At 61.3% G+C, this 57,671-nt stretch carries 44 protein-coding genes and 1 pseudogene (2 of these 45 cut by a window edge); 27 read left to right on the top strand and 18 right to left on the bottom strand.

Features of this window, described 5'->3' with window-relative positions:
- The 3 genes from JMY28_RS30670 to JMY28_RS30680 form a co-directional block, all read right to left on the bottom strand.
- Positions 1-207 carry the start of an Hcp family type VI secretion system effector gene (locus JMY28_RS30670; protein WP_201699673.1) on the bottom strand. Its footprint begins 279 nt before the window's first position, so the window shows 207 of its 486 coding nt (coding positions 1-207); the start codon lies at positions 205-207; its stop codon lies off the left edge, out of view.
- A gap of 97 nt (positions 208-304) precedes the next feature.
- Positions 305-2,110 carry an OmpA family protein gene (locus tag JMY28_RS30675; RefSeq protein ID WP_201699674.1) on the bottom strand — a complete coding sequence of 602 codons (1,806 nt, stop codon included), beginning with the start codon at positions 2,108-2,110 and terminating at the stop codon, positions 305-307.
- Complete coding sequence (locus JMY28_RS30680) at positions 2,107-2,757, bottom strand: DotU family type IV/VI secretion system protein (protein ID WP_201699675.1); 651 nt, start codon at positions 2,755-2,757, stop codon at positions 2,107-2,109. Before JMY28_RS30680 ends, JMY28_RS30675 begins: the two co-directional genes overlap by 4 nt.
- 736 nt (positions 2,758-3,493) lie before the next feature.
- On the opposite strand from JMY28_RS30680, the gene tssB reads away from it, so the two are divergent.
- The 3 genes and pseudogenes from tssB (at position 3,494) to tssA (ending at position 7,296) form a co-directional block, all read left to right on the top strand.
- A complete protein-coding gene (tssB, locus tag JMY28_RS30685) occupies positions 3,494-4,006 on the top strand; it encodes a type VI secretion system contractile sheath small subunit (RefSeq protein ID WP_201699740.1) in 513 nt (170 codons plus the stop codon).
- Positions 4,007-4,079: 73 nt separating this feature from the next.
- Positions 4,080-5,615, top strand: coding sequence for a type VI secretion system contractile sheath large subunit (gene tssC, locus JMY28_RS30690; RefSeq protein ID WP_201699676.1), 1,536 nt, complete (start codon positions 4,080-4,082; stop codon positions 5,613-5,615).
- Positions 5,616-5,716: 101 nt separating this feature from the next.
- Positions 5,717-7,296: pseudogene (gene tssA, locus JMY28_RS30695) on the top strand (type VI secretion system protein TssA).
- Between the two features lie 849 nt (positions 7,297-8,145).
- Here the strand turns inward: tssA and JMY28_RS30700 are convergent.
- Genes JMY28_RS30700 through tssC (JMY28_RS30720) form a run of 5 tightly spaced genes read right to left on the bottom strand, consistent with a single transcriptional unit; the run spans position 8,146 to position 12,341 of the window.
- The gene (locus tag JMY28_RS30700; protein WP_201699677.1) at positions 8,146-8,424 is read right to left on the bottom strand and encodes a PAAR domain-containing protein; all 279 of its coding nucleotides are present in this window, start codon (positions 8,422-8,424) and stop codon (positions 8,146-8,148) included.
- 40 nt (positions 8,425-8,464) lie between these two features.
- On the bottom strand, positions 8,465-8,896 hold the full coding sequence (gene tssE, locus JMY28_RS30705) for a type VI secretion system baseplate subunit TssE (RefSeq protein ID WP_201699678.1): 432 nt from the start codon (positions 8,894-8,896) through the stop codon (positions 8,465-8,467).
- Entirely contained in the window at positions 8,896-9,561 is a 666-nt protein-coding gene (locus tag JMY28_RS30710) for a DotU/TssL family secretion system protein (RefSeq protein ID WP_201699679.1), read from the bottom strand. The genes tssE and JMY28_RS30710 overlap by 1 nt, the downstream gene beginning before the upstream one ends.
- On the bottom strand, positions 9,558-10,904 hold the full coding sequence (gene tssK / locus JMY28_RS30715; protein WP_201699680.1) for a type VI secretion system baseplate subunit TssK: 1,347 nt from the start codon (positions 10,902-10,904) through the stop codon (positions 9,558-9,560). The genes JMY28_RS30710 and tssK overlap by 4 nt, the downstream gene beginning before the upstream one ends.
- A gap of 24 nt (positions 10,905-10,928) precedes the next feature.
- Positions 10,929-12,341 (bottom strand): type VI secretion system contractile sheath large subunit, encoded by a 1,413-nt coding sequence (gene tssC, locus JMY28_RS30720; protein ID WP_201699681.1) that lies wholly within the window; start codon positions 12,339-12,341, stop codon positions 10,929-10,931.
- A 253-nt stretch (positions 12,342-12,594) separates the two neighbouring features.
- On the opposite strand from tssC (JMY28_RS30720), the gene JMY28_RS30725 reads away from it, so the two are divergent.
- The 10 genes from JMY28_RS30725 (at position 12,595) to JMY28_RS30770 (ending at position 28,624) form a co-directional block, all read left to right on the top strand.
- Positions 12,595-14,931 carry a type VI secretion system Vgr family protein gene (locus JMY28_RS30725; protein WP_201699682.1) on the top strand — a complete coding sequence of 779 codons (2,337 nt, stop codon included), beginning with the start codon at positions 12,595-12,597 and terminating at the stop codon, positions 14,929-14,931.
- Positions 14,932-14,949: 18 nt separating this feature from the next.
- A complete protein-coding gene (locus JMY28_RS30730; protein ID WP_201699683.1) occupies positions 14,950-17,790 on the top strand; it encodes a glycoside hydrolase family 19 protein in 2,841 nt (946 codons plus the stop codon).
- A gap of 44 nt (positions 17,791-17,834) precedes the next feature.
- On the top strand, positions 17,835-18,572 hold the full coding sequence (locus tag JMY28_RS30735) for a hypothetical protein (RefSeq protein WP_201699684.1): 738 nt from the start codon (positions 17,835-17,837) through the stop codon (positions 18,570-18,572).
- A gap of 443 nt (positions 18,573-19,015) precedes the next feature.
- Positions 19,016-19,540 (top strand): hypothetical protein, encoded by a 525-nt coding sequence (locus JMY28_RS30740; protein WP_201699685.1) that lies wholly within the window; start codon positions 19,016-19,018, stop codon positions 19,538-19,540.
- Between the two features lie 107 nt (positions 19,541-19,647).
- The gene (locus tag JMY28_RS30745; protein WP_201699686.1) at positions 19,648-20,799 is read left to right on the top strand and encodes a hypothetical protein; all 1,152 of its coding nucleotides are present in this window, start codon (positions 19,648-19,650) and stop codon (positions 20,797-20,799) included.
- Positions 20,796-24,410: an ImcF-related family protein gene (locus JMY28_RS30750; RefSeq protein ID WP_328809494.1), complete on the top strand. Its 3,615-nt coding sequence runs from the start codon at positions 20,796-20,798 to the stop codon at positions 24,408-24,410. The genes JMY28_RS30745 and JMY28_RS30750 overlap by 4 nt, the downstream gene beginning before the upstream one ends.
- A gap of 46 nt (positions 24,411-24,456) precedes the next feature.
- Positions 24,457-26,256 (top strand): type VI secretion system baseplate subunit TssF, encoded by a 1,800-nt coding sequence (tssF, locus tag JMY28_RS30755; RefSeq protein ID WP_201699687.1) that lies wholly within the window; start codon positions 24,457-24,459, stop codon positions 26,254-26,256.
- An 11-nt stretch (positions 26,257-26,267) separates the two neighbouring features.
- A complete protein-coding gene (tssG, locus tag JMY28_RS30760; protein ID WP_201699742.1) occupies positions 26,268-27,362 on the top strand; it encodes a type VI secretion system baseplate subunit TssG in 1,095 nt (364 codons plus the stop codon).
- Positions 27,363-27,406: 44 nt separating this feature from the next.
- Positions 27,407-28,030, top strand: a complete 624-nt coding sequence (gene tssJ, locus JMY28_RS30765) for a type VI secretion system lipoprotein TssJ (RefSeq protein WP_236597122.1) — start codon at positions 27,407-27,409, stop codon at positions 28,028-28,030.
- 102 nt (positions 28,031-28,132) lie between these two features.
- On the top strand, positions 28,133-28,624 hold the full coding sequence (locus JMY28_RS30770; RefSeq protein WP_407945559.1) for an OmpA family protein: 492 nt from the start codon (positions 28,133-28,135) through the stop codon (positions 28,622-28,624).
- A 205-nt stretch (positions 28,625-28,829) separates the two neighbouring features.
- Here JMY28_RS30770 and JMY28_RS30775 read toward each other — a convergent pair whose 3' ends face one another.
- Positions 28,830-30,122, bottom strand: coding sequence for a D-amino acid dehydrogenase (locus JMY28_RS30775; protein WP_201699743.1), 1,293 nt, complete (start codon positions 30,120-30,122; stop codon positions 28,830-28,832).
- Positions 30,123-30,512: 390 nt separating this feature from the next.
- On the opposite strand from JMY28_RS30775, the gene JMY28_RS30780 reads away from it, so the two are divergent.
- Both JMY28_RS30780 and JMY28_RS30785 read left to right on the top strand, forming a co-directional pair.
- On the top strand, positions 30,513-31,625 hold the full coding sequence (locus tag JMY28_RS30780; protein ID WP_201699690.1) for an alkene reductase: 1,113 nt from the start codon (positions 30,513-30,515) through the stop codon (positions 31,623-31,625).
- Between the two features lie 656 nt (positions 31,626-32,281).
- On the top strand, positions 32,282-32,752 hold the full coding sequence (locus JMY28_RS30785; protein ID WP_201699691.1) for a ribonuclease: 471 nt from the start codon (positions 32,282-32,284) through the stop codon (positions 32,750-32,752).
- A 365-nt stretch (positions 32,753-33,117) separates the two neighbouring features.
- Here the strand turns inward: JMY28_RS30785 and JMY28_RS30790 are convergent, their stop codons facing one another.
- The 4 genes from JMY28_RS30790 to JMY28_RS30805 form a co-directional block, all read right to left on the bottom strand.
- The gene (locus JMY28_RS30790; protein WP_201699692.1) at positions 33,118-33,327 is read right to left on the bottom strand and encodes a hypothetical protein; all 210 of its coding nucleotides are present in this window, start codon (positions 33,325-33,327) and stop codon (positions 33,118-33,120) included.
- Between the two features lie 9 nt (positions 33,328-33,336).
- Positions 33,337-33,768 carry a YkgJ family cysteine cluster protein gene (locus tag JMY28_RS30795; protein WP_201699693.1) on the bottom strand — a complete coding sequence of 144 codons (432 nt, stop codon included), beginning with the start codon at positions 33,766-33,768 and terminating at the stop codon, positions 33,337-33,339.
- Positions 33,769-33,778: 10 nt separating this feature from the next.
- Positions 33,779-34,654, bottom strand: a complete 876-nt coding sequence (locus tag JMY28_RS30800) for a hypothetical protein (RefSeq protein WP_201699694.1) — start codon at positions 34,652-34,654, stop codon at positions 33,779-33,781.
- A gap of 337 nt (positions 34,655-34,991) precedes the next feature.
- Positions 34,992-35,417, bottom strand: coding sequence for a Tautomerase enzyme (locus tag JMY28_RS30805; protein WP_201699695.1), 426 nt, complete (start codon positions 35,415-35,417; stop codon positions 34,992-34,994).
- A gap of 122 nt (positions 35,418-35,539) precedes the next feature.
- On the opposite strand from JMY28_RS30805, the gene JMY28_RS30810 reads away from it, so the two are divergent.
- A complete protein-coding gene (locus tag JMY28_RS30810) occupies positions 35,540-36,133 on the top strand; it encodes a TetR/AcrR family transcriptional regulator (protein WP_201699696.1) in 594 nt (197 codons plus the stop codon).
- Positions 36,134-36,207: 74 nt separating this feature from the next.
- Here JMY28_RS30810 and JMY28_RS30815 read toward each other — a convergent pair whose 3' ends face one another.
- On the bottom strand, positions 36,208-39,594 hold the full coding sequence (locus tag JMY28_RS30815) for an autotransporter domain-containing protein (RefSeq protein ID WP_236597123.1): 3,387 nt from the start codon (positions 39,592-39,594) through the stop codon (positions 36,208-36,210).
- A gap of 712 nt (positions 39,595-40,306) precedes the next feature.
- On the opposite strand from JMY28_RS30815, the gene JMY28_RS30820 reads away from it, so the two are divergent.
- Together JMY28_RS30820 and JMY28_RS30825 are read left to right on the top strand one after the other, a co-directional pair.
- Positions 40,307-40,813, top strand: coding sequence for a lysozyme (locus tag JMY28_RS30820; RefSeq protein ID WP_201699698.1), 507 nt, complete (start codon positions 40,307-40,309; stop codon positions 40,811-40,813).
- Between the two features lie 23 nt (positions 40,814-40,836).
- The gene (locus JMY28_RS30825) at positions 40,837-41,955 is read left to right on the top strand and encodes a hypothetical protein (RefSeq protein ID WP_201699699.1); all 1,119 of its coding nucleotides are present in this window, start codon (positions 40,837-40,839) and stop codon (positions 41,953-41,955) included.
- A 28-nt stretch (positions 41,956-41,983) separates the two neighbouring features.
- On the opposite strand, the gene JMY28_RS30830 is transcribed toward JMY28_RS30825, so the two are convergent.
- The gene (locus JMY28_RS30830) at positions 41,984-42,844 is read right to left on the bottom strand and encodes a class I SAM-dependent methyltransferase (RefSeq protein WP_201699700.1); all 861 of its coding nucleotides are present in this window, start codon (positions 42,842-42,844) and stop codon (positions 41,984-41,986) included.
- 34 nt (positions 42,845-42,878) lie between these two features.
- Positions 42,879-43,862, bottom strand: coding sequence for a LysR substrate-binding domain-containing protein (locus tag JMY28_RS30835; RefSeq protein ID WP_201699701.1), 984 nt, complete (start codon positions 43,860-43,862; stop codon positions 42,879-42,881).
- Between the two features lie 166 nt (positions 43,863-44,028).
- Here JMY28_RS30835 and JMY28_RS30840 point away from each other — a divergent pair, with 166 nt between their 5' ends.
- The 9 genes from JMY28_RS30840 (at position 44,029) to JMY28_RS30880 (ending at position 56,027) form a co-directional block, all read left to right on the top strand.
- Positions 44,029-45,780 carry an IlvD/Edd family dehydratase gene (locus tag JMY28_RS30840; RefSeq protein WP_201699702.1) on the top strand — a complete coding sequence of 584 codons (1,752 nt, stop codon included), beginning with the start codon at positions 44,029-44,031 and terminating at the stop codon, positions 45,778-45,780.
- Between the two features lie 145 nt (positions 45,781-45,925).
- Positions 45,926-47,281, top strand: coding sequence for an MFS transporter (locus tag JMY28_RS30845; protein ID WP_201699703.1), 1,356 nt, complete (start codon positions 45,926-45,928; stop codon positions 47,279-47,281).
- A gap of 40 nt (positions 47,282-47,321) precedes the next feature.
- Entirely contained in the window at positions 47,322-48,251 is a 930-nt protein-coding gene (locus tag JMY28_RS30850) for a dihydrodipicolinate synthase family protein (protein ID WP_201699704.1), read from the top strand.
- Positions 48,252-48,307: 56 nt separating this feature from the next.
- Complete coding sequence (locus JMY28_RS30855; protein WP_201699705.1) at positions 48,308-49,237, top strand: Gfo/Idh/MocA family protein; 930 nt, start codon at positions 48,308-48,310, stop codon at positions 49,235-49,237.
- 77 nt (positions 49,238-49,314) lie between these two features.
- Positions 49,315-50,319, top strand: coding sequence for an arabinose ABC transporter substrate-binding protein (locus JMY28_RS30860; protein WP_201699706.1), 1,005 nt, complete (start codon positions 49,315-49,317; stop codon positions 50,317-50,319).
- A 56-nt stretch (positions 50,320-50,375) separates the two neighbouring features.
- Positions 50,376-51,932: an L-arabinose ABC transporter ATP-binding protein AraG gene (gene araG, locus JMY28_RS30865; RefSeq protein WP_236597124.1), complete on the top strand. Its 1,557-nt coding sequence runs from the start codon at positions 50,376-50,378 to the stop codon at positions 51,930-51,932.
- Positions 51,933-52,022: 90 nt separating this feature from the next.
- The gene (gene araH / locus JMY28_RS30870; protein WP_201699707.1) at positions 52,023-53,033 is read left to right on the top strand and encodes an L-arabinose ABC transporter permease AraH; all 1,011 of its coding nucleotides are present in this window, start codon (positions 52,023-52,025) and stop codon (positions 53,031-53,033) included.
- A gap of 739 nt (positions 53,034-53,772) precedes the next feature.
- A complete protein-coding gene (locus tag JMY28_RS30875; RefSeq protein ID WP_201699708.1) occupies positions 53,773-54,360 on the top strand; it encodes a glycoside hydrolase domain-containing protein in 588 nt (195 codons plus the stop codon).
- A gap of 440 nt (positions 54,361-54,800) precedes the next feature.
- Entirely contained in the window at positions 54,801-56,027 is a 1,227-nt protein-coding gene (locus JMY28_RS30880) for a hypothetical protein (protein WP_201699709.1), read from the top strand.
- Positions 56,028-56,158: 131 nt separating this feature from the next.
- On the opposite strand, the gene JMY28_RS30885 is transcribed toward JMY28_RS30880, so the two are convergent.
- Both JMY28_RS30885 and JMY28_RS30890 read right to left on the bottom strand, forming a co-directional pair.
- Positions 56,159-56,884 (bottom strand): FadR/GntR family transcriptional regulator, encoded by a 726-nt coding sequence (locus JMY28_RS30885; RefSeq protein ID WP_201699710.1) that lies wholly within the window; start codon positions 56,882-56,884, stop codon positions 56,159-56,161.
- A 54-nt stretch (positions 56,885-56,938) separates the two neighbouring features.
- A protein-coding gene (locus tag JMY28_RS30890) for an ATP-binding cassette domain-containing protein (RefSeq protein WP_236597125.1) crosses the window boundary here: on the bottom strand, positions 56,939-57,671 show its 3' portion. Its footprint extends 86 nt past the window's final position; only the last 733 of its 819 coding nucleotides appear in the window; its start codon lies off the right edge, out of view; the stop codon is at positions 56,939-56,941.

Raw genomic sequence — 57,671 nt, forward strand, 5'->3', positions numbered from 1 at the left:
GGTCGATGCGTCGGTTTCCTTGATCAGCGTGATCGGCGCGTGAACGCGCGTGCCGGTCAGCTTGCCGGTGTTGCCATCGGTCGGGATATGCAGGCTGTGATCGAACTTCGTGATCTCGATGCTGCCCTCGCGGCCCTGGACGGTTACCGAACCCTTGATGTCCGCGCCACCATCGTCCTTGAGCCACATGTATGAGGGAATTGCCATTGTTTTACTCCTTCTTTCTACTGCGACAATCGCCCGGGGGGGATCAGAAACCGGGCATCACAATCCCGAAGCAGGAGCTCCGGGGACCTAAAACGCGTTATCGGGCCTGGCCGTCCTTCAGGGGCACCTGCTGCGAGGCGTCAGGCACCAGCGTGATCTCCACGCGGCGGTTTTTCGCCCGCCCGGCATCGGTACCGTTATTCGCGAAGGGACGCGTATCGCCGTAACCCTGAATGGCGAACTGCGTGGCGGGAATGCCCGACGCGTCGACGAGCCAGTCGCGCACGGCCTGGGCGCGCGCGGTCGACAGCTTCAGATTGCTGTCTGGATCGCCTACGTTATCGGTATGGCCCGCGACAAGAATGCGCTTGCCGGGATGCGCCTTGATCATTTCGAGGGCACTGACCATGACCCGGGTCGAACCTTCCTTGAGCTGGGCACGGCCACTGTCGAAGAGCGACATGCTATCCAGCGTCACGATCTGCGGCGGAGGGGGCGGCGGCTGATACGATGCAATCGCCTCATTGAGCGGCGCAATGAACTGGGCGCCGCGGTACAGTCCGAATGAGAGAGGAAGCGGTATGCCTGTGCGTGCGTATCGCTCGAGTTCGTTGCGATCGGCGACGAGGGCCTGCAACGCGTCACGCTTTGCGGCATCGTGTTCGGCCGGAATCATCGAATAACGGCCGAGATCGGTGCCAATGCGATTCAGCAGCGTCTGGTTGTGCCGCGTCGAGAAGACGAAGGCGACGGCGGCCGCGCAGGCAAGCAACGCCAGTGCGTGGGCGAGCGCGGTCATGCGAGGCGACATCCAGAAACGCCGGGGCATTGCCCGGATCAGTGGTTGGGGTAAGGGCCACGGCATCGGCGAGCCCGCCATCGGCGCACGTGCCACCTGCGTTTGCCGCTGCACGTCGTTTTCCCACGGACGCCCCGGCCCGCTCGCCGGACCGCAGTCAATCCAGCCGACTCCGTACAGCGCCCAGGGAGCGGCGGGTTGACGCGGGTCGGACAGCGCGTGAATCACGACCCGTTGGGTCCAGCCAATGATCGACGTCAGAGCGGCGGAGCGCATGGCTGGCGTGCGGCTGTCGGCTACGCGCCACGCCTCGATTTCCGCAGCGCGGATGACCGAGCCGAAATGCCGCGTATCCACGATGCGGGTGGCAGACGAAACGCCATACCACTGCGGGGTGAGTAAATCCGTCGGCGCGGTTGCACCCTGCCCCAAGACGAGATTTTTCAGGGTGGTGGAAACGGCTTCGGTGGCTAGCCGCTGGTAGACCGCAACATATCCGGGAAGCGGGCGTGAACCCAGCATGCGCGCGGTGTCCGCAACAGACTGGCGTGCCACGCGCAGCGACTGCGCAAGCACGTCCTCATCCGTATAGCGTCCCGGCGACACCGCTAGCACGACGCCGTCCGGTGCCCGCCCATCACGCCACTGCCTGACCGCGACTGCGATACGCGCAAGGTCCTGCGGGCGGTCCACGCGCAGCCAGATTGCGCCATCGCCCACGTGTGCGAAACGCGGCCCGTCGTGCCGGTCGAACAACGCCGGCAGATCGTCTCCCATGACCAGCACGAGCGGCATGCGGGTACGCAGCCTGAGCGGGATGTCAGCCGTCGCCGCGCCGAGCGCCGCTAGCACATGAGCGCGGTTCCCGTGCGCAACGTCAATCAGACGAGTGCGCCAAAACGTCAGCGCGGCCCCTGCAATTGCGATCACACCGGTGAGCAACCATGCGAGACCCAGACCGGGTTTCGCCACGAGCCAGATCACGGCAAGGGTCAACACGACGGCATAGAAGACCACCAGGCGCCACGGATAGCCGAGCCCGGTGTGCCCCGTGGCCTGTGGCGAAATGGAGGGCGCGGCGAGTACTGACAGATCGGATTTCATGAGCGCGCGACCTTTGCTGGCGCAATGTACACGGCCTGGGTATCGATAGTCCTGCGGCCCACAAACCAGGCAGCTAGCGCCACAAGACACGCGAGCGCGACGATGGCCCACGGCAGCAGCCGGATCAGTCCACTGGCGCGCACGGAGCCAGTCGTATCGGTCTGGAAGGGTTCTTCCGCTGACGGACGCAGCGACTTAAGTCGGGCATCTAGCGCCGCGATCAATGCAGCCCGCTTCTCTTGCCCTTCTCGCGCATAACGGCCCACGAATCCCATGCTGAGAATGGCCGCATAACACTCAAGCAGGTCGACGTCCGGCGAGGGCTCGCGCAGATGCGCTTCAATGCAGTCGATCACACGCCGGCCGGCGTCGTAAATGGAGAACCATTCAACCTGCACCGGACGCAGCTCCCATGCAGTGCGGGCTTCGCATGGCAAATGGCGCAGCGCCATTTCGTCGAGCAGACCGCACTGGGCAACCAGCGCTTCACGTCGGACAACCTCCGGATAGTTCCGTCGTATGAGTCCATCGGTGAATTGTTCAACAAGTTGCCTGCAACGCTCACGGAGCCTTCCAGCGTTCGGAACGCTTCCCCCCGACGCCAGCGTCGTCACGACTAGCGCGGTATCGTGCAGCAGATCGCGCATACCAACCTCCGCCCGGAGGGCAGTGTCAGGAGCGGCATTCATAGGGGCGTCTCTGTCTCGCCCTGGGGTCAATGTGGTCATGCGCGCGGTCTTCTTGATGCAGAACGGGCTGTCACGATGCATAGGCATCGCATTCGTCGGGTGTGCCAACAATCAGCGCGACAGTCCGAGGGGCTTGCCTGGGACGATACCCGTCTACAGTGGGTGGTCTCGGTTATTTTCCTGCTGTGCGGAGATTCTATATATTTATATTCGATCATATGTACAGATTTTTCCGGCAAACTCATGGGTAAATAGTCAGAAAAGTGTCACTCTAAAATTATCTAAATTTATAGATATTTTTTTACATAAATTTCAGTTCAATGGAATATTGTCTGCAATCAATACGGGTAATTTTTTACGCGAAAGAATCAAGATTTCGTATTGACTTTGGTGCGTTCGTTTTGTGAATTTGATGTGCGACAAGAGATTAAAAATGCGTTCATTCATGCGTCAGATGAGATTCCGGATCAATTGACATAATTTCACGGTTATCTTGTTTTACGTAGCACGACAGCCTTTGACGGAATGGCGGTTAACCTGTTTAATGTCGATTGCCTGGCAAAATGGTCGCATGAATGAAAACCACGCTCTGGAGAGATGTCAGAGTAAGCATTCGCAGTGCGTGTGCGTGAATCTCTTCATCGTTGCGGTTGATTCCTGCGGTAAACGTGAGATTTATTTCTTAGGAATACTGATGGACAGCTTTCAGAGAGAAATACCGAAAAGTCGCGTTTCAATCACGCTGGACCTGCATACGGGCGGGGCGCAGAAGAAGGTCGAGCTGCCGCTCAAGCTGCTCGTCGCCGGTGACTTTAGTGCAGGCCGTGAGCAGGCGCCAGTGGCCGAGCGCAAGAAAGTCAATATCGACAAGAACAACTTCGACTCGGTGCTGGCCGACTATGCGCCGGACCTGAAGTTCGCGGCGGAGAACACGCTGGCCGCCGACGGTTCGGAACTGCCCGTCAACCTCTCGTTCCGTTCGATGAAGGACTTCGAGCCAGAGCAGGTTGCACGCCAGATTCCTGAGCTCCAGGCGATGCTTGCCATGCGCAACCTGCTGCGCGACCTGAAATCGAACCTGCTCGACAACGTCACGTTCCGCCGCGAGTTCGAGAAGATCCTGAAGGACAAGCGTCTGTCCGACAAGCTGCGCGGCGAACTGGCCCAGCTGGCGACAGTAGCCACCCTGCCGGAAGGGCATGCCTGAGTGCCGACGGCCGAAATCGGCCTTCAGCGTCTTTCGCAATCAGGTCGCAGTTCAAACGCAGACAGGAACTCCAATGAAACAGAACGAATCCCGCCATGGCGCAGCCGAGACCGTTGTGCTCGACGCACCCGACAGCGTGTACGCCTCGCTTTGCAGCAAGATCAATCTCAAGCCCGTCGCCGAGGCCCGCCCGATCGAGGCCTTCCGCGACAGCGAGGCGCTTTCCGAAGCCTCGGCTGATGAGCGCATCGCGCGCGGCATGGGCGCATTTCTCGAACTCATTGCGAAGTCGAGCCAGCCGGTCGAGCGCCTCGACAAGTCGCTGCTTGATTTCCATATTGGCCAGCTTGATCGCCAGATCAGCCGTCAACTCGATGCGGTGATGCACTCTACGGAATTTCAGGCGCTCGAAGGGCGCTGGCGTGGTTTGAAGATGCTCGTCTCACGCACGGACTTCCGTCGCAATGCGCGCGTCGAGGTGCTCGACGTGTCGAAGGAAGCCCTGCAGCGCGACTTCGAGGATACGCCGGAACTCATCCAGAGTGGCCTGTATCGCCACACGTACATAGAGGAATACGACACGCCGGGTGGCCAGCCGATCAGCTCGATGATCAGCGACTTCGAGTTCGAGAATTCGCCGATGGACATCGCCCTGCTGCGCAACATCTCGAAGGTGGCGGCGGCCGCCCATATGCCGTTTGTCGGCTCGGTGGGTGCGGCGTTCTTCGGCAAAAAGTCGATGGAAGAAGTGGCCGCGATCCAGGACATCGGCAACTACTTCGACCGCGCCGAGTACATCAAGTGGAAAAGCTTCCGCGACACGGACGACGCTCGCTACGTGGGTCTGACGATGCCGCGCGTTCTGGGTCGCCTGCCGTATGGCAGGGACACCGTGCCGGTGCGCGCCTTCAACTATGAAGAAGCGGTGAAGGGCCCGGACCACGACAAGTACCTGTGGGTCAATGCCTCGTTCGCGTTTGCGGCCAACATGAGCCGCAGTTTTGTGAATAACGGCTGGTGTGTCCAGATCCGCGGTCCGCAGGCCGGCGGCAAGGTCGAAGACCTGCCCGTCCACCTTTACGACCTCGGCACCGGCACCCAGGCGAAGATCCCGACTGAAGTGCTGATTCCCGAGACGCGCGAGTTCGAGTTCGCGAACCTGGGCTTCATTCCGCTCTCGTTCTACAAGAACCACGACTTCGCGTGTTTCTTCTCGGCCAGCTCCGCGCAAAAGCCCGCGCTCTACGAGACGAAGGAAGCCACGGCTAACAGCCGCATCAATGCACGCCTGCCCTATATCTTCCTGCTCTCGCGCATCGCGCACTATCTGAAGGTGATCCAGCGCGAGAACATCGGGACGACCAAGGACCGCCGCGTGCTCGAGCTGGAGCTGAACAACTGGATCAAGGGCCTCGTCACCGAAATGAAGGATCCGGGTGACGAGCTTCAGGCCTCGCACCCGTTGCGCGAGGCGAAGGTGACGGTCGAGGACATCGAGGACAACCCGGGGTTCTTCCGTATCAAGCTCTTCATCATCCCGCACTTCCAGGTGGAGGGCATGGACATCGGACTGTCGCTCGTGTCGCAGATGCCGAAGGCCAAGACCTGACCGGTCGTCTGTCCATGCGAACCGCGCCGGGGCAGCGTACCGCTCCGGCGTTTATTTTTCGTTCCAGCCTTTTGATCCCGCAAGGAGGAGTTCGCGTGAAGATGCCCGGCCTGCTCAAAGCACTGTTTCCGTCGCGTGACGCGGGCGAGTTCACGCGCTCGCGGCTGGATACCTGGCGTGCGTGGCTGCAGCCACTGCCCGGTGAGAATGGCGTTGGGCGCGATCCGGGCTACGAAGACGCATTCTTCGCGCTCAAGGACGAGACGAATAAGCTCTCCGGCATCGATGACGCTTTGATAGTGGGCTCCTGCGAACAATTGCTGAAGGAAACCGGCAAAGATCTCCGGGTGGCCGGCTACTATGCCGGAGCGCGCCTGAGGCAGGGTGGGCCGGCCGGATTTGCGGACGGGCTGGAGCTGGCCGCCGCGCTCGTGGAGCGGTTTGCGGAATCGGTGCTGCCCGCGCGTGCCGAAGCGAAGAAGGGCGCGCTGGAAATGCTGGCCACCACACGCATGATGGAACTACTGGCGAGCCGTGGCGAGCCCGCGCCGGCCGATCTTGAACGTTCACTCGCGGCACTGGATGTGCTTGTCACCCAGACGGACGCGTGGCCCGAAGCCGCGCGCCCGAATCTTCAGCCGCTGGTGTCACGGTTTGAACGCAGGGAAGAACCCGCCGGCTTTGCCGCTGACATGCCGCCGGTCGCCACACCGCCCATGACGGCAGGGGGAGCTTCCGGCGCGATCGCCTCGACGCGCGAACTGCTGGCGCAGGCGCGGGGGATGGCTACCTGGCTGCGCGATCAGGAACAGGGCTACCTGCCGTCGGTGCGGCTCGTGCGTTGCGTTCGCTGGGACACCCTGCATGACGTGCCGCCGGCGGACGCCGCCTCGCACACGCGGCTTGTCGCGCCCCGCCCGGAGCTGCGTGCCCAGATGAAGCGGCTCGTCCTGCAGAAGCAGTGGAATGAACTGCTCGAACGTGTCGAAGGCGCCTTCATGGAAGGGGTCAATCACCTGTGGTTCGACCTGCAGTATTTCCAGCATGTCGCGCTCGATCACGCTGGCGCGCCATACAACTCCTGGCGTGAGCTGCTGCGCGCGGATTTTGCACTTTTCCTTGAGCGCCTGCCCGGCATCGAGCGCCTGTCGTTCAACGACGGCACACCGTTCGCGGACGACACGACGCTCGAGTGGATCGCGCGGCACGCGGTCGTGCGTGATTTCGAAGCGGGGGACACGGTCGCACCCCTGCCGGTCTCGGCCGACAGCGAGGAAGGGGTGCGGGTGACTGGCCGGAGATCGAGGCGCAGGCAAGGGATCTCACGGCCCGCGACGGCATCGAAGCGGCTTTCGCGTGGCTCGAAGGTTTGCCTGGCATGAGGAGCGATCGACACCGTTTCCTGCAGCGGTTCGTGATGGCGCGACTCGCAGCCCATGCCGAACACGCCGATGCAGCCACGGCGCTGCTGCTCGAGTTGGATGGGGCTGCGAAATCCCTGCCACTTGCGCGCTGGGACCCCGCGCTCGTGTTTGAGGTCAAACTCCAGCTGGTGCGGGCGCTCAAGGCCACGAGCAATCGCAAGGATGCCGATAAACCGGGACTCGTTCGCCGGATTGCCGAATTGCAGGGGGAAATGATAGTGCTGGACCCAGCACGCATGCTGTCGCTGTCACTCTGAGGTCGTCGAATGGCCTGGCAACAGACAAGAGGAGCCTCCATGTCTTACAGTCCAGCGTGGTCGGCGCGCGTTCCTACCGAGACCCGCAAGCGGGTACAGCTTGCGCTCGCCGCGGTACCTGGCCGGTAGGAAGAACGTTGCGCTTGCTTGGTGCGGACCTGTCCGTCTAACGCTTACGAGAGCTACCGGCTCCCGCTCCAGCTAATGTGTGCGGCTGACCAATACTTTCCGATGCTCACGAAAGCCGTGTGCATGGGGCAAAGGCTCGCGCGATCGCCATTGAGCGAGGAGACTGATGTCTGTCGCGTCGCTATGTGAACAACCGTGACAGGATGCACTGGCGCTGCGAGGCCGGTCACACGTGGGATGCATCCCTGGACGCTGTCCTTTGTGGTGACTGGTGCCAGACGTGCTATTTCGGGCGCATTAATCCACGGCAGGACGATATCAACCGGGCGGCGGCATCGCGTGCCGGCCGCTGCTTGTCAACCTAAGTCGACAACGAAACGCCGCTGCAATGGCGATGCGCTAACGGGTACACGCGGTTTGCGCCGTGGTTTCGGGTGAGCAAGGGCCAGTGGTGCCATCCGTGCGCCGTGAAGGCACGCACTGCACGATTGAACAGACGCAGTAGCTTGCGAAGTCACGCGGTGGCTAGTGCCTGTCGACCGTGTAACGTGGCACCCACCGCAAAATCGAATGGCTGTGCGAGAAAGGGCACGTGTGGTGCGCCATGGGCGACTACACCAACGTGCCCGTGTGGAAGATGAGGGGGCCCCGTACCGACCAAGCCTTGCACGACGGCATTGACAAAATGATGCCGATCGACACCATGCCTTAAGGTCGGCGTTACTCGCTGTCGTAGTACTCCGAGCGCGCGATCACGCGATTTTCGCCACGCGGACACTGGCAGGCAACGATATCGTTGTCCTTCACGGCCGTCGTTCCCGCCAGCCCCCAGTTCTTTGCCGTACCCAGCATCGGGCCGGGGTGTCCGCAACGCCCGCAGGAAGCCATTCCGCCGTCCTTCGCAAGGCCGCCGTTTTCGTCCGAGAACGCCTCGTCGCCGTCCAGTACCTCACCTCCAGTTGTTGTCCTGTTACCTTTGACTGCCAGCATCGTTCCCATGCCAGTCTCCTTCCTGGGTTGAAAAAATTTCAGTACCGAATCAATACCGGTCGAGCGCCGCCTGCAGCATCTTCAGGCGTGTTCTGCCATCCGGCGTGAATACCGTATCGAAGCGCACGAGCCCTTCCCTGTGCAGATGGCACTTCATCGTGAAGCTCACCATGATGCCGGGCTCCGGTGTCTGCACCTCGATCTCGACCCTCTTCAGACGCGGCTCGTATCTGAGCAATGTCGACTCGATCGCGTTGCGCAGCTTGTGCGTCGATGAGGGCAGGTGTCGGTAGATTTCCGACAGGTCATCGAGTCCGAAGTCCGGCAGGTGCGCAAGCGATCCGCGCCGGCTGTTCAGGATGCGCTCGATGTTGTCCCGCACCGAAAAAAAAGTCTGCTCCTCCGGCGTGAAATCCTTCACGACAGCCCCGTCGGCAAAATGCCCCGTGATCCGCTCGAAGAGTCCCGGTCCAGTACGCATCAGTGCCCCATGCTCGCGATCGACGAGAGTAGCCACCGGTCGATGGCGAACCAGGTGAATCCCGCGGCGAGGCACGCAATGACCACCCACGCGAGCGGCGACAGACGACGCCTGCGCCCGCGTGACGGATTCACCACAACCGGCCCTGACCGGTCTGGCGTGGCACCGCCCATGGCGCGCTCCAGGCGCCCGTCAATGGCGCGGATGAGCTTCGTGCGCGCATCGGCCTCGTTCACTGCAAAGCGCCCCGTGAACCCGAGCTTGAGAACGGCGGCAAAGATTGCGAGCAGTGGCAGAGCGGGTCTGGGTTCGCGCAAGCGCTGGCCAATCCGGCGCAGCAATTCCTCGCCCGCATCGTTCCGGCCGAACACGCCCACCTGAAGGGGTTCGCGCTCCCACGCATCGCGTGCCTCACCGCTCAGTCCCTTGAGCGCCGCTTCATCGAGCAGGGCGCACAGCGCATAGAGCGCGTCATCGATCACGTCATGAGACTGTCCGCGCCGTAGCAACTCCTCGCGCAGACGGACGATTTGGTCATCACATTCTCCGCGTAACACATGCAGCGAAGGCGGGTTCCCCTTGCGGAGCGTTACAACGGCGCGGGCGGTATCGCGCAGGGCGACGGGCAGTAATTCCGAGACGGATTGTGCTGCGGCGATCTTCATGACGGCAGCACCGCGTAGAGTTCAAGCTCGGCTTCGGGAATCGAGGCAGGCAGGTAAATCTGGCAGGCACGCGCCGCGATCATCCGCTTGAACGCCGGGTCTGAACTGTCCACCGCAAAATACTGGTTCTCGATGCGCACCGGGATCGCGGCCGGCAGGCGCGACACCGGCCGCAGTGCAATACCGGCCAGCGCCGAATTGACCACCTGTTCGACCTCATCCGGTGCACCCATCTTGCACAGCGCCGGCAACTGCTCCAGAAGCGCGTGGGCAGGCATGGTTGCCCGCACCGACAGGTAATAGTCGACTTCTTCGGTAAGCCGGTCGTCGTTGATGCGGCCGAGCCACATCGAGGTCCGCAGGCGCTCGAGCGCAATCGGGACGACCCGCGACGGAATCACGGCATCCAGCAGGATGCGGATCAGGGATTCGAGCTCCGCAAACACCGGCTCCGGCGCGCGATGGTCATACGCCGGAATAGCCTGCAGCGTCTCCGTCGTCGAGAATGTGAGCAGCGAACCGGCGAGCCGCGCGAGCACGGCATAGAGCCGTTCAGGATGCTGGTCGGGCGCTTGGGCGAGACGCGCCAGTTCCGGCCACGTGCTGTTGACCGAATTCAGCAGCCAGAAGAGCGCCACATCGGACACCGCAAAATCGGCGATCTGGTCCGAGCGCTCCTTGCGGCGCACGGCAAGACTCGCACTCTTCGCCGTGAGGATCTCGGACAGGCGCCGCATGCGCTGCGTGAGCCGCGCGCTGGCCGACAGGAACAGGCACGGCGGCACGAACGACTCATCGTGCTCGAAACGGCCCTGCGGCGTGCGAACGAGACGTACAACGGGGCACGTGACGTAGTCATCCGCCTTTTCGAAATCGAACAGCAGCGCGACGACCAGTCGCTCGACACTGATCTCTTCCTTTCCCTCTCCGTTGATATCGACGGCATGGACGAATTCGCGGGTCGAACGCCGCGGCCGTGCCGACCTCTCGCCGGGTTCCACGCAGTTGCTGCCCTGCGGATCGACAAGCGCCACACCGGCGAGTACCGTGATTGTCTCCACTTCGGCCGGCACGTCCGCCAGACTGCGCGCGGACGGTAGCCAGTCAGCGGTCTCACTGTCGATGAGCGTGCCATCGCGCAGGCGCGCCGACAGCCTCGCAACCTGCAGCCGGTCGATGCCGAGCGCCTTGGTATCGATTGCGACATCGATCACGCCCCACGCGTCGGGACTCGACATGCGTGCATTCTGATCATTGGCATACTGCTCCCAGAGCGCCTGCTGCTGGAAATGCTGCGGCGTCATGAAAATGCCGCGCGCCCACAGGGGTTTCGTTATCTTCATCGTTGAGGTTGGTCGGATTTCAGGTCAGGGAAGTAGGAGATGTTCAACTTTTTTCTTCGGCATCTGCGACATGAGCGCAAGGCTCACGTCCATGCCTTCGATCTGAAAATGCGGGACGATAAAGAGCTTGATGCGGAAAAAGCCCGGATTGTCATCGATGTCTTCTACTTCGACCTTGGCCTGTCGCAGTGGGTGCGAAGCCTGCAGGTCATCGCCCGCTGACGTCATGACGGTCACAAGCCCCTTGATCCAGTTGTTCAACTCCAGTTCGAGCAACCTGCGATCCTTAGTCGTGCCGATATTTTCACGCTGGATCATCTTCAGGTAGTGCGCGATACGTGACGCCAGGAAGATATACGGCAGACGTGCATTGATGCGGCTGTTGGCTGCGGCTTCACGTGTATCGAAGACGGCTGGTTTCTGTGTTGAATGGGCGGAATAGAAGCACGGGTGATCGTGATTGCTGGTGTAGGAAAGCGCGATGAGACCGAGTTCGGCAAATTCATGTTCACGGGTTTCCGGGATCAGCGCATCGGTCGCGATCTTGCCCAGGCGGCCCGTATCGAGGTCATACAGTTGCGACGGGAGATCGCGAATCAGGCCGCCCGCCCGTGGGCCGCGAATCTGCAGGCACCAGCCGTTACGCACGAAACTCCTCACCAGATTCAGCGCGAAGGCAAAGGCGGCGTTGGCCCACAGGTAAGCATCGCGGCTGCCGCTTCGGACATCTTCGGTGTAGTTGAAGGCGCGTACAGGACGGGTCTCAGGCCCATACGGCAGGCGCGCGAGGAAACGGGGCAGTGTGAGTCCGACATAGCGCGCGTCCTCTGTCTCGCGAAATGCCTTCCACTTGAGATACGCCGCGCGCTCGAAGTGACCGGACAGATCGCGTATTGCTGCCACTTCCTCCATGGAGGTGCGGCCAAAGAAGGCCGGGGAAACCGCACCGATCACCGGCATATGCGACGCGGCAGCCACCTTCGAGAGATTGCGCAGCAAGGCGATGTCCGGTGCGCTGGCGTCGAACTCAAAGTTCGCGATGACGGCCGAGACGGGCCAAGCACCGGGCGTGTCGTACTCCTGGATATACGTGTGCTGGTACAGGCCGCTCTGGATCAGTTCCGGCGCATCTTCGAAGTCCTGCCGCAACGTTTCCTTCGAAATGTCCAGTACCTCGATACGCACATCGACTTTGCTGCGGAAGTCTGTGCGGTCCACTAGAAACTGTAGTGCCCGCCAGGCGGATTCGAGTGTCTGGAACACAGGGTGGTGAAGGATGGCATCGATCTGCCGACCAAGCATCCAGTCGATCGCGGCGAGGTCGTGATCGACGCATAGCGGATCCACCCACACACGCAGACCCACCTGCGACTCAGGTGTACCGGGTGGTGCAGCCGTGACGTCTTGCTGCGTGCTGTTCTGGAAGCTTGCGCTCATTGTTCAGGTCTTGATCTGTGCCGGCATCGATTAACCCGGCATGTGTATCACGTCATCCATCTCAAAATCGCAATGAAAAGTGAACGATGGTTATTAGTTGATTGAAGACAATGGACACTCCAAGTTCAATGCCCGCGCCCCTTCACCCGCGAAATGAATACGCGTATTGTTTTTTACCGAATTGCGAGCGCAACTATATTCGCCGCGCATGACGTTTGTGATGCAGTGCTAATCAGGTGAGGGGTCGGCAAAGATGGCAAACCTGTTTGACGAAGCTGACAAGGCAAGAGCGTTCATCAAGAACGCGACTGCGATACCAGGGCGGCAGGCGTATTTTCTGGATGTTCCGGGAACGGAAAGCGCGAAGGAGCTCTCGGTCGTGGAGTTCAAGGCGACGGAAATCATGGGTGGCCCGACCGAAGTACGCATTGTCGTGACCCACCCGCAGCAGCTTCCACGCGTCGACTACCTGAACCTCGATGCTGCTTTCACGATCGTGCCGGACGATGGCGTCCCGAAGAAATTCTCGGGTTTCGTCGACCGCATTTCAAATTTGAAGACTTCGAAAGACTTCTCGCAATACGAGATAGTCCTGAAGTCCCATTTCGGACGGCTCACCGCCGTCCAGAATACACAGGTTTATCAGCACCAGTCGACTCCCGATATTATCGCGGTAATACTGCGTCGTCACGGCATCAAGGATCACCAGATGTCGTTCCGGCTGAGGAAGCAGTATTTCAAACATCTCTGGCGCTTCCAGCACCAGATGACGGATTTTGCTTACATCCAGATGCTGATGCAGAAGTCAGGCATCTACTCGTACGTCGTCGAGACCGAGTACGGCGATCAGGTCGTCTTTGCAGACGACATCGACCACTATATCTACGATCCCAGGCTCATCGTGCCGTACCGCGAAGCGGCCGGTCTTGAATCCGCTGGTGTGGAAGCGATCACGTCTCTCAAGACTCACAACTTCACGGTGCCACAGGGCTTTACCGTTGCCGACTATAACCCTGAGGCTGCGTGGGAGAGATTTCGAGATAGCGCCAATCTGGCGCCGCAGGACTCGACGACGTACGGTCAGCCGTACATCTACGGAACACACCACCTCGACCAGGCTGGGGCTAAATCGGAGGCGGAACTGAGGCACGAAGCGGCGCTCGCGCGTCAGGTGGTGTACGAAGGCGAAAGCAATGTGCTGGAGCTGCAGTGCGCGCGCGTGCTCGAAACCGACATCGTGCTGCCCGATGCGCCCCTGGGGCAGGTGATCGTAGAGATCACGCACAGCGGTGGGCGCGACAAGCCGTACACCAACCGCTACAAGGCGATTCCCGCCGACCGGCGCTTTCGCCTGGAACTCAAGCCCGAGACATGGCCGAAAATCGCTGGCACACTCAGTGCGCGTGTGTGCAGCCCGGATAAATACACCTATGGCTACCTGAATTCGGTCGGCTATTACATCGTGCGTCTGGACGCCGATTTCGGCAACTGGCCCAACGGTGGTGAGAGCGTGCCACTGCGTCTGGCCAAGCCCTTCGCCGGCGCGCTGCAGACCGGCATGCACTTTGTCGCGCTCGACAACGACGAAGCGGTCATTTCATTTCGGGATGGCGACCCTGATAAGCCGGAAATCGCGGCATTTCACCATCATAGCCAGGCGCGCGATCTGGTGACGAACGACCGTCGCTGGCTCTCGCGCAACATGATCCGTACGCAGAAGAACAACAAGCTGCGCATGGAAGACTGGGCGGGTCAGGAAGGCATCAAGCTGAGCACCGAGCACTCGGGCAAGTCACAGCTCAATCTCGGCTACCTCGTCAATAACAAGCTCGAATACCGTGGTGAGGGCTATGAACTGCGGACATCGGGCTACGGTGTCAACCGCGCGGGCAAAGGCCTGCACCTCACTGCGTACGACCGCCCTGCTGCGACCGGCAAGCAGCTCGACATGCAGGAGACCATCGCGCAGCTCGAAAGCGCGCTGGCCACCGCCAAGGCACTCGCAGCGTCGGCAACCAGCGCCAAGACCGAGCCTGCGGACACCGGCGCCCAGCAGCAGATGAAGGACAACTTTGATGGCCTGAAGAAGCCGGGAGTCCTCATGAGCACACCAGCCTCTGCGGGAATTATTGCGGGCCAAGGCATGCAGCTCTCGGCACAGGGCGACATCAACGCTGTTGTCGGGAAGAATGTTGATTTCAGCGTGGTCAAGCGCTTTACGGTTGCGGCGGGTGAACTCATCTCGCTGTTCGCGCAGAAGCTTGGCATCAAGATCTTCGCTGCGAAAGGTCCGGTCGAGATCCAGGCGCAGAGCGATGCGATGTCACTGTTCGCCGATCAGGATGTTTCCATGACGAGCGTCAATGGCACGGTACGCATAAGCGCCAAGAACGAGCTTATCCTCGAATGCGGTGGCGCATTCGTCCAGCTCAAGGACGGCAATGTCACGCTCGGTGGCCCGGCAGATCTGTTCTTCAAGATCATCACGATCCAGAAGAAGGGCGCTGCGTCGATGCAGCTTTCAGAGAAGCTGCCAGCGCCCAATAATCTCCCCGACCTGATAGGACATAGCTCGAAGTTCTCTGGGTAAACTCATTCGATCTGCAAAATGGCCTCACCACAAAACACTCCGGCGGCGCCGCAAAACAATCCGGCTAATACTCCGTCTGCATCGTCGTTAAATTGGCGCTATCCGTTTCCAGCGAAGGACGGCAAAGAAATCACCGATCCGCAGATTTTCTATAGTGCATTGGGCGCCATGAATGACGGATTTTTTCCGCTCGGCGTCAACGGATTTCCGCATGGGGGCATTCATTTTGGTGCAGCCTCTGCATCACGCGTGGATCAATCCAAGGGCGTGCGAGTCATTGCTGACGGTGACATCGTCGCGTTCAAGATCGACGATGCGTATCCTCACCTGCGCTACACGCAGACGCGTCATTGGGCTTGGTATTCGACGGGTTTTGTGCTGGTCCGACACACGATGACGATGCCCCCCGCGCCGGGAAGTACGGGTTCGCAGCCAGCCGACGAGACGTTGACATTCTTCAGCCTCTACATGCACATGGCAGACTGGAGCACCTATCTGTCAGACGGCAAGCTTGTGCGGCCCGGCTGGTGGCCTGGCGTCGACGTGTTTCGGATCGGGACAAAAGACACGCAGATTGGGGGCGGCGCACCCGGTGCATTCGTTTACACGGCGCCGACGGCAGGCAAGAAGAATCAGTACAGCAAAGGACAGCAGGTCGGCTTTTTGCCCGAAGGCAGTGAAGTCACAATCAGCGAGATGCGTGGCAAGTCAAATGAGTGGGGCCATATCAAAGCGATTACATCAGGTGGGATGATTGCTCCCAAAAGTGGGGACTACTTTGGCTGGGAAGACGGACCGCAGGCCCCGTGGGTGCCCCCGGATGGCCTCAATGCGTCGGCTAAGTCAGGCGAAGGACCGGTTCCCGATGTCGTCCTCCAGAGCAAGACACCGCTGACGTCAGAAGGTGATTGGGGCTGGATTTATCTGCACGATCAGCAGGCCCTAAAAGAACCGACGGCGGGTGTCGGCACGGCCTCTATTCTGCCAAAGACTCAACCCATCCACGTGACTGCTGGAACATTGCTGGGCCAGCTTGGGGAATACATCGATTACGAAACATCAACGCCGCTGCCGCCTATCCCGAGCCAACAATTGCTACATGTCGAGGTCTTTGCCGACGAATCGCTGAAGTCATTTATCGAAAAAAGTCGCACACGGGCTGCGCAATTACCCGCCAGTGACAGGACCATCTTCGTTATCCAGGCGGGTGCGAAGCTTGTCGCAAAACCGACTGACGCCGACCTGAACCTTGGTTCTGGAGTCCAGCTTGCGAAGCTCACCCAAACCACTACCAGCCCGAAGATCGGACCTTGGATACAGGTCCAGCCATGGATCAATAGCCCATCAGGTCATCCACAGCAATACCAGAGTCCCGTCTGGATCGCGCGTTCCGGATTGAGTCGTCTCGATTCTCCCAACGGCCTTCAGGCGTGGAAATCATTCCCGCTGCAATTGAATCAGGCGAGTTCACCAGTCAACGCGGACTTGGTCACCTACCCAAGCGCGCAGCTCAACGCGCTCGGGAACGGAAACGTAGCAGTAGACGACAAAGGGGTGACCTGGTGGCGCCTCGAAGTTGGGACGGACTCGGGACAATCGGCATTAGGCTGGGTCTGTGGTGGCAAGCAATCGGATGGAGGCGGGATACATCCTGGTACACAATGGGCGAGCCCGTGGGCTTGGCCGGGCTTCGAAATTGTGGACGCAACTGGGATCAACCTCACCGATGCCTTCAAGCGTAATCTTTCGGTCACTGGCTCAGCGAACCCGAAAGAACAAAAAGCATTCGCTCCATCTACCGAGGCAGTAGGCAATAGTGCACTCCTGTCAAAACTCGAGCAGACGATAAGTCGCCTGCCGTCGTCGGGCGGCGCAAAGGACCCGCAAGGCAACGGCGGCAGCGTAGTTGTGACTGCGGTCAAGTTGCGGCAAGCGCTCGGACGTCCCTGGCTCGCAAGTGAGTTGGGGCACGTCATCCTGAAATACGAGAGCGAATGGGGCGGTGACATGAGCCGCTGGGAAGCACTTACACCGCTCATGCGCAACGCGGCCGAGAACTGGAAATGTGAACTAGAGCGTATTAAAAATCTTCAGTGGTGGAAGAACGTTAAGGGTAAGGTGGACAGGTTTCCTTCTAGCCCAGTGGTGAATCACATTCATCCAATCGCATTGGCCGGGAATTTCTCTGGTTCTGAATGCTGTGCAATCACAGTTGATTTCTTGGAAAAAGTGCTGGGTAAGTCTGGGGACTGGTTCACAGGAAAGGGCGGCACGGCGTCTTTTCAACTTCATTTTCCTGAAAAATACCCAAATATCTACAAATACGACAAAGAGATGTTTGTTTCGCGGCTCAACAGCAAGATGAAGGCGTACGGTATTGTGGATTGCTACCAGAAAGCACACTTTCTATCTCAATGCTTTCATGAATCTGCGCGATTTGAAACGACCATCGAGTTCGCTTCGGGCGAGGGCTACAATCCGGGAGTCCACTCGGATGCCATCAAGAGCGGCAATACTACGATGGGCGACGGTCCCAAATACAAGGGGAAAGGCCTGATCCAGTTGACGTGGAAAAATACATACCAAATGTATTCAGCGTACAGGGGAATTGACTTTGTTTCAAATCCCGATCTCGTTGCGTCCGATATGGAAAATGCAATTGATGCCTCTTGCTGGTTCTGGCGTCACAAAGGAGGGATTCAGAAAAAGTACGATGCGAAAGGTGATATCAACGTTCTCATTGAACATGAGAAGAACAACGTTGCCATGATCACGCTCGCCGTCAATGGCGGACACAACGGACTAGGGGAGCGCCAGGCGTTGTTTGACAAAATCAAGAATGTATGGGGCCTGAAGTGAATTTCTCCAATTTGATTAGGCTGTTGATCCATGGCCTCGTATGCATGACTGCCATCGTGCCACTTCAAGCATTTTCGGACCGAGCAAAAGAGAACACGCTTTCCGTCGATGCTTCGGGTACGGTTCGATTTTGCAATACACAATCGGGTTGTGAAGATATTGTCCCCACAGGCGATCTGAAGAGAGCCATCGATGATGGTTATGAGCATATATCCATCGTCGATATCTATAAAAATGGTAATCAAGAAGTGGCAGCAACAAGTGCCGGCGAATGTTCTAGATTTTTTATATTTAATCGAGCGATCCATGTGTTCTCCATCTTGCGCTTTGTAGGAAACGGTAGGGATATCTGCAACTACAAAATTAATGGAAATCATTTGATTAGCTCGTACAAACTCGACTCGAAACAATACGAAGATGTTTACGAATTCAGGAATGGGGCATACCAGCTTGTTTTAAGCGACGGATGCGTCGGATGCGATCAAGTAACACGCTCGGCATACAAGAACGGGCGACTGTACGAGAAGTTGCTGGTCACGAATCAAAATAACTACACCCAACGTCGGCCAGTTACGTCGTCAGTGAGGGCAGACAGAGCATGGTTGTATTCCGAGCCATCAAATACTTCTAGGACTAAAATGTATTTGGTCAAGGGGGATAGAGTTCAGCTCCTCGAATTTAATGACGTGGACGGTTTCTGGTATTTTGTCAAGTATATTTCGAAAAGCGATGGGGCACTTATGAAGTGGGTGAAGTGTGAAAATATCTCTATATGCAAGTAATTTATCGATACCGTTAGACTGCTCTACATTTTCCGGTTGGGTATAGATTTTGGCTATTACTCACCAAAAATGAGTGCGATTATAAAATCGATCTTTATCGAATTTTCGCTTGCTCACGTCACGTATGCAATGTGTGAAACCGAAATTAATGTGTACGCCGGAGCGCGTGGTGACGCAATATTGACTGAATCTGGCGAAAGCCAGACGCTACTTTTGGCCGGAGCGCTCAGCGAAGTGAAAAATACGCTAGCACTTTCATGTACTTCATGCGCATGGAAGACCAGAATGCGGCAAACATGATAAAGAGCGGGAAACCCACTGGGGCGAAGGAGGATCTGCAGCCTTTCATTGAGAAAAAGCTACAGTAATCTAAGATTAAACAACGAAGATAAAAGGGAGATTGAATTGATTTTAAATAATTTTTGCAAAATCATCGAATAAAAATGAAATCACTCATTTCTGTTGCAATAATATTCGTCGCGTCATTCTCGGCTAATGCGTGGTCAGCAGGGGCTTCTCCGGACGCGCTACTAGCCAACGAAATCCGGGCTGGCTGCACATTGCGGGTTGTGAAATATAACATCCAACCCGCTGATTTTGACAAGTACGATTTAAGCCTTAATTGGCAATGTGCGGACCACGAGCAGGCCATAGTCGATACTTACTTGTCTTCCAACTCTGACGGAGAATCTCGCCCAGAGATCGAAACTGTGTTTTACACAAAGAGTCGCGATGTCATCGTTTTGGTCAAATGGGACGAGAATTATAAAGATACGAAAGCTGCGCGCTACAAGGTCTTTGCTTATCGTTACGTCGGCGATATTTCTGATACTTCATTTGTAAAGATGGATCGGTTATCTCGAAATTTTGGGGACGGCTACGATGGTATCCTGAACGGGAAACGTACTGACTTTTCATTCAAGACCGCCGCGGCCATTCGAAAGCGCCTGGCGGAGTTGGGGGATTAGCGCTTACACGAACGGTAGGCCACAGAATGAACCACTAAAGATTCTTCGGCGTTTCTGACAGAAGTTCAATCCCCAAAACACGCAAATATTGTAGTCAAGACTTCTCGATGTCATGGCCCATTCCTGTTTTCTTAAATATCGAGTACCCCAAACCGATCTCCCTGCGCGTGTGGCTGCCGACGCTCGTTTCCATTGCATCAGCTACGGCCGCTGCGGTTTTGCTCGTGTGGCCACAAGGCAAGCCGACCAACACGGTTCTATTCTGGGCCACGTTGGTTGGTGCTCCATTGGTTGCCTGCTTCCTGCTGCTCGGCTGGCGGTTAAAACAATGGGAGGATGAACAGAAGGATGCTGAGGATGCCGAAAAAGAGCAGCACTGGTTGAAGAAAGGGTGGCGCGACTGGAGTCGCCGTCAGGCATGCGTCATCGATGTTGCGGCATTCCCTGCGGCCACGGACGAAATCGACAGGTTCTCAGCTGAAAAATTTGACCTTCCGACGAACATTGACCGATCCATTACCTTTGACTGGGTCAGTGGGCGAACGGCAGCGTTCCGGCGCACACGGCTGCTGCGTCTAGTTGCGCTGCGCTTCGCTGAGGCGCTTCGAGACAGAAGGGAAGTCATCATTACGCTGATGCTGGATGACACATCGCTCAAACAGGATGAAGACTGGACAAAGCAGGTGATGCGTACTTTTGGATCGATGATTCCGGCTCTCCGCGTCGAAGTGCATCCAGCGACTGGCGGTGTGCAGTGGATGACCCAGCTGGTGGACCGAGTCGATCCTGCTACGCGGTTGGTGATTGCCGCTCAACTCTGGGCGGACGAAGAGGAAAAGCATAACTTCAGCGAAGGGGCCGCCGCATTTCTTGTCGAAGCGGCTGCAACGAATGCAGGTTTGATTTTTCGTCCCATGACGAGTGTGCGCGACACGATGGAAGTCGGGCTGGGCCAGATCAGGGAATTCCAGATGGCGCCTGACCGGCTAAAGCACGTGTGGGTCGCCAACTGCGAGCACATTGAAGCGACTGCCATCCGTTCGGCGCTTGCGCCAGATCCCAAGGAGATGCCTGACGAACGTCTGCTCGACGGTGTTCTGGGCACCCCGGGGCCGGCCAGTGGCTGGATTGCGCTTGCGGTCGCGATGGAAGCGATGCGCGGCGCCAGGCCACAACTGGTGGCTTGGCGCGAGCCGCAATCCGAGTGCCTGTACCTGTGCACGGTCTCGCCAATGCCTCAAAAGGAAACATCGGTTTGAAAAAAGAGAAAGGACGTAACTGGGGACGGTGGATGATGACTGCCGCGTTGCTCGTAGGCAGCGTGGGTCTGCTCTTGCATACCGTGGATCTGAAGGATCCCTACGGCTGGATAGTCAAACACTGGGCGTCCCTTGTTTTCGCAGCGCTGATGGCCGTTGGTGGGCTCGGCCTCGCTTTTCACCAGCATCGCAAGCAAAGGCAGATCGCGCTTCGGCAGGAATCGGAGAGGAAGGGACTCGTGGCGCCCGGGCAGGGCGATCCAGCGGCGGCGGCGGCCAAGAGCAGGGCAGAAGAGGTCGTCACGTGGGCAAGGAATCTGAAATCCGACCTGAAGCAGAGGCGCTGGTTTCGCCGTGCTTATGCCCTGCCGTGGATCCTGGTTGCGGGTGATGCCGCGACCGTTACCGCGTTGATGCCGGAACTGGCGACCGAGGGCTCGCTGATCACCGATGACGCCGTGCTGCTGTGGGGTGGTGCGGGCAAAGACGGCCACCCCGACGAGCTGTGGCTGCGTGAGATTCGCCGAATGCGTCGCAGCCGTCCGCTCGATGCCATCGCGCTCGTACTGGATGAGAAGACCTCCTTGTCGGACTCCGGTCATAGCAAGAATCCTTGGGCCCTTCATCTTGCGCGCATCGCCGAGTTCCTACGCTGGTCGACGCCTGTGTACGTTCTGGACGTCGCGGGCACCGATGCCGTTCACCGGTTCGATACACCCGTGACCGGATGCGAACTGTCCCGACCGCTCGACGTAGTGGTCATTGAAACCCGGCTGCTCGAGCTGCGCGACAGGCTGGCCGACCGTAGCGTCCACCACATCGCTGACAACGGTAGTGATGCTTACGCCGCGGAATTGTCGAGCCGGCTCGATGCACGCAGTGCGCCGCTTGCGCGCTGGATCGCGGGCCTCACCGACTGGCAGCGGCGCCCGTTGCCTGTCGCTGGTGCCTTCTTCGCTCCGTGGCCGACCGGCGACGCATCGACGGTAGGTTCCGGAAGTGCCCGCCTGTCGCTGTGGCGCTATCTTGCCGACGCCGCCGAACATACGCCGGGCCGACGCGCACTATCCAACTCGGTCACAGTGGTCTCGACGATTGCACTGGCTTTCATCGGCCTGTGGAGCATCGGCATGCTCTTCTCGGGCATGAACAACGCGCACGACGTCATGCTAACCAATGAATCCCTGCAGGCGCTCAACCGCGCGGGCGATACTCCCGGACGTCTGCGGGCCCTGCTTGCACTCCAGCAGCGCATCGGCCTGCACGAGGCGCGTGTGCAGGAACACACGCCGCTGCTTACGCGCTTCGGACTGAATCACGATAGGGCGGTGCTCGAAGCGTTGTGGACGCCTTACGCGCGCGCCGCCCGCCCGTTGCTCGTTTCACCAGTGCAGCAGGACATCGAAGGCCTGCTCGTTGATCTCGGCCAGATGCAGACAGCCCAGGTCGACGCTCAGAGCAGCCAGATGGCGCAGGACGGCCAGCAGGCGCTCAAGACCTACCTCATGATGGCCGAGCCGCAGCGTGCCGATGCGGCTTTCATGGCGCCGCAGCTCGAGCATCACTGGAACCCCGATACGGGCCTGCGACCCGGCGAAAAACTCGACCTCGCCGCGCAACTGCTGGGCTTCTGGGCCCAGCACTTTCCCGCACACCCCGACTGGCGCATTCAGCCGCGCGAGGATCTCGTCGGTAACGCGCGCCAGACGCTGCTCGCCATCATCGGCGTGAAGAACTCCGAAGACGCGATCTATCAGGGCGTCCTGGACTCGGTGGGCCACAAGTACCCGGACCAGACACTTGCCTCGCTGACCGCCGGTACCGATACACGGGGTCTCTTCTCGACATCCGCGACAGTGCCCGGTGTTTTTACGCGCCAGGCGTGGGAAGGCTCTATCGAAGTTGCGATCGACGAAGCGGCGAAGCAGAACGGTGTCACGGCCAACTGGGTGCTCGGCAATACCGGCAGTACTGGCAATGCAGGCAGTACGCAGGGCGGTGCGGTGCCGGATGCCCAGACCCCTGAAGCGTTGCGCGCGGCCCTGCGCAAACACTACTTCGACGACTACGCCGAACACTGGCAGGATTTCATGAACAGCATCCGGTGCGCCACCGTACCCACGCTGCCCGCCGCCGTTGGACAGCTCAAGCTCATCGCCGATGCACGGCAGTCGCCGCTCATCGCGCTGATGAAATCGCTGGCCTGGCAGGGTGGAGCGGGCGCGCAGCAGGCCTCGCTTTCGGATGCGCTGGTCACCAAGGCACAGAACTTCTTCGGCAAGAAAGACGATGCACCGCAGAACGCGCAGGCGACGCCGGCCGGCCCGCTTGATGCCTCTTTCGGGCCCGTGCTCAAGCTGGTTGGCCAAGCGGGCAATGGCAACAGTACGGCACCGGCCGCCGGCAGCGACCTGAGCATGGAGCGCTTCACGGAACGCGTGATGACGCTGCGCCTGAAACTGCAACAGATCAGCGATAGCGCCGATTCCGATGACCAGGCGCGCCAGGTCGCGCAGGCGCTTTACCAGGGCAAGGGCTCGGATCTCTCCGATACGCTCACCTACGCGAAGCTTATCGCCGCGAGTCTGGGCGAGCAGTGGGCGGGCATGGGTAACGCGCTCTTCGTGGAACCGGTCACGCAGGCGACCCGCACGGTGCTCGCACCTGCCGAGGCAAGCCTGAACGATGCGTGGCGCCAGACGATCGTCGCTGCCTGGAACCGCTCGTTCGCGGGCCGCTATCCGTTTGCGAATACGACCAACGATGCATCGCTGCCCGAGCTCGCGCGTTTCCTGCGCCCCCAGGGTGGTCTCATCGATACCTTCCTCTCCACGCAGCTCGCGGGTGCCCTGCAGTTGCAGGGCGACCAGTGGGTACCGGCCGCGGGCGGTGCAGGGGGGGGCAGCACGACGCGCGCATTCGACCCGGCGTTCCTCTCCGCCATCAACACGCTGCAGCAGGTGGCCGGGCACCTGCTTGCCCAGGGTGAGCCGCAGTTCGTATTCAGCCTCAAACCCGTGCCGACGCCCGGCGTCGCCGACACGCTGCTCACGCTCGACGGCCAGACGCTGCATTACTACAACCAGGTCGAGTCGTGGAGCACGATGACGTGGCCCTCCGGCGAGCCGCAGAAAGCCGGCACGCGGCTTGAATGGCAGACGGATACGGCGGGCACGAACAAAAACTTCGAGTTCAGCGGACGGTGGGCGCTCGTGCGTATGCTTGAGCGCGCAAAGGTCGAACCCGTGGACAGCGCGACGTACCAGCTGACATGGCAGACGAAGCCGGAAACCGCCGATCAAAAGTCCGTCGCGACGAAGACGGACGGGCTAGCGGATATCGCGGCGCAGATGGCACAGGAGCCCCTCGTACCGGCGCCATCGGGCATGACGCATCCGTTGCGTTACCTGATCCGCACCGATGTGGGCAAGGGGCCGCTGGAGCTGCTGGCGCTTAGGGGCTTTACGCTGCCCTCGCGCATCTTCATTGACCGCTCGGCGCCCGTTGCAAGGCAGCCTGTGCCGGCGGGGCCGCCGCCGCTGCCCAAGGCAGCCATTGCGGCCGCGAAGCGCGCTGCCGTGCCGATCCCCCAAGGGAGTGTGCCGCAATGACTTCCCCAGGAAACGCCCGCCCCTCGCCCGATAGAGAACCCGCACCATGACAGAGCCAACCCGAGATAACGAAATCCTGCGGTACTTCGAGGCGGAAATGCGCTACCTGAGCGAAGGCGGCAAGGAATTCGCGCGTGCGTTCCCTGATCGCGCGCGTGAGCTGGACCTTGACCGCGTAGGTGAGCGCGACCCGCATGTCGAACGTCTCTTCGAAGGCTTCGCCTTCCTGATGGGGCGGCTCCGCCACAAGCTCGACGACGAACTGCCCGAGCTGACCGAGGGTCTCGTGAGCATGCTGTGGCCGCATTACCTGCGCATGATCCCCTCGCTCTCCATTCTCGAGCTTATCCCGGAGAAGGGTGCGCTGCAGAAGCACGAAACGCTCGAGGCGGGGCTGGAAGCAACTTCCGATCCGGTCGGCGAGGGCGACGCCACCATCGAATGCGTCTATCGCACCACGCAGTCGGTTGACCTGTATCCGCTGGCTCTCTCCGAAGCGGGCGTCTACGCACGCGAGGACGGACGCTCCGTCATCCGTCTGCGCGTGGCCCTCCAGACGCAAACCGAACGCGAGCGGCTGCAGGTGCCACGTCTGCGTCTGTACCTGAATGCGGATCGACCCGTCGCCCTCGCGCTCTACGCTGCGCTCACGGCAAAGCCGGTCGCGATGCAGGTGCGCGTGCCAGGTTGGCCCGAGGACCGGCCCGGCGCGCCCGTGGCGATTCCGGGCCTACGTCTCGCACCAGCGGGTTTCGCGGCCGAAGAACGGCTCTGGCCCAAGGCCGACAACGCGTTCGGTGGCTACCAGCTGCTGCTGGAGTACTTCACATTTCCCGAGAAGTTCATGTTTGTCGACCTGCTCGGGCTCGACATTCAGGCGATACCCGCGTCGGCGACTTCACTCGATGTCGAGGTCGTGCTCGAGCGCCCGTATCCAGACGACATGCGCTTCAGTGCGGACAACGTGCGGCTGTACTGTACGCCCGTCATCAACCTCTTCACGGTGGGCGCCGATCCCGTCAATGTCACGCAGCACGAAACTGAATACCGGGTACGCGCGCGGGCGGAGCACGGCTCACTGATCGACATCTATTCGGTGGATGGCGTGGAGTATTTCGAACGTGGCCGGCGTCACGAATACGTGCCTTTCGCGGCGTTTCGTCACCGCGGCGGCATGCTGCGCCACGACATGCCCGAACGGTATTACCACACCCGCATGCGACGCGGTCCGTCGGGTCGCTTCGACACCTGGATCGTGCTCGGCGGCCATGCCTGGGAACAGTCGAGCACGCTTCCTAAAGAGACACTGACGCTTGCGGTGACCGGCACCAACGGGATGCTGCCGCGCAAGGCGCTGCGCGAAGCAGGCGTCACGCGCATGCGCGGCGGCTTTACCAATATCGGCGCGGTGCGCAACCTCACGGCGCCAACGCTCCCGGTCTATCCGCCCACAGGCGACCGGTTCCAGTGGCGCGTGCTTTCCCATCTTGCGCCCAACTACCTGTCGCTGCTCGACGCGGAGATCCTTCGCGGCTCGCTCGCGCTCTATGACTGGACCGACGGCGAGCTCAACAGTCGTCGCATCAACGCCATCACCGATGTGCGGCACCGGCCGCTCAGCAAGCTCGTCAAGGGCGGCCTGATGCGCGGCGTGGAGATCACGGTGACGCTCGACAGCAACCGCTTCGCGGGAGAGGGGGATCTCGAACTCTTCGGCAGCATGCTCAACCGGTTCCTGGGCCTTTACGCGACCCTGAATCTGTACACGAAGCTTGTAATCGTCACCTTGCCCACCGGGCGGCGTATCGAATGGCCTGAAACAAAAGGCGAGGGGGCACCGTTTTGACCGCACCCACGATGCCGGCGGCGGCCGCACCGCAACTGTTGCCGGCCATCCTCAACGACGCGCCGCGGATGAACTTCATCCGCTTCTGCGAGCTGCTTGAACTGGCCGCGCCCGATACGCAGCCCCTCGGAACAACCGATTCGCCGGCCACGGACCCCGTCCGGTTCCGCTCGCGCGCGCAACTGGGCTTTCCAGGGCGCGAGATCGATGCGATCCGGTTCGACGTCGACAACCCGGCGGCGCCACCTTCGGTTGTGACGACGTTCCTCGGGCTATACGGCGTCGACGCGCGCATGCCCGCGTATTTCGTCGATGAAGTGGCGCAGAACCGGGATGGCGCGGAGTCCCTTTCGGTATTCCTCGACCTCTTCCATCACCGAATCATCACGCAGTACTACCGCATCGCGCGCAAGTACCGGTATCCGGTCGGCTTCCGGCGCGATGGCACGGACACGGTGTCGCGCTATCTGCTCAGCTTCGCCGGTTTCGGATTCAGCACCTCTACGCGCATCGCGACGCCCGCTCCCAGACCGGGTGAAGCAGCGCAGGAGCGGGAGACCTCGACTGCGCGCCAGATGCTGACGAAGGTGGCCGACAAGCGACGGCTGCTGTCGATGCTCGGGCTCGCCATGCAGCGCACGCGCACCGCGGAAGGGCTGGCCGGCGTGCTGCGGCATGCCGTGCCGGACGCCACGATCACGGTTGAGGAGTTCCACCCGGTGTGGCGGGAGATTAACGATTTTGAGCCGGCGGCGCTGGGCGAACAGTGCCTGCTCGGCCGCGGCTTTTACGATCGGGGCAACACGGTGCGGGTCGTCATCACGCCCGCGTCGCGCGAGACGGTACTGGCGCTGGTGCCGGGGCAATCCGCCCACCGGGAAATCATGGCGCTGCTGCGGTTTTATCTCGGCTACGAAAGCGAAGCGGATCTGGAAATGCACGTGCGGCCCGAGCTTATGCCGAAGCCCATGCTGGAGCCACGCCAGGCAAACCTGGGATTTACGGCGCAACTGGAAGCCCCACCACGGTCCGCAACTGAGGCGCCGGCGCGCATCACACGTGTCCAGCTCGGTCGCTGGGACGGGGCGGGGCAAGCACAGGCATGAAGAACAGGATAACGAACGGGGGCATCCTCGGAATGGACAAGAAAATGAAATACGCGGCACGCCGCTCCGGTCTCGCGATGGCGATCCTTTCGGCGGTGGTCACCGCTGGCTGCGGCATCGCCCAGGCAGTCGGTGACAGCACCGTGGATGCCGCGAGGTGGGCCTTCACGACCCAGGTCAAGACGATGAATGTGGATCTTGCCGGCCGTGCGTCACTCAACTCAGACGCCCAGGGACAATCGCTCTCGACGGTCGTGCGCTTCTACCAGCTCAAGGACGCGAAGACCTTCGCACAGCTTAATTATGTGCAATTGCAGTCGGATGATCTGAACCTCCTCAAAGCGGATCTGCTGGCCACGAAGGATGTCGTGCTGCGGCCTGGCGCGAACGCGAGCCTCGCCGAGCCGATGAATCCGGACGCGCAGATCGTGGGCGTGGTCGCGTTCTTTCGCGAGCCCGTGCAGGACAGGGTATGGAAGCTCGCTGTTCCGAAGAAGCAATGGAAGAAGACGGATCCGGTCAAGATTGAGGTCAGCGGTAACGAACTGGCGCTGGTCGGCGCGGACTCGCAGGCTGTAAAGCACGAAGCGCCCCAGCAGGCCTTGCCGGCAAATCCAGCCTCTGCGCCGGCGCAGAGCTCGCAGGCTAGCGCACATAGGCAGGGCTGAACGGCGCGCTGCGCCAGACCTTTTATGCAACCGGAGCGCGTTGCGTCTGATCCGTGCGTGGTGGAGCGCCTCCATTTCCTGAAGGAGAACAATTTGAGAAAAATGCTTTCACTGGGGACCTGTCTCAGTCTGGTCGCGCTGCTTTCGGCATGCTCGGGGCTCGATCGTAGTCATGAGATTGCGCTTAACCAGGCCACCGGCATCGAGGTGACACAGGGCCCGAACGGCGTGGAGTTGCGTCTTCCCGAGAAGGTTCTGTTTGATTTCGACCAGTCGACGCTGCGCGCGAATGCAGCGCCTGCGCTCGCGCGCGCCGTCGTGCTGCTCAAACGCAGCGACAAGCCGGTAATCGTCGAAGGGCACACGGATAATGTCGGTACGCACGCGTACAACATGCAGCTATCCGAAGCGCGCGCCACAACTGTTGCCAACGCGCTCGAAGAGCGTGGTATTTCAGCGTCGCGTACCACGACGAAGGGCTTTGCCTACGATCGTCCCGTGGCGAGCAACGACACGACTGAAGGGCAGGCCCGTAACCGGCGCACTGAGATCGTCATCGTCGGTGAATCGGAAGACCGCATCCTGGGCAAGTGAGCGGGTGCGCCAAAGCGAAACCGGGTACCGCCTTGCCGGCATCTAGACATCCCCTGCTGGCCAGGCTTGACCAGCGTGCTGCGAAGCTTGGCTGGCGATGTATGGCTGAGGCCTCGCAGGGCTATCACAAGCAATGCGGTGCCTGGCTACGGAATACATGCGCAGCTGTGACGTCTATCCATCTCGCCGGCATGGTCGCCTTTGCCTAGTCCAGCGCGAAATCCGCTGGGACATCGGCCTCCTTGGCGTAGCGGAACACGTTCAAGTCATCGTGCTGAATAGCGGGCTTTCTGCCTGATATCAGGTCGGCGAGAAGCTGCGCCGAACCGCAGGCCATTGTCCAGCCAAGCGTGCCATGGCCAGTGTTCAGGAAAAGGTTGGGCACGGCGGTGCGGCCAACAATGGGCGTGCCGTCTGGAGTCATCGCTCGCAGCCCAGTCCAGAACGTCGCCTTCGCAGTGTCGCCGCCGCCCGGGAACAGGTCGTTCACGCACATTTCGAGCGTCTCGCGCCGCGCCTCGCGCAGGCGCTTATCAAATCCGACGATTTCGGCCATGCCGCCCACGCGAATTCGTTTGTCGAAACGCGTGATGGCGATTTTGTAGGTCTCGTCGAGGACAGTCGAGACCGGCGCGCGAGCCTCGTCCACGATGGGAGCCGTGATGGAATACCCTTTGAGCGGGTAGACCGGGATCTTGACGAGGCCCGACAGGAAGTTCGTCGAATAGGAGCCAAACGCGACAACGAACGCATCGGCATGGATGAGCTTGGTCCCATGACGGACGCCAGCGACTTCGCAGTCTTCGACAACGAGGGCATCGACTGGCGTGTTGTAGCGGAACGTCACGCCTGCCTCCACGGCGAGTGCGGCAAGCCGGGTTGTGAACAGTTGACAGTCGCCTGTCTCGTCGCCGGGCAAGCGAAGACCGCCTGTTAGCTTATGCGAGGTCGCAGCGAGCGCAGGCTCAACCCGCGAGAGTTCGCTTGCAGTCAACAGCTCGTAGGGAACGTTCGCCTCTTTCAGTACGGCGATGTCTTTCGCTGCGCCGTCGAACTGCTGCTGCGTTCGGAAAACCTGTAGCGTGCCGCCAGTTCGTCCTTCGTACTGGATACCCGTTTCAGCACGCAGCGCCTTCAGGCAATCGCGACTGTATTCCGCGAGCCGCACCATACGGTTCTTGTTGATCGCGTAACGCTCGGCGGTGCAGTTCTGCAGCATCTGCCACATCCATTGAAGCTGGAACTGCTTGTCTGCATCATCTGGGCGGATGGCGAGAGGAGCGTGCTTCTGGAACATCCACTTAATGGCTTTGAGCGGGACGCCGGGCGCCGCCCACGGCGCCGCATACCCCGGCGAAATTTGCCCGGCGTTCGCGAAGCTCGTCTCAAGCGCGGGACCTTGCTCGCGGTCGATGACAGTGACTTCATGACCGGCGCGCGCCAGATAGAACGCGCTAGTCACACCGACGACCCCGCTACCCAATACCAGGACTCGCATACCCGTCGTCTCCCCAGCCAGGAGGCCATAAGTCGTGAACGAACGCCGCCGGTGTTTGATTGGCAGTCGATAACTGCATGCTAGCGACATATCAACAGTTTTCAATATTGTTTGGTTCGCTATTTATGGTCGAAATGACTATGCCGATTGAAGGATCGAATCACGAAAGTTTCCAAACCTATGTCTGGGCTTGATGGCATGGCATAGAAAGAGAATTGTTTGCGAAACGCGAGAACAGTATTGGAAGTAATCGGGACAAATTAATCGATGTGTGCATATACACTCTAGTCCATCGATGTCGCGGGGAAGTCAGCCAGTTCTGCGGTTTCGCTCCTGTCACGTCGGACAACCAGTAATCGACGCGCTTTCCAATCTCTTTTGGGGTAGGTCATGTCCAAGCTCTTTTCTGAAGTGAAAGTCGGCCCTTACACGTTCTCGCACCGGGTCGTTCTTGCGCCGCTGACGCGTATGCGTGCCGAAAACGGTGCGATTCCCGGCCCGCTCATGGCGGAGTACTACGCGCAGCGCGCGTCGGCCGGTGGGTTCCTGATTGGCGAGGCTACCATCGCCGCGCCGAACGGCAACGGATATCTTGGTGCGCCAGGCCTGTACGACGACAGCCAGATTGCAGGCTGGAAACTCGTGACCGACGCAGTCCATGCGAAAGGCGCGAAAATTTTCCTTCAGCTGTACCACGCTGGGCGCCAGTCGAATTCGGAGTTGCAACCCGACGGTGGGCGACCTGTTGGTCCCTCGGAAGTGCCTCACGGCGGCCTCGCTTACACGGACGCCGGCTGGGTCCCGAATACGCCGAATCGCGCACTCGAGACTCATGAAATTGCGGGTATCGTCGAAAGTTTCCGCGCTGCGGCAGCACGCGGCGTCGAGGCAGGTTTCGACGGCGTGGAACTGCATGGCGCAAACGGCTATCTGTTCGACCAGTTCCTGCAGGACGGTAGTAACAAGCGGACGGACATCTATGGCGGTTCGTTCGAAAACCGCGCCCGCCTGTTAATGGAAGCCACCCGTGCTGTGATTTCAGTGTGGGGAAGCGACAGGGTTGCCGTGCGCCTTGGGCCGAGTGGGTCTTGGGGCGATATGTCGGATAGCGACCCTGTCGGCCTGTTCACGTATGTCGCAGAAGAACTCGCGAAGCTGAATCTCGCGTACCTGCACCTCATCGAGCCCCGCATTCTCGGCAATGTCGAAAACGAGAGCGCCAACCAGGATCCCGTCGCTGCCCAGATGATTCGCAAGCACTACGCGGGCACCATCATCGCGGCCGGAGGCTTCGACGGTGAAACGGCCGAAGCGGTCCTGCAGGCCGGCGATGCCAATCTGGTTGCATTCGGCCGACACTTCATTGCGAATCCCGACCTTCCGGAGCGGCTGCGACGCAATCTTTCGCTCAACCAGTACGACCGCCCGACGTTCTTTGGCGGCACGCATATCGGTTATACGGACTACCCGTTCTATAAGTCTGAGGCGCAAGCTGTAGCCTGAAACGCGAGCGTGTAACCGATGAGGGGCAACGATGTACGGCTGGATGCCCAGGCCTCGCGGCGTCGGCAGGGAAGCTCATCAATTGCGAGAACTCGGCCTCATATTGGGCTCGTTTCGGGCAATGGGTTGATTGCGTCCAGGTCTACACTGGCTTTCATGGAGCGAGGCATTGGCTCCATCCCAGGATTCCCCTCCTGCGGTCGAGTTGGACCATACCGTTTACCAGTTGCAGAACAGCAGTCCCACAGCAGTAGTCGTATCTGGCAGAGCTTAATCGGTTATTGTCGAAGTACCGTGCTGTCGAATCGATGAGGAGTGCAGGGAAACACGTAGTTGAAGAGCAGGGCAGCATGTAGTTGAAGTACCGCGTCATCCAGCATTGTGTCATTGCAAGTCGAGGCCGCTTACATCGGAACGGGTGTAAGCGGCCGTCGTTCGTTGTCTGGACGAGGGAGCGTCGGTTCGGCGCGAAAGCGAATGGGCCACAACGTCCATCAACGGCCGCTCGATCGTCCCCGTTGAAAACGGCAAATCGGGCTGGTTGTCATGTGCCGAGTGTCTGGTTCTTTGCGAACATTGATTCGCGGCGCTATTAGCGATACCTTTACGTCTATCCTGGTCGTCGAGTTCGGGTCAAACGAGAGGAGAACCGTTTCGTGAAAAGAGCGTGGGCTTTCGCCTGCATCATCGCCTTGAGCGCGATCCTCTGCGGATGCGGCAAGGAGAGTTCGCGAAACGTCACCGAGGCATCGGGCGCATCCGCAAGCGAGGCGCCGGGTCAGCCAGCGCAGGGCGCAAGCGGTGCACCCGCCGCATCAGGCGCGCAAGTAGCGGGTGCGCTGGGCACCATCACCAAGACGCAGTTGCCGGCGGAAGCAGCCGAGACATTACGGCTGATCAAAGCGGGCGGCCCCTTCGCTTTTGCGGACGACGGCGTGTTGTTCCGTAACACTGCGCTTTTGCTGCCGAAGCACCCGCGCGGCTACTACCACACATACACGGTTCGCACCCCTGGCGCGACGGATCGAGGGCAACGCCGGATCGTGTGCGGCGGCCCGCGCAGGCAGACGGGCGACTGTTACTACACCGACAATTACTACGCCAGTTTCAAGCGCATTGCAGAGTAAAGACAGACTCTGATCCTCATAATGGCTGAGCTATCTCGCCCAGGGGGCTGCTGACGACAGCAGAGCGTTGACGACACGCGACGGTCCTTCGACGTGGAGTCAAGGCTACGGCAACTCCAGAACTGAAGCGGCGATTCGAACAATCGTTGTGACCGACAAGTAGTCGGTCACAATTGCTTTTCAGCTTTTGCCTCTGAAAGTTGCTTCAAACAAGGTCGGCGAGATCCAACTCCGCGATTTGGTGCTTCGACATGTCGACCCTGGCTGCCACCTTGCATCCGTTCGATCTGGAATCACAGTCTCTCCGCGCCCGGACCGGCTCAGCATCCGGCAACGGAAATAGTCCACGCGATGTGGCTCCGCCTTCAGGGTGTCGTTTTCGTCGACCTGCCATCGCCCAGGCCGCGGTTGCGACGGACAGCGCCGTCGCAGGATCCCTGAGTCGAGTTCTGTACGGCTTCGGTATCGGTCACCTCCGTTTTGCGCAACCTGGCACCGCTCTGGCTAGTCTCATCGTTAGTTTCGATCCAAACATTCACCTTGCGCAGCATCGCATCAATCGAGTTAAAAGACATGGCGTTCTCCTAGGATGGATTTTGTTTGACCCGGAATTGTGAGAAGTAGATAGAAAACTCCCGCACTGTCTCTGCCTTTGCTTTCTGAATCGACTCCTCTGAAATTTCGCGCATGCATTCATATCGAAGTTCGCCGTCCCAGAACATACCGAACGGACCGGTCTTACACTGAAGCGGCTTTACGTCGTGTATCGCACAAAGGTTATCTTCTCGCAAAAAAATGCAGCGCCCATCCTCAGTGCGCAATTTCCAAAATTCAACACATTCTGATGCGGAGAGTAGTGGAGTATCGCAATAATGTTCTGCAATTTCATCGGCGCTAACATTCAAATAGTCAGATATTCGACTAATGTCTTCTGGCAGTACGAGAACACCGAGATCAGCACCGCCTCCTGTGCAGCATTTTCCACAGCAAGTGCAGACAAATTCTGGAGGATTCACGATGGTCTCCTCAAATACGTTCGAGACGATAGCGAAACAAGTACCGCTTCCCCGTTTTTGGCGAGCGAAGTTGCCAGGTGACTAATGTTCGTTGTGGGTTAAGTCCAGGTCCACCTGTTTGCTGTTCAGCCTGAGTATCCCGGTTTCCACTCCCATCAACGACGATAATTGGATCCAGAAATTCAAACGCAAACCCAGGCGGAGCTGAAAGACTTAGCTTGGCTTCCTCGGTTGGAATGTTTGTTGGAATTCCGGCCAACGCTCCCTCCTTGGAGAAAGCATCAATCTCCGTTCTCGGCGTACTGATAGTGACTTCGTATTTGATGGAGTCTTGAGGAGGTATAGGTGGGTCGACGATTTGCGACCACGATATCGCTTGAACATTAAGGGCTCGAGACAGCAGTTTTAGCGCGAATCCGTATAGACTTTGTCGACTTTCGCGAATTGAGAACTTCTTCTCATCCACGGAAACGCGCGTGCTAATGTCAACCTTTTCATAAGAGTTGATCCAGATTTCGTCGAATGGGATAACAGAGAGATTCGACTTACTTACATTTTGGCACTCGAACGAGTATCTTCCATAGAAGTCGCCGGTCTCGGTAATGCGCCAATCATGGTCTACCTTTTTGTAGCGAACTGGATATTTCGAGTTCCCCGCGGCCACTGTGCGAACCATCAACGTATCCCTCGACAGAAAGAACACCCAAGCTAGTGCATAGACCGAAATCAGGCCGCAAACCGCGTAGATCGAGGCAGTGCGTAGCCTACCTAGCCATCCTGTTGTGGCAGTAATGGCGCTCGCGGAAGCGAACAAAAGGGCGGTGACATTTGAAGTGACGACGGTCTTTAATTTTTGTAGCATCGCCTGCGCTCCCGTCAGGTCCACCGCACCGCGGATCCCGTCCTTATCTTGTCGACCAGTGTGCAGATTTTGATGGCTCGGCTGGCCTAAGACGCGACAACAATAATAGGCGGAAGGTCGGACCTATTCAACAACTGCAGCGCGCGCTGTGTTCGGAAAACTCTCATTTGTCTTACTAAAGACAACGAACGTCTTGATCGTATCCGCTGTGCCACGCTTCGACGCGAGCGCGCCAGGTGATGTGACGCTCAGAGTCGGCGCCCTCCCTCGCAACAGCGCTGCTGGTTGACCGCTCGCGCGCGGTGTACGTGCCCGGACATCTCGCACAAGCGTACCTGTCGAACACGCGCGAGCGTCCGGTTTACTCGATCGCCGCTTCCTGTATCGCCTCGACGAGGTCCGCGTTGCTGTGGGCGCGGCCGGCGATTCCCCAGGAGCCGTCCGCCGCATAGACGATGTTGGTCCAGATGTGATCCCGCCTAAGGCGCCCGGCGGCCGCCTGTTCGAGGATCGCGGTCGCCTTTTCAGTGAAAGCCTGTTTGGCCTCGGGCGTCGCAAGCGCGATCTGCGGCAGCGTGAGTTCGACGAATGCCGCGGCGGCGGGCTTGCCGGCCGAGAACACGCGCGCGGCCGGTATAACGTTCAGCGTCCCGATCACATTGGGCGTCATGAACGCGTTGCCTTCGAGCTGCGCGACGCTCAACAACGCCTGCGTCAAGGCGGCGAAGGTATGGGCTTCGGCCTCGGCGGACAGCACTCCCTCGGATACGGTCAGCGTAATAGGCATGGCAAATCCTCATGGGTAAGCGACAGCGGTTAGTGGTATATATGTAGCGACTGCTCTCTATGTATAGACACTGATTGCTCTTTAAGCAAGAAAAAGAGCGATCGCTCCGAATGTAAGATCCGATGCGTTACACCGCCGAGCACAAGATCGAAACCCGCAAACGCATCGTCGATGCAGCGAGCCGCCTGTTCCGGCGCGAAGGCTACGGCGGCTCCGGCATCGACGGCCTGACGAGGGAGGCGGGCGTCACCAACGGCGCGTTTTACGGACACTTCAAGTCGAAGAGCGAGGCGTTCCGCACGGTGGTTCTGGCTGGCATGGAACAGTTGCGGCTCGCCGTCGCCGACCTGAAGGCGAGCCACGGCAAACGCTGGCTCAAGACGTTCATTGGGGTCTATCTGGGCCCAAAGCGCACTTGCGACATTGGCGAAAGCTGCGCGCTGCCGAGCTTTTCGCCCGAGATGGTTCGCGCCGACGTCGAGACCCGCGAAGCCTATGAAGCGGAGCTGCGCCGCCTGATCGAGGAGGTCTCGGCGGGGCTACCCGACGAAGCCGGCGCGGCGCGCGACGACAAGGCAATCGCGTTGCTTGCGATGTTGTCGGGCGGCATCACGCTGGCGCGGGCGGTACCGGACCCGGCGCTGTCGAAGCGGATCGCCGACGCCGTCGAGCGCTCGGCCCTCGCGCTGACTTCGGAGCCGCGCAAGCGCGGGTGAGGGCACGCTGAAAAGGGAGTGCGGATTCGCGCGGGAAGACAGGCTGCGCCTTGCCGCGCAACCCACGCGCGCTGTCACCACGGAGCCGAAACGGACACCCTCACGCCCTGCATGAAGCTGTTGTGGCCGAACATGACGCTGTAGTCGAGCCCGAACGTGATGCTACGCATCTGGAATCTCGAACCGATCTCGACCTGCATCCGGTTCTGGCTCGAGGGCACTGTCGAAACGAAGTAAGCCGGTCCCGCGCCAGCGAGGTCCGCGTAGGCGAGAGACGCCGTGCTCTGGCCGTTGAAATCGTGCTGATACTCCACGCGCGCATACGGCAACAGCACGCCCCACCGGGTCGCTTGAGCATACTCGGTGCGCAGTCCCAGCGCGCCCGACACCGTCGTGACCGTTTGCCCGAAATACGTGAGCGAGTCGATGCCTGCGCCGCTTTCGCTGTACTGATCGAGCGCTGCATCCGCGTAGGCAATCCGTCCATACGGGGAAATCAGCCATGTATCGCTGCGATGCTCGTATCCCGCGGCGAGCGAGGCGAACATCTGCCGGCCATCGCGCTGACCCATCGCGAAGTTGCCGGCGTTCGTGTCCCAGCGGCGGGAATTGAAGCTGAGCGTTCCGAAACCGGCGATGCCGTCGACGAACAGCGAAGGCTGCGGCCGGTAGCTGCCATAGAGCGCAAAGCTGTAGCTGTCACCCGTGCTCTTCGTGCCATCGTTACCGATGTCACTGGAATCGTGGCCGTAGCCGAAGCCCGCGCCAATCGAAAAGTGGTCGGAGATGCGGTAGTCCATGCCCGCGGTGACACCCGGCGTCGTGAAGCGAAAGCCCGAGCGCTGATTGCCGCTGTTGTTCATGCCGAAGTCGACTGAGCCCGCACTCCAGAACGCGAGGTCGGACGAAGCGTCGACGGCGTGGTCTCGCCCTCCGGCCCCCGGCCGGGAGCGGGCCGAATCGTTCGACCCGGACGACGACGCGTCGAGCGCCTGATTGGCTCGCAGGCAGGCGTCGCGCAACGTCGGCGATCCGGCATCCTCGCACTGGGCGCCCGCGGTGGGCACCTTGCCGGGAAGCGCCACCGAGAGGTCGTTGCTCGATGGAGCATGACCGGTCCCGTGCAGACGCTCGAGCCGCCGGCTGTAGTTCGCGATCTGCGCGTTCGCGAAGCGGCGCGCGGCCTCGACCTGAGCGTTGATCAAGCCGACCACGTCGGGATCGGTCGAGGGATCGGGCCGTGCCGCGACCGTCACGAGAACGATGCCGGGCGCTGACGTCGCGATTGCATTACTCAGCGTATAGGTGATCGTGGCGGTGCCGGCGAAGGCCGCCGCCGGCACGAACTTCAGGGCGAGCGCGCCGGATTGCGGCGCGACGGCGGCCTTGGCCATGGCGTATCCACCGGCAACGACCGTTGCCGTGCCTGCCGACGCCGGGCTGACCGAGACAATAGCCGCGCCCGTGAACGGGCCGCCCGTCGCGCCGTCGGTGATGTCGACGGTAACGGACTGCGTGGCGGACGTGCTCACCTGGCGCTCGGCGAGCGCGACGGGCACCGCGTTGACGGTCACCGTCACGGCGATGGGGGCCGAGACCCCCGCGCTATTCGCAATCGTGTACGTGAAGCCGACGTTGCCCGAAGACGTGCTCGCCGGCGTGTAGACAATGTCGAGTCCGCTGACGGCCGCCGTCCCCGTCTTCGGCGCCGAGGCGATGGCGATCGCGGTGAACGGGCCGCCGCTGGCGTTGGTCGTCGCGTGAATGGTCACGGCGGTGTTCGACTGTGTCGTGACCGTGACGGCGGGCGCCGCAGGCACGACCGTCGACGCATTGACCGTGACCGTGTAGGCCCGCTGAGTCGCGGCCGCCCCGGCGGGCCCGGTGCTGCTGTCCGTCGCCGCGACCGTGAACGACGACGTGCCGGCGGCGGACGGTGTGCCGGATAGCACGCCCGTGGCGGCATCGAGGCTCAGTCCCGCCGGCAGCGTGCCCAATGCGATCGAATACGTATAGGGCGCGTTGCCGCCGCTGGCCGTCAGCGTCTGGCTGTAGGCGACGCCCACCGTGGGCGCGGTCAGCGTGGCCGGTGTGATCGACAGCGTGGGTGCGCCAACCGTGATGGTCACCGTGGCGGGCGCCGAAGTCCCGCTACTGTTGGTCGCCGTGTAGGTGAAGGAATCCGTCCCGGCGTAGCCGGTGCGTGGCGTATAGGTAATCGACGTCGCGCTTGCGATGGCAGTCCCGTGGCTGGCAGCGGAGGCCACCGCCACGCTGGCCGCCGCGCCGCCCGCAAGATTCAGCGCGATGGTATTGCCGCTGCTGTTGTACGCGACGTTCGCCGCGACCGAGCCCGCCACGGGCAGGGCGACGCTGTTGATGGCGAGTGAATAGCTCTGGCTGCCGACCATCGAGTTGCCGTCCCTCGCCTGCACCGTGAAATTGAAGGTGCCCGCGGCGGTCGGCGTGCCGGCCAGCACGCCGGTCGGACTCAAGCTCAGTCCGGTCGGCAACGCGCCTGCGGTCAGGGAATAGGTGTAGGGCGCTGTGCCGCCGCTCGCCGTGAGCGTCTGGCTGTAGGGCGCGCCGTAAGTACCCGCTGAGAGCGTGGATGGCGTTAGCGTCAGCGCGGCTGGATTGATGACGACTGTGTAGGCTTGCATCACCGAAAACGCACCCGTACCCGTGCTGCTGTCCGTGGCCTTGACGGTGAACGATGCCGAGCCGGATGCCGTCGGCGTTCCGGACAGCACGCCGGTGTTCGCATTGAGGCTCAAGCCGATGGGTAGAGAGCCGGAAACAATGGAAAACGTATAGGGCGCATTACCGCCGCCAGCCACGATCGTCTCACTGTAGGCCGTGCCCACCGTGGGCGCAGTCAGCGTGGCCGGCGAGATCGAGAGGGTAGGCGCGTTCACCGTGACAGTCACCGTGGCGGATGCCGAAGTCCCGCTGCCGTTGCTCGCCGTGTACGTGAACACGTCGGAGCCGCTGTAGCCGCTTTGAGGCGAATAGGTGATCGACGTTCCGCTTGCGGATGCGGTGCCGTGGCTGGCCGTGGTCGCCACCGCGACGCTGGTCGCCGTGCCGCCGCCGAGGTTCAGTGTCACCGGATTGCTCTGGCTGCCATAGGCGACGGTCAGGCTGACCGGGCCAGCAGTGGGCGCGCCATAGTAGGTGAACTGGTCGGCGACGGTGGTCGCGCTCGTGCCGTTCGCGTTGGTCACGGTGATGTCGACCGTGCCCGTGGCGGCGGACGGCGATCCGGCGACGATCTGCGTCGCGGAAAGGAAGGTGAAGGAAGTCGCGGGCGTCGCGCCGAACATCACGGCTGTCGTGCCCGTAAAATTCGTGCCGGTGATGGTAATCGCGGTGCCGCCTCCCCTCGGCCCGGAGTTCGGGCTGACTGACGTGACCGTGGGCGGCGCAGCCGATGCGAGTCCTGGCAGTGCGAACGTCATGAGCAGCGCCACGCCGAATCTGGCAGCCAGCGCGCGACGCCAGCGTGCACCTGCCAGCAAGACGGCCGCGAGCGCGCGAGCGAACGATGGTGCGCGCGTGACCCCGGCGCGTGTTGCTGCACGGCATGCGTCGCAACCGGACCGCGATGGCCCGCTTTGCCGAATCGATGCGATTTGCGTTAGAACCGCGCAGGCCGCAGCGCTGCGCGGGGACGTGTCCCAACACTTCTCTATCATTTTGTTCCCCGGGGCGCTTATTGATGCGCCTGCTTTCTTGTTCTTTCTTTTTTGGGTGGCTGCCGGTGGCGGCCCTCTTGATTCGGGGGGGATTATATCCGCTCAACAAGTTGCGTGAGCAACGAATTGACTGGATAACGGCACCAGGAACGACGCGTCATGCAGCGTTAAGCGCCAGCCCTCATGCCCATCCCGCCATCGGCCATCGCGACCGATGCGACCGTGAAGCGGGCTCGCGAAGTGGCAATGCCGCTATCAGATTCGGGCGCGATCCAATGTGCGCCAGCGAACATTTTCTCGCGATTTGCCTCGCGCCATATGCGAGGAGGCGCCAGCATTATCCTGACTAGAATTTCTTGCTAAATCGCCTATCGTTGAGGAGTCGCGCTCGCATACTGGCAATCAAAACAGCCTGTTTCCAGACATTTTGATGCGCAAGCATCGGTCGGGCGTACTTCTCGAACAGGAGTGGCAAATGGCGACTCCCAGACCCGTTGGGCCGGACGCGGTTACCCTTATCAAGCAATACGAAGGAATTCCGCTGCGTGACAATGTGGCTTACCCCTATCTCGATCCGATCGGCATATGGACGATAGGCTGGGGTCACGCCATCACCGCGCAAGGCCGGTTTTTGCGTGGTCAGCCCGATCTTTCCCGAGCGAAAGCGCTCTACCCCGATGGCATCACACTCGACCAGGCGGGCACGCTGCTCGACGGCGATCTCATCGATATCGGCAGCGAAGTGCTGGCGCTCGTCACTGTACCGCTGAACGAAAACCAGTACGGAGCACTAACGAGCTTTACGTTCAATCTGGGTTCACGAAACCTGCAGTCGTCGACGTTGCTCAAGGTGCTGAACGGCGGCGACTACAGCAGCGCCGCAAACCAGTTTGCGCGTTGGTGCTATGCGGGCGGCAAATTGATGTCGGGTCTGCTCGAACGCCGTAACGCGGAGCGCGCGCTTTTCCAGAAGACCCCATGACAGTGAGCTTTTCCGGAGGCGCCATGCAATCACGCTTTCGCTTGTATCGCTACGTGCTGGCTATCGTTGCGCTCGCGCTGGCAGCGGGGCTTCCGGTTGCTGGCCACGCTCAGCAACTCGTGCGCGAGATGCAATTGGGCGACGTCGTCGATGTTTACGTGACGAAACCGTGTTCGCAAATGGGCGCGATTTCGCAGTACCAGTTGCACGTGGACGGCGCGCCGACCGGCATAACCGCGCAGGGTTGCCGCAAGTTGACGGCAGACGAGGCGCGCATCGTCGGCAAAGATGACGTTGCGAGCCTCAGCTTCCTGCTGCATTTATACGGCGACGCCGGCCAGCAGGGCGGTTTGACGCCGGAGAACTCGGTCGCCTGGCATACGCTTGTCGCGCTGCCCTGGGACGGCCAGAACTTCGGGCGAGTTCGCTTGATGAATGCGAGCGTCGTCGACAAGGACGGCAACGAACTTGCGGCAGAGGACAGCAAGTTCCGATTCGTTTGGGCGCCGATCTGGAAAATCGGCGTGGGGCTTGGCGCCATCGCCGTAGTGATTTTCCTGTTCGTCTGGTTAGGTGCGCAAACCGCGTTGCTGCGCGATACCGGCGCGAACACATCCGTGCCATACGAGCAGCGCACCTACAGCCTCGCGCGTACGCAAATGGCGTGGTGGACGCTGATCATCGTGGCGTCGTACATCTATATCTGGATTGCGACGGGAACCCAGCCCGAGTTCACGGCACAGGCCATCTCGCTGCTTGGGTTGAATGCTCTCGTGTCAGGCGCGTCGCGCACCGTCGATCTCTCCCGGGGGACGGCATTCCCGCCGCGCATGGCGCAGTTCTTCTTCGATCTGGTCAGTGACGAAAGCGGGGTGGCGATACACCGGTTGCAGATGCTCATCTTCACGGTGGTGGTGGGGGCAAACTTTCTGTATCAGGTGATCGTCGCAGTCGCGATGCCGACACTGGACCCCACGACGCTTGCCCTCATCGGCGTGAGCGGCGCGACTTACGTGGGCTTCAAGACTAAGGAGCCGCAGCCTAAACAGGATGCCGGTCCGGGCACCGCGAGCGGGGGCGGCGACCAGGCGGCCGATTACGATGCCAAGGGCGGTTATTCGACTGGCGACGCCACGGCATGACGGTGTGCGCTTTGACTTTCCGCTACCCTCAAACGGTCGCCACGAGAATCGACTCTCCACTCGCCGGCCTCAGGCCATCGCTACGGTCTGCGAAATAACGTGCGGTGAGATCGGCGGTCGAAACAATGTGCGCGTCGCGTAACCCCGCATCGCGTGCGAGCGCAAGCATCTCGTCCGGTGCGAAGAAGCTCACGAACGGCGTACCCGCCGCCCTCGCACGTTCATACACGGCGGCGTGCTGCGAGCGCTCGGGCTCGTCGATGAGCTCGAGCGGCAAAAGGAACGTCATGACGAGCGTCGAGCCCGGTGCGAGCTGCGCGATCTGCCGCAGCGTCGCAAGGTTCGCTTCGCGCGTGAGATACATCGAGACGCCCGTCGACGCGATCACCGCGGGGCTAGCGGCGTCGAACCCGGCCGCGGCGAGCCGTTCCCACCACGTCTCGCCGGCTTCGAAATCCACCGGCACGAAACGCAGCCAGTCCTGTTCGCGAAACCCCAACTCCATGAGCCGCTGACGCTTCCACGCCTGCGTGCCCGGCTTGTCCACTTCGTACACGTACAGGCGCGAGGCGATCTCGGGGTGGCGCTGCGCGAACGTGTCGAGTCCCGCTCCGAGAATCGCGTACTGTTGCGCGAGACCTTTTGCGGTCTGTTCGGCCACGAGGTCTTCGACGAAGCGCGCGCGCCCGACGATCGAAGCACGATAACCGCGCGTGCCTTCAGGATGCATATCGGGCCGCTCGCGCCAGTTCGATTCGGGCGCGGCGATCTGCATGCCGGTTTCGTCTTCGAGCACGTGAGGCGCGTCGTCGACCTGGACGTGCAGCGCGCGCCACAGCGCGACGCGAATGGCGGTGCTGTCGGGAGCGGCGGTATGGCTGGCGGGCATGGTTCGGTCCTCTGTGGCGGGTTTCGTCACACGATTATCGCGCGCCCGGCTCGCGGCGGTGCGCCCCGTAAATGTCGGCGCTCACTTGCCGCAACGCCTCGATCATCACGCTCGCCGCGGGCGTGAAGAGGCGATCCGCGCGCGTGATGATGCCGAAGTCGTCCATCTGGCAATCCATCGGCACGGGCAGGATCGCGACCATGCCGTGCGCCGCGTAGTAGTGCGCCACATCCTCGGTGAGCACGGCGATCATGTCGCTTTGCTCAAGCACGCGCGTGATGAAGAGCAGCGCGGGCGTTTCCACCACGTTCGAAGGGGGCGCGAGGCTCGCGCGCTGGAACATCAGCTCGAAGCGATGGCGCAGCACGCTGCCAACTGGCGGCACGACCCACGTGGCGCGCGCGATGTCGGCGAGCGCGATTGGTTGGGGTTTATCCGCTGCCTGCCCGAGCATGGGATGCCCCGGCCGAACCACGGCGCATACCGGCTCGCCCGCGAGCGGCTCGTAGCGCAACTGGAGCTTGTCGTGCTCGGCGGAAAGGCGGCCCAGCACCACGTCGAGCTTGTCTTGCGCCAGATGTTCGAGCAGCACGTTGCTGGCGTCGATCTCCACGGATACGCGCAGGTTTGCATGCGTGCGCTTGACCGCCGCGACGGCGGCCGGCAGCACGCGCACGCCCGGCGAGGTGATCGCGCCCACCGCGACGTGGCCAAGGCGCCCCGCCTTGAGCGCGCTCAGTTCCTCCTGCGCCTGGTCGAGGCTACCGAGCACGGCGCGCGCGTGGCGGATCAGGGCGTCGCCGTACAGCGTGGGCCGCATGCCCCGCGGCATGCGCTCGAACAGCACCGCGCCGAGCATGTCCTCGAGCTCCCGCAGGAGCTTCGACGCAGCAGGCTGCGTCATGTTCAGCGCCGCGGCCGCGCGGTGAATGTTGCCCTCCTCGGCCAGCGCCACGACGAGGAGCAATTGCCGCGTTTTCAGCCGCGTGCGCACGTACCAGGGGCTCGAATCGAGCATGTTTCCGCCTGATTTCCCAAATAGTTTTAGGTGTTTATACCAATGCCGATTTCGATATCGGAAGCGTCCATTTTTTCATTAGAAGGTTATCAGACTTCTCCATAGACTGTGCCGGACGAAACGATTGAACTTATCGGCGAACTACTCGCACCACAAGACGAACACGATGTCGGATACCAAACCCAAACTGCGCTCCCAACAGTGGTTCGGCACCACGGACAAGAACGGCTTCATGTACCGAAGCTGGATGAAGAATCAGGGCATCCCCGATCACGAATTCGATGGTCGCCCGATCATCGGTATCTGCAACACCTGGTCGGAACTCACGCCCTGCAATGCGCACTTCCGCAAGCTCGCCGAGCACGTGAAGCGCGGCATTTATGAAGCCGGTGGCTTTCCGGTCGAGTTCCCGGTGTTCTCGAACGGCGAATCGAACCTGCGCCCCTCGGCCATGCTCACGCGCAATCTCGCCTCCATGGACGTGGAAGAGGCGATTCGCGGCAACCCCATCGACGCCGTCGTCCTGCTGTGCGGCTGCGACAAGACCACGCCCGCGCTCCTGATGGGCGCCGCGAGCGTGGACGTGCCCGCCATCGTCGTGACGGGTGGCCCGATGCTCAACGGCAAGCACGAAGGACGCGACATTGGCTCGGGCACGGTGGTGTGGCGGCTGCACGAGGAACTGAAGGCGGGCGAAATCAACCTGCATCAGTTCCTTTCGGCCGAAGCGGGCATGTCGCGCTCGGCGGGCACGTGCAACACCATGGGCACCGCCTCGACGATGGCCTGCATGGCCGAGTCGCTAGGCGTTTCGCTGCCGCACAACGCCGCGATTCCGGCCGTGGATGCGCGCCGCTACGTGCTCGCGCATATGTCGGGCATCCGCATCGTGCAGATGGCGCTGGAAGACCTGAAACTCTCTAAGATCCTCACGCGTGAAGCGTTCGAGAACGCGATTCGCACGAACGCGGCCATCGGCGGCTCGACCAACGCCGTGATTCACCTGAAGGCGATTGCGGGCCGCATCGGCGTGGACCTCGAACTCGAAGACTGGCAGCGCATTGGCCGCAACACGCCGACCATCGTCGATCTGCAGCCTTCGGGCCGCTTCCTGATGGAAGAGTTCTACTACGCAGGCGGGCTGCCGGCGGTGCTGCGCCGGCTTGGCGAAGCGAATCTGCTGCCGCATCCCGATGCGCTCACCGTGAACGGCAAGTCCATCTGGGACAACGTGCGCGAAGCGCCCAACTATAACGACGAAGTGATTCGTCAGCTCGACAACCCATTGATCGCTGACGGCGGCATTTGTATCCTGCGCGGCAATCTCGCGCCGCGCGGCGCGGTGCTCAAGCCTTCGGCGGCTACGCCCGAGTTGCTCAAGCATCGCGGCCGCGCCGTGGTGTTCGAAAACTTCGACCACTACAAGGCGACCATCGGCGACGAGTCGCTCGACGTCGACAAAGACTCCATTCTCGTGATGAAGAACTGCGGCCCGCGCGGCTACCCCGGCATGGCCGAGGTCGGCAACATGGGCCTGCCGCCCAAGCTGCTGCGCCAGGGCGTGAAAGACATGGTGCGCATTTCGGATGCGCGCATGAGCGGCACGGCTTACGGCACGGTGGTGCTGCACGTCGCGCCCGAAGCTGCGGCCGGTGGCCCGCTCGCGGCCGTGCGCAACGGCGACTGGATCGAGCTGGATTGCGAATCGGGGCGCCTGCATCTGGACATCAGCGACGAGGAACTCGAGCGCCGCTTGAGCGATGTCGATCCGGCCGCGGCGCCTGGCGTGGCGGAGCACCTGGGCAAGGGTGGCTACGCGCGCCTCTATATCGATCACGTGCTGCAGGCCGACGAAGGTTGCGATCTCGACTTCCTCGTGGGCAAGCGCGGGGCGGCAGTGCCGCGGCATTCGCACTGAGCGTCTGATGCACGGAGGCAGGGCACACCGGCGCCCTGAGTGCGCGAAATTAGCGAGGGTGCGCCGGCAAGAAGAAATACAGCCATGCTTTGCATGGGACCGCACTAACGCTAAAGCGTAAAGTGCGGTCGACACAGGAGACACGATGACGAACCCGCAGGTGCTGCAACACGATAGCCCCGCCGCGCTGGCAAGCGCCAGCGGCGAGGAAAAGCACATCGTCGGCCATATCGCGCGCCGGCTCCTGCCGTTTCTCGCGCTGATCTATGTGGTGGCGTATATCGACCGTACCGTGGTTGGCTTCGCGAAGCTGCACATGAACGCGGCCGTGGGCCTTTCCGACGCCGCCTATGGCCTGGGCGCAGGTCTCTTCTTCATCGGCTATTTCCTTTGCGAGGTGCCGAGCAATCTCGCGCTCGCGCGCTTCGGCGCGCGCGTGTGGTTCGCGCGCATTCTGTTCACGTGGGGCGTGATCACGATGCTTATGGCGCTCGTGAGCGGCCCGAAGAGCTTCTACGCGTTGCGCTTTTTGCTGGGCGCGGCGGAGGCGGGGCTTTATCCGGGCATTCTGTATTTCCTCACGCAGTGGTTTCCCATGCGCCACCGCGCGCGCGTCATCGGTCTTTTAGTGCTCGCGCAGCCCATCGCGGGCATCGTGACCGGCCCGATTGCGGGCGCGCTGCTCGAAACGCACGGCTTTTTCGGTATGTCGAACTGGCAGACGCTCTTCGTTGTGAGCGGCCTGCCCGCCGTGCTGCTGTGCATCCCCACGCTGCGCCTGCTGCCCGAGTCGCCCGCGCACGCGCGCTGGCTCGACGACACCGAGCGCCGCTGGATCGAGCGCGAACTCGCCGCCGACCAGCGCGCCTACAGCCTCGACACGCACCGCAACCCGTTCAGCGCGCTCAAGGACCGCCGCGTGTTACTGCTGGCGCTGCTGTTCCTGCCGTTTCCGCTATGCATCTATGGTTTGTCGCTCTGGTTGCCTACCATTATCAAGGCGTTCGGCGTGAGCGATTCCACGGCCGGCCTGCTTTCCGCGGTTCCTTATCTGTTCGCGGTGGCTGGCTTGCTGCTCGTGCCGCGCCATTCGGACAAGCATCGCGAGCGCTACGGCCACATCGTCGTGGTCTCGGGCGTCGCGGCGCTGACGATGGCTGCGAGCGCGTGGTTTCACGCGCCGGCGCTGCAACTGCTGTTCATCTGCCTGACCGCTTTCTCGATCTACTCGATTCAGGCCGTGGTCTGGGCGCTGCCCGGCGAGTTCCTCACCGGCGCGAGCGCGGCCGTGGGGATCGCGACGATCAACTCGCTCGCGAATCTCGGCGGCTATCTCGGCCCCTATGGCATCGGGCTCATCAAGGACGCTACGGGCAGCCTCGCGGCCGGGCTTTACTTTCTCGCGGCCACGCTGGTCTTCGCGGTGCTCGTGACGTTCGCCGTGCGCGCGGTGCTGCGCACGCCCCAACGCGGCACTGGAGAACTGGCGAGCGAATCGTGAAGGCGCGGCCTGACACCCTTACTCAAGCAGGACTGAAGACATGACTACGAGCCGTACGCCCCGCTACCGGGGCATTTTCCCCGTCGTGCCGACCACGTTCACCGAAACCGGCGAACTGGATCTGGCAAGCCAGAAGCGCGCCGTCGACTTAATGATCGACGCGGGCTCGGACGGCCTGTGCATTCTCGCGAACTTTTCGGAGCAGTTCTCGCTCTCCGACGACGAACGCGAACTCATCACGCGCACCGTGCTCGAGCACGTGGCGGGCCGCGTGCCCGTGATCGTGACGACCACGCACTACGGGACGTCGATTGCCGCCGCGCGCAGCAAACGCGCGCAGGAGCAGGGAGCGGCGATGGTGATGCTCATGCCGCCGTATCACGGCGCGACGTTCCGCGTGCCCGAGCAGCAGATCTACGACTTCTACGCGCGCGTGTCTGACGCGATCGACATTCCGATCATGATTCAGGACGCGCCCGCGAGCGGCACGGTGCTCTCCGCCGCGTTCCTCGCGCGCATGGCTCGCGAGATCGAACAAGTCTCGTACTTCAAGATCGAAACGCCGGGCGCGGCGAACAAGCTGCGCGAGCTGATCAAGCTGGCCGGCGAGGCAGCCGAAGGCCCGTGGGACGGCGAAGAAGGCATCACGCTGCTCGCCGATCTCAACGCTGGCGCGACCGGCTCGATGACGGGCGGCGGCTTTCCGGACGGCATTCGCCCGATTATCGAAGCCCATCGCGAAGGCCGCACCGACGACGCATTCGCGCTTTATCAGAAGTGGCTGCCGCTCATCAATCACGAGAACCGCCAGGCGGGCCTGCTGGCCTGCAAGTCGCTGATGAAGGAAGGCGGCGTGATCGAGTGCGAGCTGCCGCGCCACCCGCTGCCCGCGATGAATCCCGCGACGCGCACCGAGTTGATCGAGATTGCGCGTCGCCTCGATCCGCTCGTTCTGCGCTGGGGTAAATAAATCATTCGTCATCCAGAATAAATAATTTCCCTGAAACAAAGGGGCGGAGATACGTCATGAAAGCGTCCTATACGTTGGGCATCGTCGGCGTGGGCAAGATCGCGCGCGACCAGCATCTGCCTGCTATCGCGGGCAATCCCGGCTTCGAACTCGTGGCGTGCGCGAGCCGTAATGCAGAAGTGGAGAACGTGCGCAACTACAAGGACATTGGCGCGCTGCTGGCCGCCGAGTCCGACCTCGACGCCGTGTCGCTGTGCGCGCCGCCGCAGGTGCGTTACGCGCAGGCACGCGCCGCGCTCGAAGCGGGCAAGCACGTGATGCTCGAAAAGCCGCCGGGCGCGAGCGTGAGCGAAGTCGAGGCGCTGCGCGAACTCGCGCAAAAGCGCGGGCGCACGCTGTTCACCACGTGGCATTCGCGCTGCGCGAGCGCTGTCGAACCCGCGCGCGCGTGGCTCGCCGAGCGCACCATCCGCGCCGTGCACGTGCGCTGGAAGGAAGACGTGCGCCGCTGGCATCCGGGTCAACAGTGGATCTGGGAGCCAGGCGGCCTGGGCGTGTTCGATCCGGGCATCAACGCGCTTTCCATCGTCACGCGCATCCTGCCACGCGAAGTGCTGTTGCAGGGCGCAACGCTGCACGTGCCGAGTGACTGCGCCACGCCGATCGCCGCGGAACTCGACTGTATCGACACCGACGGCGTGCCCGTGCGCGCCGAGTTCGACTGGCGCCACGGTCCGGTCGAGCAATGGGAAATCGATGTGGAGACAACGGACGGCCTGCTGTCGATCGCGGAAGGCGGCAAGCGTCTCGCGATTGCGGGCGAGCCGGTCGCGCTCGAAGCCGAACGGGAATATTCGGCGCTCTATGAACGTTTTCATTGGTTGATCGCCCACGGCACCGACGACGTGGACGTGCGCCCGCTGCGCCTCGTGGCGGATGCGTTCCTGCTCGGCAGGCACGTCGAAGTCGAGGCCTTTGGCCACTGAGTGCTTTCTGCACGCTTGTTTTACGCCTTTTACGCACGACACACACGCAGCAAAACCACACCTGAGGAGACAGGAGCATGACCAGCAAGATCCGCCGCTTGACCCTTCGTGCCGCATTCGCGGCGATGTGCATCGCCCCGCTCGGCATGAACGTGGCGGCGCACGCCGACTCGCCCGTGAAAATCGGCTTTCTCGTGAAGATGCCGGAACAGGCATGGTTCATCAACGAGCAGAAGGCCGCCACGGCGCTCGGACAGAAGGAGAACTTCTCGGTGGTGAACATCGGCACGCCGGACGGCGAGAAGGTGCTCGCCGCTATCGACAACCTCGGCGCGCAAGGCGCACAAGGCTTCGTGATCTGCGCGCCCGACGTGCGTCTCGGACCGGCGATTCAGGCGCGCGCCAAGCGCTACAACATGAAGTTCGTGACGGTGGACGACCAGCTCGTGGACTCGTCGGGCAAGCCGCTCGCCAACGTGCCGCACCTTGGCATGTCGGCGCTCAAGATCGGCAACCAGGTGGGCCAGGCGATCACCGACGAAATGAAGCGCCGCGGCTGGAAGCCGGAAGAAGTGGGCGCGCTGCGTATCACCGACTATGAACTGCCCACGGCGAAGCTGCGCACGGACGGCGCGACGCAATCGCTGCTGGCGGGCGGCTTCAAGAAGGAAAACATCTTCGACGCCCCGCAAAAGACCACCGACGACGAAGGCGGCTTCAATGCGGCGTCGCCGGTGCTCGCACAGCATCCGAACATCAAGAAGTGGGTGGTGTTCGCGCTCAACGAAGAAAGCGTGCTGGGCGCCGTGCGTGCGACGGAGCAGCTGCACATTGCGTCGGCTGACGTGATCGGCGTGGGCATCAACGGCGCAGGCGAAGCGTTCGCCGAGTTCCAGAAGAAGCAGCCCACGGGCTTCTACGGCACGATCGCCGTGAGCTCGACGAACCACGGCAAGGATAGTGCCGAGAACCTCATCGACTGGATTCGCGACGGCAAGCAGCCCATCGCCGACACGCAGACCACCGGCAAGCTGATGACGCGCGACAACTGGACGGCCGTGCGCAGCGAGCTGGGTATCTAAGTATTGCGTAGAAAGATCGAGGCGACGGATAGGGCAGGGATGCAATGACTGAAACGATGACTGATGCGAACGTGCAGGCAGCGGCGAACGCAGCGCGGAACGTAAATGCAAGCGCTCAACAGGGGAATCGCGCGTATCTGGAGCTCGACGGCATCACCGTGAGCTTTCCGGGCGTGCGTGCGCTCGACCGCGTGGCGCTGGAAGTGCGTGCAGGCGAAGTGCACGGCTTGATGGGCGAGAACGGCGCGGGTAAATCCACGCTGCTCAAGGTGCTCTCGGGCGTGAACCAGCCGCAGGAAGGCACGCTCAAGCTGAATGGCGTGGAGCATCGCTTCACGACCACGAAGGCGGCGCTCGAAGCGGGTATCGCGATCATCTATCAGGAACTGCATCTCGTGCCCGAGCTGACGGTGGCGGAAAACCTGATGCTCGGGCAGTTGCCCAACCGCCTCGGCGTGCTCGACGAAGGCACGCTCGTCAAGCGCGCGATGGATGAACTCAAGCGCCTTGGCGAGCGCATCGATCCGCGCACGCCGGTGAAGAATCTTTCCATCGGCCAGCGGCAGATGATCGAAATCGGCAAGGCGCTCATGCGCGACGCGCGCGTGATCGCCTTCGACGAACCGACCAGCTCGCTCTCGGCGCGCGAGACCGAGAACCTTTTTCGCATCATCAACGCACTGCGCGCGGACGGCCGCGCGATCATCTACGTCACGCACCGCATGGACGAAGTCTATGAACTGTGCGACCGCGTGACGGTGTTCCGCGACGGCAAGCGCATCGAAACGTTCGATTCGGTGGCGGACCTCGATCGCAATCGCCTGATTGCCGCGATGGTGGGCCGCTCGATCGAGGACGTGTACGGCTATCGTCCGCGCGAAGCGGGCGAGGTGCTCATCGAAGCGAAGGGCCTGCTTGGGCCAGGGCTGGCGGAGCCGGTGTCGTTCACGGCGCGGCGCGGCGAGATCGTCGGTTTCTTCGGGCTCGTGGGCGCGGGGCGCTCGGAACTCATGAAGCTGATTTACGGCGCGACGCACGCAAGCGCGGGGCACGTCGAACTCGACGGCAAGCGCGTGAATTTCGCAAGCCCCCGCGACGCCGTGCGCGCGGGCCTCGCGCTATGCCCCGAGGACCGCAAGCAGGAAGGCATCGTCGCGATTGCCTCGGTCGCCGACAACCTGAACATCAGCGCGCGCCGCCACTTCAGCCCCGCGCGCTTCTTGCTCGACGCGCGGCGCGAGCGCGATCTCGCGCAGGACTACATCAAGAAGCTCGCGATCAAGACGCGCAACGGCGACACGGCCATCGGCACGCTCTCGGGCGGCAACCAGCAGAAGGTGATTCTGTCGCGCTGGCTCGCTGAGCGCATCGAGGTGTTCCTGATGGACGAGCCCACGCGTGGTATCGACGTGGGCGCGCGCGCCGAGATCTACAACCTGCTGTACGAGCTCGCGGAAGCGGGCAAGACCGTGATCATGGTGTCGAGCGATCTGGCCGAGGTGATCGGCGTGTCGGACCGCATCATCGTGATGCGCGAAGGCCGGATTGCGGGCAGCCTGCCCAAGGCCGAAGCCTCGCCCGACGAATTGATCAAGATGGCGCTGCCGCGCTAACGCGGACGCTTTTTGTTTTTTGCCTTGCCGGTCGCGTCTGCCGCGAATTGAAGCGAAGCAGCGTAACCGATCCGAAACGATGAACCAGAAATGAGTGAAGCCATGCAGCCACAGGGCACGCCTACCGTCAACGAAGCCGCCGCGCCCATTACCCCCCAGCGCGCGCGTGCCTGGGACATGATCAATAAATCGGGCATCGCGGTGGTGTTCGTGGTGCTGTTCGCGGTGCTATCCGCAACGGTGCCCGACTTCCTCACGACCCGCAACATTCAGGGCCTGCTGCTCTCCGTCACGCTGATCGGCTCGATTGCAGTCACGATGATGTTCGTGCTCGCGCTCGGCGAGGTCGATCTTTCGGTCGCGTCGATCGTGGCGTTCTCGGGCGTGGTGGCTTCCACGGTCATCACGCAGTCGCATAGCGTACTGCTCGGCATTGCGGCGGGCGTGCTCGCGGGCGGCGCAGTGGGGCTCGTGAATGGCGTGCTGATCGCGCGCTTCAAGATCAACTCGCTGATCGCCACGCTCGCGATGATGGAGGCGGTGCGCGGCCTCGCGTTCCTCACCTCGAACGGCGACGCCGTGATGATCTCGGAAGAGCGTTTCTTCGATCTGGGCGGCGGCTCGTTCCTCGGCATTTCGTTCCCGATCTGGAGCAACATCATCGGTTTCGTGGTGTTCGGCTTCCTGCTCAAGAAGACCGTGTTCGGCAAGAACGTGCTCGCGGTGGGTGGCAATAGCGAAGCGGCGCGGCTTGCCGGCCTGCCGGTCACTCGCATCAAGATCACGGTGTTCGTGCTGCAAGGGCTCATTACGGGCTTTGCGGGCGTGATGCTGGCTTCGCGCATGAGCCTGGGCGACCCGAAGACTTCTGTTGGTCTCGAACTCGGTGTGATCTCGGCATGCGTGCTGGGCGGCGTGTCGCTCACGGGCGGCGTGGCGACGATCTCGGGCGTGCTGGTGGGCGTGCTCATCATGGGCGCGGTGCAGGACGCCATGAGCCTCATGAACGTGCCGACGTTCTACCAGTACCTGATTCGCGGCGGTATCCTGCTGCTCGCGGTGCTGTTCGACCAGTACCGCCGCAGCAAGCGGGCGGTGTGAGCCGGTCAGCGGGTTTGATTCGCGTCGACTGCGGCTGAGACTTCGCAAATAGATCGAAGACGATCTGATTTGCCGAACGTGGCGGCCGCAGCTCGAGGTGGACTATGGCACTCGAGTCGCGCGCGGTGACGTTGCCGCTTGCTGCTCTGGCGAATGGAATGCGATATGCGCACGCTGCCGAAGCCACTGGAGCGCCCAGGCGTTCCTTCAAGGCCTCGCCGGCTTCGGCGTGCAAGGTGAGAACGCACAGCACTACGCGGACCTTTGCGAAAGCGCATGAAAGGTATTGCAGCACAGGTGCGCGGCAAGTTCACTTGTTGGTAATCCGAAGTTTGCAAGCATCGCTTCAGTTTGACGGGGCGGCACGAACGATGAGCGCGTAGCGCTTCAGATCCGTGCATGGCGGTGCAATGCCGTCATTGATGCCATTCGCATAAAGTCAAACTGCGTGCGCCTTTGTTCGCTGGCGTACATTCTGGGCGCTCGCTCGCGGTGTAGCGTTTTCTTGCAAGATCCCCCAGCAGTCCCGCCGCAGCGGGATTCCGCGCTTCGCGCCATTCGGCTAATCGCTTCGTGCACAAGGTTTGCCATCAGGCAGACCATTCAGGCAATGAAGTTGCGTCGTAAATTTATATAGGATAACGAAATGTTAGCGAATGGCGATTCTTCTCAAGCACTTCTGGTCGGAACGCATGCTTTCGATTGCGTGACGCCGGTGTCTTCCAGTGCGGCTTTGGGCATGAAAGCAGCCGGTTTCGGCGCCTGCATCCGCTATCTCTCGCGCTCCGATACGCAGGGGGCGCTCGACCTGAGCTCCAATGAGGCCAATGCGGTGCTCGGCGCGGGTCTTGCGCTCGGCGCGGGTCTTGCGCTCGGCGCGGTGCAGCACGTCAGCGCCGAGGGCTGGTCGCCTTCGGCAACGCTTGGCGCGACCTACGGTGCGAATGCGGCCGGCAATGCACAGACGGTTGGTGTGCCTCCAGGTGTAACCGTATGGCTCGATCTCGAAGGCGTGAACAATGCAGCGGACTCCGGCGACGTCATCGCCTATTGCAACGCGTGGTTCGCAGCCGTCAAGAACGCGGGTTATCAACCAGGCATATACGTGGGAGCCAACTGCGGCTTGACGGGCGATCAGTTGTTCTGGAATTTGCAGACGCAGCATTACTGGGAGTCTGGCAGCACGGTGCCCGCGCTCCCTCAGCGGGGCTACCAGATGACGCAACGCATTACCGCTGCGCCCGACATGCTGTGCGGGCTGAACATCGACAGAAATCTGACGCTCTCAGACAGCCTGGGTGGTCAGGCGACATGGTGGTGCCGCTGAGCGGCAACGTTCGCGAGGGGGAAACGCCAGCTGAATGTATTGTTGAATTCAATAATTAGCATGACTTCGTGATAGGAGGGAATCTCATGATCGCGAAGACGAAAGAGGAGACGAACCGGGAATGGGCGCGGCGCCTGTTCACGGAAACGCACTGGTTGGCGAGAGGGCGGCTTTGGCTGCTGGTTCTCGTTGTGCTCTTCGTGAACCTTGCGGGTGATGCGATCGCGCTGTTCGCGGTGAACTTGCCGAGGGTGCCCATGTCGTCCCCGTCCGCAAGTGTGGGATCTGTTGCCGGCGATGCAACGCAATCGACGACGGAAAATGCAAAGCAGAAAGCCGCGAACGCGCCTGAGCCGAAACGGGCGAGAGTTGCGTCCCCGACGCCACCCGCAGGTGGGGCGAAATTGGAAGGAGGTTCGCGGCCGTTCAGGATTTGGATTTTGCCGCTGCCGATCTTTCTGCTTGCTGCCCTCACCACAACGCTCGCGTCGGCGCCGTTCATCGCCTTTCTCACGCTCGGCTGGTATGTGCGATATCGTGAGTTTGAAAATAGCCTCAAGTGCGCGGCGCTTTCTGCGTATCTCCAGCGCTTCTGGTCAAAGTGGCTGATCGATGCGATCAATGGTGCATTCCCGGGCGCGATCGCCACGACCGCGCCGAGCACGAACGCCGCGCCATCGCAAGGCGACAGCAAGGATTGGCGCAGCCAGGCCGACAACAATCTCCAGCTATGTGACCAGTTGTTCTCGCACATCTACCACCAGCAATACGGTCTCGCGCCTTTCGTGCCGCCATATTGCATTCTCGTCGTGATGGTCTATGCAGCGTCCGCGATTGTGGGTTGGGTGTACATGTGCGCGTCGTGCGACAGCCCGACCGCCGCCACCTGCCTGTTTGGATTGAACGTGCCGGGCATTCTGGCCGCGTTTGGCGGCGCTTTTTTCTTTGTCGCGAGTGATTCCGTCCTTGCGGTGAGGCGCCGGGCGCTCAACGTTTCGGATATCTACTGGTATTCGCTGCGGCTTCTGCTCGCCATTCCGTTCGCTTTGATAGCGGGCGCGATTGACAACGCAGGCACGGGGGCGACGCTTCTGACGTTCGTCATTGCCACCTTGCCGCTCGGCGAGATTGTGAAGCAGGTGCGGCGCGCAGCGGCAAAAAATGTCACGACCTTCGAGGCAGAAAAGGATCAACCCGATCAATTGCTGAATCTGAGCGGCGTAACGAAGTCCGTTTCGCAAACTCTGCAAGTCGAAGGCATTGAATCGATCGAGCAGGTGGCGTCGGCGGATCCCGTCACACTCTCCATTCGCACTGGGTTTCCGTTTCGCTTCACGTTGCGCCTGGGATCGCAGGCCATCGTGCGTCGACATTTCGGGGACGACGCCGTGAAACTGCTGCCCATCGGTTTAGGCGATGTCGTGCCCATTTATCTGCTCGTCCAGGCAATGGACGGCAAGGGGCCGTCCCCTATCGCGTTGCCGGCTGGCACCGTGCCTCAACCCGATGAGAAGGACCTCGTTATCACGAACGCAGCGACGCGCCTCTTTCCCAATGACGACCCTGCACAGCGTGAAGCGATTGTGAAGATGAAATTCCGCCAGATCGCCGCCGAGGAATACACGCTCATGCTGGCGAAAATCACGCCGCTCGACCCCGCCCTCTAACGGTAACGCCTGGTGAAAAGCCAGACGACCTGAACAATGCGCGCGGCGTGTCCTCGCGACATCGAAGGCGTGCCGATTTTCGCGCGCACCTTCGATTGCCTGTCAGTCGCGCGAGGCGTTGCGAGCGCGAACTAGGTTGGCAGTCCTGCCCCGCCCAGAATCGAATTGGCATCGGCCCGCGCATTGTCGAGCTGCACGACGCTCGCTTGCCGCGCCGCGAGCGCATCGCCGTGCTCGATCGCCGTGAGAATCGCCTTGTGGCGTGGCAACGAAAGCGCATGCGTGTTGGGATGGCGGCTCGTGAGTTTGATCGACTCGGAAAGCGCGAGCGAGAGCATGTTGCCGATGTACGCCAGCATGTTGTTATGCGTGGCCGCCATGATCGCGCGGTGGAATTCCAGGTCGGGTTCGAGCAGGTCGGCGGCGGTTTGCGCCTTCTCCATGCGCGCGTAGGCGGCGGTAATGCGGGCACGGTCTTCGTCGTTCGCTGAAATCGCGGCAAGTGCCGCGGCGGCGGGCTCGATAATCTGCCGCACGGTCATGAGCGAGCGGAAGAACTCGCCTTCGGGAATGCTGTTGACGGTCCAGTACAGCACGTCGGGGTCCAGCATGTGCCATTCTTCGCGCGGCCGCACGACGCTGCCTACGCGCGGCTTCGAAACCACAAGGCCCTTGGCGACCAGTACGCGTGTGGCCTCGCGCAGCACGGGCCGGCTCACACCGTAGGTTTCGCATAGCGTAGGTTCGGTGGGCAGGCGCTGCCCGGGGGCGAGCGTGCCGCCCACGATCTGCATGCCGAGCTCCTGCACGATGCGCGCGTGCATGCTCTTGCGTTTCTCTAGATTGCGGTAATCCATGATTGTCCGGCCGAGGGCTACCCGATCGGAGCATCCCCCTGTTTGTAGGGCCCTTTACGCGCTGGTGGCGCGCATGGCCCGATATTCCCGCCGCACGATATCCATCAGTTCAGCCACCGATGTATTGGCGCTGTGCTGCTCGTATGTCACGCGGCCTCGCTGCATCAACATGATGCGATCCGCAATATCCAGCGTCTGCGCATAGTTGTGCATGATCATGATAATCGATAGGCCGCCTTTTTCCTTCAACCGCATGATGAGATCGATGATGAGGCCCGCTTCCCGCGCTCCCATCGCGGCAAGCGGCTCGTCGAGCAGAAGGATTTTGGCGTTCGAATGCACGGCGCGCGCGACCGCGATGGCCTGGCGCTGACCGCCCGAAAGCCGCTCCACAGGCAGATCCACCGAGGGCACGTGCACGCCGATGTCGTCGAGCAGCTGCGCGGCGCGCGCGCGCATCTGCTTGTGGTCGAGCAGTTTAAAGGGGCCGCGGCGCACGATCTCGCGGTTCAGGAACATGTTGTGATAAATGCTCAGCGAATTGGCGAGCGCGAGATCCTGATAAACACATTCGATGCCGAGCGAGCGCGCATGGTCCACCGAGCGCAACAACGTTTCGCTCCCGTCAATCTGCAGCGTGCCGCTCGTCTGTTGGTGAAAACCCGTGAGGATTTTGACGAGCGTGGACTTACCCGCGCCATTGTCGCCGAGAATGCCGAGGATTTCGCCGCGACCGAGCGTGAGCGACACGCCGTCGAGCGCCGTGACCGCACCGAAACGCTTGACG

The sequence above is a fragment of the Paraburkholderia hiiakae genome, assembly GCF_904848665.1.
Taxonomy (GTDB): Bacteria; Pseudomonadota; Gammaproteobacteria; order Burkholderiales; family Burkholderiaceae; genus Paraburkholderia; species Paraburkholderia hiiakae.

Excerpts from the sequence above, each read along its gene's own strand:
- tssF (WP_201699687.1), top strand. The coding sequence starts at position 24,457 with ATGACAGAGCCAACCCGAGATAACGAAATCCTGCGGTACTTCGAGGCG.
- JMY28_RS30815 (WP_236597123.1), bottom strand. The coding sequence starts at position 39,594 with ATGACGTTCGCACTGCCAGGACTCGCATCGGCTGCGCCGCCCACGGTC.
- tssC (WP_201699676.1), top strand. The coding sequence starts at position 4,080 with ATGAAACAGAACGAATCCCGCCATGGCGCAGCCGAGACCGTTGTGCTC.
- JMY28_RS30770 (WP_407945559.1), top strand. The coding sequence starts at position 28,133 with ATGCTTTCACTGGGGACCTGTCTCAGTCTGGTCGCGCTGCTTTCGGCA.
- tssB (WP_201699740.1), top strand. The coding sequence starts at position 3,494 with ATGGACAGCTTTCAGAGAGAAATACCGAAAAGTCGCGTTTCAATCACG.
- JMY28_RS30855 (WP_201699705.1), top strand. The coding sequence starts at position 48,308 with ATGAAAGCGTCCTATACGTTGGGCATCGTCGGCGTGGGCAAGATCGCG.
- JMY28_RS30725 (WP_201699682.1), top strand. The coding sequence starts at position 12,595 with ATGGCAAACCTGTTTGACGAAGCTGACAAGGCAAGAGCGTTCATCAAG.
- JMY28_RS30730 (WP_201699683.1), top strand. The coding sequence starts at position 14,950 with ATGGCCTCACCACAAAACACTCCGGCGGCGCCGCAAAACAATCCGGCT.
- tssE (WP_201699678.1), bottom strand. The coding sequence starts at position 8,896 with ATGCGTACTGGACCGGGACTCTTCGAGCGGATCACGGGGCATTTTGCC.
- JMY28_RS30875 (WP_201699708.1), top strand. The coding sequence starts at position 53,773 with ATGAAAGCAGCCGGTTTCGGCGCCTGCATCCGCTATCTCTCGCGCTCC.
- JMY28_RS30835 (WP_201699701.1), bottom strand. The coding sequence starts at position 43,862 with ATGCTCGATTCGAGCCCCTGGTACGTGCGCACGCGGCTGAAAACGCGG.
- JMY28_RS30675 (WP_201699674.1), bottom strand. The coding sequence starts at position 2,110 with ATGAAATCCGATCTGTCAGTACTCGCCGCGCCCTCCATTTCGCCACAG.
- JMY28_RS30810 (WP_201699696.1), top strand. The coding sequence starts at position 35,540 with ATGCGTTACACCGCCGAGCACAAGATCGAAACCCGCAAACGCATCGTC.
- tssC (WP_201699681.1), bottom strand. The coding sequence starts at position 12,341 with ATGAGCGCAAGCTTCCAGAACAGCACGCAGCAAGACGTCACGGCTGCA.
- JMY28_RS30790 (WP_201699692.1), bottom strand. The coding sequence starts at position 33,327 with ATGTCTTTTAACTCGATTGATGCGATGCTGCGCAAGGTGAATGTTTGG.
- JMY28_RS30840 (WP_201699702.1), top strand. The coding sequence starts at position 44,029 with ATGTCGGATACCAAACCCAAACTGCGCTCCCAACAGTGGTTCGGCACC.
- tssG (WP_201699742.1), top strand. The coding sequence starts at position 26,268 with ATGCCGGCGGCGGCCGCACCGCAACTGTTGCCGGCCATCCTCAACGAC.
- tssJ (WP_236597122.1), top strand. The coding sequence starts at position 27,407 with ATGAAATACGCGGCACGCCGCTCCGGTCTCGCGATGGCGATCCTTTCG.
- JMY28_RS30860 (WP_201699706.1), top strand. The coding sequence starts at position 49,315 with ATGACCAGCAAGATCCGCCGCTTGACCCTTCGTGCCGCATTCGCGGCG.
- JMY28_RS30775 (WP_201699743.1), bottom strand. The coding sequence starts at position 30,122 with ATGCGAGTCCTGGTATTGGGTAGCGGGGTCGTCGGTGTGACTAGCGCG.
- JMY28_RS30820 (WP_201699698.1), top strand. The coding sequence starts at position 40,307 with ATGGCGACTCCCAGACCCGTTGGGCCGGACGCGGTTACCCTTATCAAG.
- JMY28_RS30830 (WP_201699700.1), bottom strand. The coding sequence starts at position 42,844 with ATGCCCGCCAGCCATACCGCCGCTCCCGACAGCACCGCCATTCGCGTC.
- JMY28_RS30745 (WP_201699686.1), top strand. The coding sequence starts at position 19,648 with ATGTCATGGCCCATTCCTGTTTTCTTAAATATCGAGTACCCCAAACCG.
- JMY28_RS30845 (WP_201699703.1), top strand. The coding sequence starts at position 45,926 with ATGACGAACCCGCAGGTGCTGCAACACGATAGCCCCGCCGCGCTGGCA.
- JMY28_RS30850 (WP_201699704.1), top strand. The coding sequence starts at position 47,322 with ATGACTACGAGCCGTACGCCCCGCTACCGGGGCATTTTCCCCGTCGTG.
- JMY28_RS30805 (WP_201699695.1), bottom strand. The coding sequence starts at position 35,417 with ATGCCTATTACGCTGACCGTATCCGAGGGAGTGCTGTCCGCCGAGGCC.
- JMY28_RS30680 (WP_201699675.1), bottom strand. The coding sequence starts at position 2,757 with ATGCGCGATCTGCTGCACGATACCGCGCTAGTCGTGACGACGCTGGCG.
- araG (WP_236597124.1), top strand. The coding sequence starts at position 50,376 with ATGACTGATGCGAACGTGCAGGCAGCGGCGAACGCAGCGCGGAACGTA.
- araH (WP_201699707.1), top strand. The coding sequence starts at position 52,023 with ATGAGTGAAGCCATGCAGCCACAGGGCACGCCTACCGTCAACGAAGCC.
- JMY28_RS30700 (WP_201699677.1), bottom strand. The coding sequence starts at position 8,424 with ATGGGAACGATGCTGGCAGTCAAAGGTAACAGGACAACAACTGGAGGT.
- JMY28_RS30780 (WP_201699690.1), top strand. The coding sequence starts at position 30,513 with ATGTCCAAGCTCTTTTCTGAAGTGAAAGTCGGCCCTTACACGTTCTCG.
- JMY28_RS30825 (WP_201699699.1), top strand. The coding sequence starts at position 40,837 with ATGCAATCACGCTTTCGCTTGTATCGCTACGTGCTGGCTATCGTTGCG.
- tssK (WP_201699680.1), bottom strand. The coding sequence starts at position 10,904 with ATGAAGATAACGAAACCCCTGTGGGCGCGCGGCATTTTCATGACGCCG.
- JMY28_RS30885 (WP_201699710.1), bottom strand. The coding sequence starts at position 56,884 with ATGGATTACCGCAATCTAGAGAAACGCAAGAGCATGCACGCGCGCATC.
- JMY28_RS30710 (WP_201699679.1), bottom strand. The coding sequence starts at position 9,561 with ATGAAGATCGCCGCAGCACAATCCGTCTCGGAATTACTGCCCGTCGCC.
- JMY28_RS30740 (WP_201699685.1), top strand. The coding sequence starts at position 19,016 with ATGAAATCACTCATTTCTGTTGCAATAATATTCGTCGCGTCATTCTCG.
- JMY28_RS30735 (WP_201699684.1), top strand. The coding sequence starts at position 17,835 with ATGACTGCCATCGTGCCACTTCAAGCATTTTCGGACCGAGCAAAAGAG.